The organism is Vibrio sp. SCSIO 43137 (assembly GCF_028201475.1).
Taxonomy (GTDB): Bacteria; Pseudomonadota; Gammaproteobacteria; order Enterobacterales; family Vibrionaceae; genus Vibrio.
In genome coordinates this window covers 173,015-230,685 of record NZ_CP116384.1, presented here as the reverse complement: position 1 = coordinate 230,685, position 57,671 = coordinate 173,015, and the positions used below count along the sequence as shown (strand labels likewise).

Genomic DNA, 57,671 nt, shown 5'->3' with positions numbered 1-57,671 from the left:
GCTGGTTTATGAAAGAGCTTAACTTTGATATCGCTTGTCGGGCAAACCTAGAAGATAACTGTAAAGGGCATTTTTGGGAGAGTCGCTTTAAGAGCCAAGCTCTGCTCGACGAACAAGCCCTCGTAGCAGCTATGACTTATGTTGATTTAAACCCTCTGCGTTCAGGCATTGCCAAAACACCAGAATCCTCAGAATATACTTCCATCAAAGCCAGAATAAAGGCTCTGAGTAACGATCAAGAAACTGCACCATGTCTTTACCCATTTATCGGTAATCCCACCAATAAAATGTTAAAAGGTATCCCGTTTCGGCTTATAGATTACATTGAACTAGTCGACTGGACAGCAAGACAATATCGCGAGAACAAAGTTGTTTTAGGCTCCTCTCTTCCACCCATTTTGCAGAGACTGAATATCAGCCAAGTCAAATGGTTAAAGGCTTGCACTAAATTAGAACAATACCGAAACACTGCTGTTGGTTGTTGCCCTCAAATTGAATCAGCAAAACGGATCCTCAATAAACGCAAAATGTGTGTTTTCCGGCTGGATAGTTGATATAGCCCAAAACTTCTTATCATTTCTCCCAGTTGCACCACTCCCCGTAAGACAAGTTATATCCTTATCTATACACTGCATAAATAGATAATCAGTAATAATTCACAAGGCGTAGATCTTACCGTCCAGCAATAAAACTGAACAGCTTAAGATTAGTGAACTGTTCAGTTTTAACTTCAACTTTCTTTTGTATCGACTGTCCTTTTCTTGTGGCGCCTGTCCCTTAAAAAAGTTTATCCTCCCTCACTCTCTTTAGTGCCTACCAGACAATGAATACCGCGCTGATTAAAGTAGCCAGCAAGGCCATTGACCTGCTGTTGAAACTCATGACGATCAAACTCAAGATCTGCCATTTTGTAATCCATACCAAGAGACTGATATTTTTCTTCTCCCAATCGCATAAAACTCAGAAGCTGTAATGTTCTCACTCTTCCCTTCATTTGGTTGAGAATAAAGTCGGCTGTCGCTTCGGCATTGTCTTTATCATCGTTTACTGTGGGAATCACCGGAATACGCAGGATTATCTCTTTATCTGTTTCTGACAGTTTTTGCAGATTGTGTAAAATTTTGTGGTTATCTACTCCGGTATAGCGCTTATGTTTTGCGCTATCCATCAGCTTTATATCGGAAATAATAAGATCTGTATAAGGTAACAGCTTTTCGATCTGTTCCCAGTTGGAATGGAAACTCGATTCGAGACAGGTGTGTATGTCCTCTTCCCGGCAGGCCTGAAACAGCTGTAATACAAACTCACTCTGCATCAAAGGCTCTCCGCCGGACACGGTAACACCACCTCCGGAACGGCTATAAAAGCCTCTGTCCTGAAGAATGACTTTCATACAGTCCTCAACGGACATGCTGCTGCCCCACGGCTTTATTGCTTCCGCGGGGCACTCCTGCGAACAGAGCATACAACTGCTGCATTTGCTGCGATCCACCAGCTCTAGCCTGGAGTCAGAAAAAATCAGCATATCGCTGTCAGGACAGACACTTGTACAGTCGCCACACTCACTGTTGCTTATACATTTGTTGTGATAAACACCAACCTCGACACGCTTGTTAAAACTCTCCGGATTCCCACACCAGTCACAGCGGAGCGGGCATCCTTTAAGAAAGAATTCGGTCCGGATACCCGGACCATCATGCAAAGTGAAGCGCTGAACATTAAGGACTGTGCCTGACACATTGGAAAATGACACCGGTTCTAGAACCTCAACTCAGTACGCTGGATCAGGTCGTCCTGTAACGGTTTACCCAACTCAACAAAGTAAGCACTGTATCCGGCAACCCTTACCAGCATGTCACGATACTGTTCAGGATTTTTCTGCGCAGCACGCATCTTCTCTGCACTCATAATATTGAACTGCACGTGCATACCTTGCTTGGCAATATATTCGTCGACAAAACTGACCAGAATGTCGCGCCCTTCCACGCCAGATACAGCGTCTTCAAGAAAACGCAGGTTCAGCAGAGTACCGTTGGTGGCAAGGCTGTGATCTACCTTGGTCACTGAGTTCACAATCGCTGTCGGACCGCTAATATCATGAGAGCCCCCTTGGGTATGTACCGGCCCCATATTGTCGGAAATTGGCTCACCATCTTTGCGCCCGTCCAGTGAAGCACGGGTATATAATCCCATCCCCACGTTGGCGTTTACCGTATAAACACCCGGGCTGAACTTGCCACCACGCGGGTTATCACGTCCTTTAATATGGCGGCAGTAACACTCGAACATAAAATTGAACAAGTTGTCCGCTTCATCGATATCATTGCCGTAATGAGGGATCTTGGCACTATTTACTAAAGCATACAGTTTTGCATGGCCGTCCCAGTTATCTCTGATAGCGCTCAGCAGCTGTTTGCCTGAGTATTTTTTCTCGTCAAACATAAGCTTTTTGATAGTCGCCAGTGAATCAGCGCAAGTAGCAATACCGGCGGCCTGCGGAGCGGTTCCGTTATATTTCACACCACCTGCGGTCATATCTCTGCCAGACTCAATACAACCTTCAAAGAAGGTTGAGATGTAAGGCGTAGGCTTGATCTTCCGGTGAATTTTATCCGTCACATTCAGACAGCTACATAGTTGATCACACCAGTAAGCAAACTGCTTATCGACACTTTCCAATACCTCTTCAAAGCTTTGATAAGTTTCTAAACTACCCGTATCAGGCCCTAGCTGTTTACCGGCATCAGGTCCGGACAAAATACGACCACCGTTAAGCACCATCTCCAGCATTTTGGCGGTATTTACATAACCTGCATCCAGCCAGCCGTGCTCTTTACCAGGAATAGTAGGTTCAACGCAACCAACGACCGCATAATCGCGCGCCTCTTGCAGGGTAACACCTTTACCCGACATTGCTTTTATCGCCGGGCCATCATTAAACAGTTTAGGGTGACCATAACCGGCACGGATACATTCAATGGTTTTGATCTTAAGTTCGTAAGGGGTGTTCTCATGCATACGGACACAAACCCACGGGTTCATCATTCGTGTATGTACCGAACCCTCCAGCATCAGCATGGTCAGATCGTTAGTCGCGTCATTACCTTCAGAATCGACCCCGCCGATAGTCAGACTTTCACCACCAAAGCCGCGGCCGTTACGCACTTTCACTGTACCTTTGTCTTTCAGCTTGGTCGGGTTGTTCATTTTTACATACTGAACTTCAATCAGCTCAAGAATAAACTCCTTGCTGACTGACTGCTGCTTAACGTCTTTTTCATAGAATGGATAAAGCCACTGGTCCATCCGACCGTATGAGATAGAGTGACCATTACCTTCAATCTGAGTCAGGGTAACCGCAAAGTTGAACAGCTGTAGTGCCTGCCAGAACGACTGAGGTACACCGCCGGCAATCTGCTGACAGTTAGACGCCATCTGCTCAAGCTCTTGTTTACGCTGGATATCCGTTTCTGTTTCTGCCATTTGCAGGGCGAGCGAGGCATAACGGGCAATATAGGCTTTCGCTGCTTCTAAGCTAATAATGGTAGCTTTGTAATAGTCGCGCTTGTCACTAAACTCAGGATCTTGCTTAGACAAAGCGGCAAGGGCTTTTCGCGTCTGCTCAAGTACACCGTCGTAACCAAGAGTCATAAGCTTATGAAAGTCCATGGCGAAATGACCAATACCGGCGAAGTGGTAGTTATTAGTCTGGAACACTTTTTCTCCCATATGGGAGCCTTTCTTCTGATCTTCGTCCAGATGAGCGGTTATAAACTCGTTGGCACTTTTGCCTTTCCAGTACTCACACAGTTCAAGAATCTCAGCACGTTCCCTATCGTTACGGATATAGAACTGGTCATTGGCACGCTCTTCAAACGGGGAGTTGGTGATTTCATCGATGATCCAGTCAACGGAAAACTCCGGATAGATAGGCGATGCCTTGGCCGGTGCCGCTATTTCGCCGACAATTAAATCTTCATCATAAATATGCAGAGTAGTATTGAGCAGAATATTTTCAAATGCATAGGCGCATTGCAGGATACGGGGCATCACTTCATTTTTCTTGTACGCTTCCGTTACCAGACGCAACCTTTCCACATCAATGTCATAAGGACGATCAAGGAAAGTCTGGCGTAATCTGTTTACCCGCGGATACGGTGACCACTCTTCATGGCCCACTTCGTAACCCAAGCCATACACCTTATCAAACTTGTCCACGCCTCGTGCCAATGTACGGCAGTCGGCGTTTAAGTCGAGCAGACTCTCTTCTCCTAACCGGAAGTTATCCATTGTTTACCTCATAAATTAAAAGCTGTTCTGAAAATGAAATCTTGTTTTATCCGCCCTCTTCTAAAGACAGCGGAACTCAATCTGGCGACACTCTTTAGTCTTATGGTGTCTGTCCCCGAAAATTCGGTCTTATGGTGTCTGTCCCCGAAAATTCGCCCGAAAATTCGGTGTGTGTCCCGAGAACTAGAGTCTGAACTAGAGTCTTATGGTGTCTGTTCTAATAACTCTTGCGGTTTCTGTCCCGATAACTTCTGGTGCCTGTCCCCGATAATTGTCCATAATTGGTGTGTGTCCCGAGAACTTGCGAGAACTTTTGAGAACTTTTCCCGAGAACTGTTTTATATTTTGTTCTGATTTTATGTATATAAAACAACTTCACGGTCTTTATGCCTTCAGACAAAGAGTTATTTAGCCGCATTATACTTAAGAGGTAGCCTCTCTTCTGAGATGATTGTCACAAGGCGAAATCAAACGGACACAAAACAACATTTTGTGACAAAAACAATAGCATTTAAATATGCACAGCTTATAATGTGCACAAATTCCACTCACTCAGTAACAGGAAATATGGACACCACGGTTATACTTGTTTCAATGATCATCGCCTTGGCCGGCTTTACTCAGGGCCTGACTGGATTCGGTTCTGCGATGGTTTCAGTTCCCCTGCTTTCACTTGTTGTCGGTGCCCAGACTGCTGTACCTATTGCCGGTATTATTGGCTGGTTAGTGACACTGCCCATTGCCTGGAAAATGCGTCACTCTATCCAGCGTAAGGTTGGTTTAATTCTGTTTGCAGGTTCGGTTCCTGCGTCATTTGTCGGGGCAAGACTGCTGGCAACCATGCCATCTCAATACATTCTGCTTACCATGGGTATAGTGCTGATTATTTCCAGCCTGCACTCGTTCCGCTCCACTAAACCAGTATTTGAAAAGACCTCTATTCCCATCACTATTGGTGCCGGTTTTACTTCGGGCGTTCTTGGCGCAAGCGTTGGTGAGTCGGGGCCTCCGGTCATTGCCTACACTTCAATGCAGCCGTGGTCAGCAGACGAAGTTAAATCAACTCTGACTTTCTTTTTTATGCTGCAGATGATTGGCGCCAATATTAGTTTCTGGAATGAAGGGCTAATTACTGAAGACGTATTATCCCATGTGCTCTCCGCACTGCCGGCCTTTGCCGTAGGTATCGCAGGCGGGATGGGAAGCTACCATTTATTACAGAAGTATAAGATTAACTATCACCATCTTGTACACGGCTTTCTGCTGTTTATCGGCTGTGCGCTGGTCTACAAAAACGTCCACTTTTAATCTCGCTTAATACAGCAGTAAACGCATGTAACTAAGAGCCTCTATTGAGGCTCTTTTTCGTTTTCTACTCTTCATTGTAAACCGCTCAACACTATGCTGAGCCGCTAAAATACAAACCTGTCCGAAATATTACTCATAATCTGCAACATCTCTGACATTCCGTTAAAAAGCGTATTAAATAGAGACATTATCGCGATCAAAACTGTGTGATCGCGCTCATAAATGTCCACTTTTGTTTTTTTATGTCGAAAAGTGATACATAACTAACAGAAATGATAATGCCAGCCTGATAATTTGTATCACAACGAAGTAAAACACAGAGGATTCTTCAAATGCCTTACGTATCAGGTAAGAAAATGATTCAAGAAGCGTGGCAAAACGGTTACGCAATTGGTGCTTTCACAGCACATAACCTGGAAACTATCAAAGCAGTACTTCTTGCTGCTGAAGAAGAACAGTCGCCTATCATGATTCAGATTGGCCAGAAGGCGATTAATGAAATGGGCATGAAGCCACTGCGTGATGCTGTAGACTCTCTTATCCAGCACCACCAAATCAGCGTTCCTATTTGTATTCACCTGGACCACAGCCGCAAGTTTGAGCAGTGCATGGAAGCGGCGACACGTGACTTCCAGTCACTGATGTTTGATGGCTCGGCACTGCCTTTCGAAGAGAACGTACGTATTACCCGTGCAGTGGTAGAAGTAGCAGCAGCTCTTGGCTTAGGCTCTGAAGGCGAAATCGGCAAAATCGGCGGAACCGAAGATGACATAACGGTTGATGAGAAAGACGCCATGATCACTACAGTAGAAGAAGCACTGGACTTCTCTGAGCGTACGGGTGTTGATTATCTGGCGGTTTCAATCGGTACTGCTCACGGTGTTTACAAAACAACACCTGAGCTTAAGTTTGATCGCCTGAGTGAAATCAAAGAAGCGGTGAAGAAACCAATCGTACTGCACGGCGGCTCTGGTGTACCGGATGATCAGGTTGTTGAAGCGGTTAAACGCGGTGTTGCCAAAATCAATGTCGATACCGAGCTGCGCCAAGGTTTCATCACCGGTGTTCAAAGCCACTGGGATAAAGACCGCAACGATTTCATTCTGGCCGATGTGATGAACACAGGTATTGCCTCAATGAAAGAAGTTGTTCAGCATAAAATCCGCCTGTTTGGCTCAAATGGTAAAGCTTAATCCATTTTACTATGCTTAAAAATGGAGCAACTTTTCCAATTAATAGTAATAAATGTGACATTTAATATACACAAAGTGACATTACTTGTTTGGATGGGAAAAACATCACGGTTAACTTGTTACAAACTGGTAGGATGACCGTCAGAAAAACAAAACAATAACAAATGTGTATTTGTTGCATAGGGAGTTGCTAAGACTGTCAGTAACTCCCGCTAACTAAGTATTTTATGGTGACTATATGTTTAAGGATATTGAAAGAGTGTTGAATAAAATCAACGCGCCAATAGCAAATTTTGCTGCCAAATTTTCAGGCATCCTGCTTTTGATAATGACAGCTATCGTACTTCTGCAAGTCGGCTGCCGTTATATTTTGAACATCCCTTTAAGCTGGACCGATGAAACCTCGCGATTTTTGATGATCTACATGACATACCTGTGTCTGCCTATCGTCTATCTTCGCGACCAAAACATTGCAATGACATTCGTAACTGACAAGTTCAGAAACCTGCGTATCTATCATCTGTTTCTGATTGTTGCGCATGTAGCTGCATTAATCCTGTTCGCAATCTGGATTTACTATGGATGGGCCTTCTATCAAACGGGCGGTGTAATGGCGGATAGCCTGCCGATTCCTATGTACACCATCTATATCATTCCACCGGTGATGTTGGCTCTGTCATGCCTGACCGCATTAGAGAAGCTTGCATCGGAAATTCATAAGTTAATTCACTTTGCTGACGAAAAAAAAACGTTAGCTGAAGTTGCTGAATAGGACGTAACACTATGATTTCTCCAATTTTCCTCTTCTATTTTATGACTTTCCTGATCATTGGTGTGCCGGTACTTTTTGCACTGGGCTTATCGCCAATCATCACCTTTATTCAGGATGATCAGGTTCTGTTTATCAATATGCTGTACCAGAGACTCTACTCTGGTCTGGATAACTTCCTGCTACTTGCTCTGCCTTTCTTTATGCTGGCGGGTGAGTGTATGTCCAGCGGTGGCATTACACCTCGTATCATCTCTTTCGCTCAGACTCGTGTACAGCATCTGCGCGGCGGCCTAGGTCATGTTGTTATTATCGCCTCTACCTTGTTTGGTGCCCTTACCGGCTCAGCGGTAGCCGCGACATCAGCAATCGGTAATATGCTGATCCCTGAAATGACCAAGTATAAGTACAACAAAGCGTATGCGGCAGCTCTGACAGCGGCAGCAACGGTACTTGGTACCATTATCCCGCCATCAGGTATCATGCTGATCTATGCGTTCGTAATGAACACATCTGTAGCAGCAATGTTCTTATCAGGTATCGTACCGGGACTTATTTTCTGCCTGGGCCTGATGTTGGTAAACCGTATTCAGATCCGTAAGTACCCTGACGTACAACCATTTGAGAGAGCAAGTAAAGAAGAGCGTCGTAAGAGCTTTAAGATGGCTATCCTGCCGCTGATGACTCCGGTTATCATTCTGGGTGGTATCTATGGTGGTATCTTCACACCAACTGAAGCGGCTGCTGTAGCTGTGCTTTACGCCATCATTCTTTCTGTCTACATCCTTAAAGTCAGTGATATCAAGGCAACTTACGCACTGTTCTCTAAAGTTGCCGTTAATGCTGCTGCGATTCTTATTATCGTTGCTGCGGCCAGTGGTTTTGCCTCTGCAATCAGCTTCTCAGGTATCTCAAACAGCGTTGCTGCCTTCTTTAACGGCGTAACAGACAACCCTTATATGCTGTTCTTTATCATCAACATATTCCTGTTCGTTGTGGGTATGTTCCTTGATGCGGGACCTGCAATCCTTATCTTCGCTCCAATCATTGCCCCAATTATGATTGCAGCAGGAATCGACCCAGTACACTTCGGTGTGGTGATGGTATGTAACCTGTCTATCGGGTTAGCGACACCACCAATGGGGCTGGTACTTTTCGTTGCCTCAGGTGTATCCGGAGTACCACTACAGCAAATTTCGAAGGCGATTATTCCGTTCCTTGCAATGGAGTTCCTAATCATCTTCTTAATCTCATTCTTCCCATCGCTGGTTATCGGTTTACCGCAGCTACTTGGGGTTATGTAGAACTCAATTAATTTACGTGAAGCATTAATAACTATTTAAAAATGTACTGTTAAGGAACATAACATGAAGAAAACACTACTTGGATTAGCAACAACAGCAATTTTAGCATCCGGCGCGGCTAACGCGGCCGACTTTAAACTGACCGTACCACACGTATCTAACCTTGATAGCTACAACCACCAGTCACTGTTGGTGTTCAAGAACTACGTTGAGTCACGTTCTAACGGTGCTATTGAAGTTGATATCTATCCATCTGGTCAGCTATGTAGCAACGCAAAAGAGTGTCTAGCCGGTATTCAGGCAGGTATGTTCGATTACTTCCAGACAACGATTGCTGAACTGGCAAACTACTGGCAGCCAATCGGTTCATTTGACCTGCCATACATGCTGCCAAATGACCGTGTAGCAGAGTGTGTATACGATAACGAAGAGTTCCTTGGTGACGTGCGTCAAAACGTTCTGAAAAAAGCCCCTAACTCACGTCTGATGATGGTATCTAACTCTGGTGGCTGGCGTAACATCGCGACCACGAAGAAGCAGGTTAAATCTCCGGCTGACGTTCAGGGTCTGAAACTGCGTACTGTTCCTGCAAAAATTCAGCAGGAGCTGGTTAAAGAGCTAGGTGGTTCTCCGACTCCTATCGCATGGCCTGAAGTATACACAGCACTGTCTACTGGTGTTGTTGATGGTACTAAGAACGGTATCGTAGATATCGTACAGAACCGTTTCCAGGAAAGCCTGGACTACATGGTTCTTGACGGACACGCCTACATGGGTGGCGCATGGGTATTCAACGATAAGAAATTCAAGTCTATGCCTGATGACCTGAAACGCGTACTTATCGACGGTATCAGTGCTCAGAACCAGTACCTGCGTTCTTATCCTAAGCACCGTGAATACACAGCTTACGAAGAGTTCAAGAAAGCGGGCGGTAACATCTATAACCCAACTGATGCAGAAAAAGCAGAATTCCAGAAATCAGCAGGACCTGTACGTGACTACTTCCTTGCTAACTCTGGTGCAGAAGGTAAGCAGTGGTTAGAGCGCTTCCAGAAAGAGATCAAGACTTGTGAAGCGAAAATCGATTCTGACTACAAAGTACAGTTTAATTAATCAAACCCGTACTGGTTAGATTTCTCCACCGTCACAGGCGGTGGCAGAAAGTTCTGAATATATTTAAGGGGAGTTTTTCTCCCCTTTATTTATAACCTTTACCTATAACTATTTAATTTAAAATACATTTAGTTTTTTTATTTAAACCCTAAATCTGAGTCACGCTGGAAAACACCGAACACAAACACGCATAAACCCATCCGTGGGGCTCCACCGTGCCATCCATGGCACAGAGGGTTTGTTTATCGGTATTTCCCTTTGACAAAGAGGCTCGATGACAAAGATCGAAAGACAGTTAGAGCAATATTTTAGTTACAATAAGTAACAGGAATTAAATAAGCGAATTAGTATTAGTTTCCTATTTTCCGGAGCCAATAATGGACATATCCTACAACGAAAAATCTTTAGTCATTAAACATAAAGAAAAAACCGTATTTACTCATTCTGTAGAGCAACCAGCCCTATTCTTAGGTGTTGGTGAAGCAAACTACGATATGTATCGTGGTAATTTCAACATTACCGATTACGTGACTGAACGTTTACCTATGCGTCATTTCCGCGTAGAAGAAAACGGCCAAAGCACTGTGATTACCTTCCTGTTTGACGGTGAAGCGGCTATTCAGATGACCGTATCTGAAACGGCAGAATCACGCCTTAAAGCAGAATTCGCGGCACTGGACAAAAAGTACAACCGCTTCTGGTTAAGAATTACCGCAACGGAAGAAGAGAAAGTGTACGGTTGTGGTGAGCAGTTAACTTACTTCAACCTGCGTGGTAAAAACTTCCCGCTATGGTCTTCTGAGCCGGGTGTAGGGCGTAACAAAAACTCTTATGTTACCTGGCTGGCAGATACTAAAGACAAAGCCGGCGGCGATTACTACAACACCAACTATCCTCAGCCGACGTTTGTTTCTGATAAGAAATACTTCTGCCATCTTGAAACAACGGCTTATGCAGATTTCGATTTCACTAATACAGAGTTCCATGAGCTGCAGTGCTGGAACATCCCTGAGTATCTGATCCTTGATTCAGAAAACTCATTCCCTGAGCTGGTAGAGAACATTACCGGCTTGTTCGGACGTCAGCCTGAGCTGCCAGACTGGGTAACTAACGGCGTTATCCTTGGTATTCAGGGCGGTACAGAAATTACTCTTGATAAGATCAAAGCCGCTAAAGAAGCAGGTGTAGAAGTAGCTGGTGCATGGTGTCAGGACTGGCAGGGCATCAAGATGACTTCATTTGGTAAGCGCCTTCAGTGGGACTGGCAATGGAACAAAGATCTATACCCAGAGCTGGACAAGAAGATCCACCAGCTTAAAGAAGAAGGCGTACGCTTCCTTGGTTACATCAACCCATATGTTCTGGAAGACTTCCCTCTATACGAAGAAGCACAAAGCAAAGGTTATCTGGCCACCAAACAAGACGGCTCAAAATACGTTGTCGACTTTGGTGAGTTTTACTGCGGTGTTGTGGACTTTACTAACCCTGAAGCGTGCGAATGGTATAAGGGCGTAATTAAGTCCAATATGATCGACTTCGGACTTGACGGCTGGATGGGTGACTTTGGCGAATACCTGCCGACAGACTGCTCACTAAGCAATGGCGTGAGCGCAGAAATCGAGCACAACAAATGGCCATACCGCTGGGCTAAAGTTCAGCACGAAGCTATCGAAGAAGCGGGTAAAACCGATGATATCCTGTTCTTTATGCGCGCAGGCGGCACAGGCATTCAGGGCTACTGCCACACCCTTTGGGGCGGTGACCAGCTGGTAGACTGGTGTATCGATGACGGCTTAGCATCCGTTATTCCGGCAGCTCTGTCATCCGGCCTGATGGGTAACGGTATCCACCACAGTGATATTGGTGGTTACACAACCCTGCACGGCTGTAAGCGTTCTAAAGAGCTGTTCCAGCGCTGGGCAGAAATGGCGGCATTTACCCCAATTATGCGTAGCCACGAAGGTAACCGTCCGGGTGACAACCACCAGTTCGACACCGATGGCGAAACACTGGCTCATCTGGCTCGTATGACTAAGATCTTCAAGCATCTGAAGCCGTACATCAAAGCAGCTTCTAAAGAGAACTCTGAAAAAGGTATGCCAATTCAGCGTCCGCTGTTTATGCACTACGAGCAGGACAGTGAGTCTTACGAGATTAAGTTCCAGTATCTGTTTGGCCGCGACTTGCTGGTTGCACCTGTATACAACCAAGGCGAAACCGTTAAGCGCGTTTACCTGCCGGAAGATGAATGGGTTCACGTATGGAGCGGCGCAACCTTTACCGGTGGCTGGATTGAAGTAGACGCACCAATCGGCCAGCCAGCCGTGTTCTACCGTAAGAACTCTGAACAAGCTGAGTTCCTGGCAGAGATCGCTAAGATCTAACCTATTACCCTCTGTTTCCAGGAGCGCCAGAGTTCCTGGAACTATCCATCCTTTGGGGCCTTATGGCCCCTTTTTTATTGCACTAACTTTGTGGTGTCTATCCTCGAAATACCTGAATACCGGCACAAACCGTTAATCAAAATACCAGCAAAATAGTAAGCCACCTATAGTTTCAGGGAGCCAGTTTTTAACTTCTTTCTTTACCGAAGCGTCTAAGTCTGAAAAACAACACTCTGTAACCGGGCTAGCTAAGATGTCTGGCCCGAGTACGGTATATTGCTTTCCCAGTTGTTGCGCTAACTCTGCTCGTTCAACGAAATTCCGCGAGTTATTAGTGATTTCACCGAAACCAACTTCACCAGTGTAGCAATTTGCATAAATGCTAAAACTGCCAGATGAATCTTTTACTTTGGCTTTATAGTAGTTCTTCGGGTATTCGTAACCCGAAATTTCCTCAACAGAAAGTAAGCCAGCATTTTTCAGGCTGTATATCGCCAACTTAAACTCTTTAAAGCTAATTAGTTCTGCATTAGTGCCAGTAAATTTAGTATTAAAGCTGTACATAAATTAGTGCCAAAAATCTCTGCTATTCCAGATCAACATTGAAACGCCCTTGAAGTGTCTGTCTCTTTATATGCTTTATTTCACTCAACTCAGAATCAATCAGTACCACCCTAACGACTCGTTGCGATGCTCCGCGTCGCAATGCATACCTATGGCTGAAATAGCTGAGGAGTTCTTGAGCAGTGTGACACTCCACAAAATACTAGCGGCTAGCAATTAAGGCTTTTCCGTTATTCCCTTTACTCGCTTTTGAGGTGCCTGTCTCTTCATTTTTACAACACCCAGAAGAAGTGTTGGCTACACGACACTTGTCCTTGCTTGTTAGGCTTCAAGCTTAAATAGTTTGTCATATAAGAGTTCTATGGTTTCAATTTTCTGGAACTGACCCTTATTGAGCTCTCTAATGTTAGGTCTTTCAGTTTTGTTTCCATATTGATCACCTTTAGCGTGTTTTGCGACTTTAGCGGTATCTATGCTTGGAAGCGGCTTCCCTGCTGAATCGCCAAAAAACAAAAATGGACCTAACTTCAACGTGTTTTCATCAAAATACACCCAAATAACGCATCCTGACTGCTTATCCATTAACTTTGTGTGTATCTTTTGCCGACTTGTTTTTCCACCAATATATGATGCTTTGAGTTGCACATGCCTGATAGCCTTGTGTACTTCGAGAACTATATCGTAGCCGCTGTTGTCGACATCTGGTTTCGCAACTTCTAACGCGCAGTCATCTTTTATCCAAGACAACTTAAGTAATTCGCCAACAAGCAAATGTTCGATGAGCTTTTCACGAAAAGATGAATGTTCCATATGCTTGTTCATTATTTCTCCTAAAAGCGCTCTTGAAATGCCTGTCTCTTCATTTTTTGTATTATTTTATTGAGCCATAAGACATTGTACCGTCCTCATATGTCATTCCTGCACCCAACAACCACTTTATATAGTGTTCATTAAAGTTAGAGCTTTGAGGCGTGTACCTAGCCCCATGCGAAACTAACTCTAGATTCTGGATTTGAATTTTCCGAGAACTAGGGCAGATAGAAGCTTGCTGATAAAGAAAATCAAATATGTATTGCTTACCTTTACGCTCTGATATTCTTCTTGAATCCAGCTTCATATCAAGGATTTCTTTGATATTGGCCTTGTCTACATTCGACATGCTTGCACCAAATATAACCCCAACTAACTGACTTGAGTCATAATGAAAAACCCTTTGAAACGGTGAAAACTCGGACTCACCATCAACCCACCGACTTGGTTGATGAAGTAATAGTCTAACTTCTTCTTCATACTCCCAACATGGATTCTTTATTAGTAACTGATTCTCTTTGTCTGAGTGGAACTTCAACCGTAGCTCTTCACTTTCGAATTTGAGTCCGGTATATGCACTAGGAAAAAGTGTAAATCCACTCATAGCATCAACATCTGATGAATAATTAATATTTTTGAGTCCTAACTCAATTGGCATACCACAACTGAAATTTTTAGTTACCTCGATTGAATCTCTAGATCGTATGTGACATTGATGGATAGCATTATTAACAGGGCGGAAGATAAAACAACATCCTTTATGGCTGCTAGCGTAATGTGACCACATTAACATTTCGTCATTCGCTTTTGCGAATGATACCGAGTAACCTGTATTCGGACGATAAACCTCTAACAACTTTTGAAGATTATTGTATAGCGCAACCAGTATTGTAGAAAAATTCTCCCTTGCACCTAGACTAGCAGCGATGTAAGTAATCATCGCTTGCCCATATTTTTCATAAGAGCTCAATAGTTCCTGATAACTAATTGTGCAAATTGAATCTAAGTACGTTGCTGCCAATTCAGCTACTTTTTCATTTCCAGTTAGTTGGAGTACAGTTTTCTGCCATATTTCTTGTTCACCAGAAAAAAACTTAAAGTTAGCAAGCATATCTACAGGATCGTTAAGCTCCGCTTGCGATGCAAAATACAACTCGTCATACATTAATTCTTTAATCGTCAGCAAACCTGAAGATCTGTATCTATATATATGCATTGTTACCTCATTGCCAAGCTATATAAACACGCAGAGCACCCTATTAAGGTGTGCAACGCAACACATAAGCCGCCACTAATCATCTTAAACACTGGATGCAGCGCATAGTAAAAATGCTACTTATTGCGAATCACTCTTAAGTGCTTTGATGAACATCAAACATCAACATTCAATGAGTTGATTGATGCTTTCTTATTGAGCCTAGCTTGAGCGTCCATAATGTGATTAATTTCAAGTTCTGCATAACGTTTAATTCCAGCATGGACACCTTCTTTATTCAATGCAGCGGAAGCCGTCGCAAGACGCTCTAGATTCTGAGCCCTTTGACCTAATATTCTATTTTCAGCTTCAATTTCATCAATTTGTAAACGTCGTTCTTCACGCCGATCATTACGACCAGCGGTGATCAATTCAGCCAGCCCACCGACAAAACCAGTGATATCAAAACTTGGAGGAGAGTTAACCTCAAGTTTAGTAACCTTGAACTTATACTGACCATCTGGATCGAATACTGGAATAACGTTATTTTCAGAGCGATAGTAAATTACCGGACGTTTGTACGTTCGAAGAATATTCCAAAACTTACTTGGATCATCCCCTTTACGATCTAAGTTGATATCGAGATGCTCTTTAAATACGCCAAACTGAACACCTTTATCACTAAAAACATCTATCGACTCTTTAGAAATCAAGAAGTCTTTTTGATCTATATCTTCCGCCGTTAACTCACACATCCTTGATATCATCATCAACTTATTATAATTGGACGATGTTTGATCCAAATAATGTGCAATCGACCATACAGGAAGATCTTTATCTCCAGTAACCCTAATTTTACCTGTAATTCTTACCATACATTACCATTTGAAACCTGATGTCCAACGACCTATTAAAGTGTGAGCAACGCAATACAGAAGCAGCCACTGAGCACCTTAAGCACTATAGTAAGAGTGCCATGTATTGCATATCACTCTTAAACCGCTCTTGAGCTGCCTGCCCCTTCATTTGCTACGTAAAATCCATAGTGTAAATAACTGCTGAACAATCCGAGCACTTAAACTTATAGACGGCTGGATTACCACCTTTCTCATAATGCTTGAGGATATTTTGCCATACGTCAGGTTTTATCATTTCTGTCTGAAGGAACTTCTCTAGCACTTCACCTTCCAGCTCAACCAGCTCCTCTTTCTCGGCGTCACCATGAAATTCACAAGCTGTTCCACAGTGGGTTTGCCATACCTCTTGTTGCCAGGAGTTATAACCCGGTGTTCTTTCACACACTTCAGAGATTACCTCTTCAGATACCCCTGCTTTTTGCAACGGATAATCATCTGAGAACATACCATCGAACTTCTTCGCTGCTGAACCATCTGCGATGCACCAAGGACAAATAAATTCAATTTCTTCTTCAGCATATAGACTAGAAGCATATACAAAGCCTCTGACTTCTTCACAGCACTCACAGACTTCAGTGCTTTACTTGACTGCACCTGTGGAAATCGGATCTGGGTGGTATTTAAACTTCGGAAACTCCATGATTTCTCCCAAGAAAATTAACATTCTAAATAACAGAAAGGCTCGTTTTCCTGTCTGCCTGAATTTTCATCAACTTGCCGTAAGACACTAAAAGACCAAGAGCGAACAAGGACACACACTTCATTTCTTTAAACAATTGGTTGCGGCGCTCCTGCACGACTCGCAGAGTCATAACCATCTTTAAGCATGTTAATGACATTTTGTACTGCATACTCGAGTTCATCCTGATTGCAGTAATACTCTTTAATAGTCCCGTAATTGGTATATGTTGATTGGTTGTAACCATCTTCGATGTCATTAAACCAAATAACATTGCTACCAATTATGGCTACAACCCAGAACCCTTTGCCTTCATTGCCCCAAGGCTCTTGTTGCCATTTTTCTGGGTGAATTTTTATAACTTCCCAGATTTTTCTTTGTTCGAGGCTCATGCGATCAATCGCATCATTTATACTGTCCCAAAGTTTAACTTCTGAAATTGGTTCCCAGTTCATAATTTATTCACTTAACGCCACTTTACCTCAACATACGCCTCTAGCTTCTTTACTAGCAACCAGTAATCTATAAATATTTGCTTATCAAAAACAAAAGACTTGTCATATTTCAGGCGATGACCGGAGAAATTCAAGTACGGTGAGTTCTCAATGTCTGTAAGAATTTTGACAATGTCATGGTCAAGCATATAGTAGTAAGGTTTAATATCTTCCAATTGAGACTCAAATGGCAATGTAGTATCCAAAATCAATTGATCTATATACGTTTCTGCTTGCACATCATATTGATAATAAAAAGACCTAAACCCTTTCAACGGTATATTTAGAGCGTCCACATCTATTAAGTTTTCCAAGTCTTCAGCCATAAGATTATTTGCATTAGGCATCGGTCGGCAAGATTGGTTTGGAAACAAGATTGAATTATGAATAGCGACATCCAAGCTTGAGACCATGCGTTCAAGTTTAGGATGAATAATGTTCATTATTTTCTTTTTCTCGGAGCGATCTTTAAGAGTTACCGTTAAAAAGAAAAAGACGTAACTTGAAAATATGGAGAGTATTAAACCACTTAATGCTTCTCCTAGCTTACTAGAACCAAAGAAGAATCCTGCTCCAAAACAAGTAAGCACTAATGAGATAAAAGCGGCTCCGACTGGATATTCTATGTTCTTCATATCTACCTTGTTTGTGAAACATAACGCCCGGCACAACGGCGGAGCAACCTCAGGTTACGGAGTTCAGACCCAAAGGGCCAGTATTGATGCCGCTTATTAGGTGATTGGCTAGTGGATTGAGTAATAAATACTTCGAATTCATTACTTTCTCTTTCAACTGCATTTAGAAATCCCCTTGTTCTATCTCAGGGCCCAGCTCAGATTCAAACACTTCTAATTCCCATTCGAAATCTCCAGCTTCTCCGATTTTGTAGGCAAGCACCATGGCTTTACCACTTTCGTCAGTGAACCCCTGATCTAGTTGAACTACATCTCCGATTTGTGGAGTTGCATTTCTATTTCCTGATATGAATCGAGCTCTATCACTAGGTATGTTTACTAGTAGGGCTGCTTTCTTTGGAATTAAATGGCTCACAAATTTACCTAACGCCTGCCAGCACGGGCGAGTAAAACGAATCTGCCAGCTTGCTGGCAATCGAGGCTGGCTTTGTAAGAACTATTCGAGCTATTCGGGACACACACTTCAAAAATCAAAAGAACCACATTAAAAAGATGCAATAAGCCTCTATTTTTTATAAGGCTATAGAGCAAATCCACTCAATAAGCACCAACTGTAATTGGTCACCTAAAATAACAAAACCACCGACAAGCATTCCCGCTCTTAAAGTGTCTGACCCTTCACTTTGGTTCCTTCACTTTGTGATGGCTTTGTTATGTGTTTAAGCCTAGTTCAGCTCGAATCCTATTTTTGATTAAGGTAATAAGTGCATGAATACTTTTACTGCCTGCTGAAGTGTCACCTTTTTCAATATGGCTTATGAATAGTTCCATTGCATCTATTTCATCTTGTTGCCCGTAAAGATTAATCTGAGTACGAGCATTTTCCAATTTTTTTAACAGTTCTGGATCTTCTTTGAATGGTGCTGGAAATTTTTGAAATATGTACCAAACAGGTAGAAATGATTCTAAAGCTGATAGGCGATATTCTAGTCGCTTTTTAGCGATTTCGTGTTTTCGGTTGAGATGATTATTAGCAAACCAACCTATAACAACGACACATACAGAAACGATAGTAATCCAATCTTTAGCTTCCATTTATATACTCGATATCCCAAAACACATAACATTCTAAACAACAAGCAGGCTCATTTTTCCGTCTACCTGACTTTTCAACAAATTACCATAAGTCACTAGAAAACAAAGCACATACATCATATTGTGTATTCTGCCATCACATAATAACGAGCCTGCGCATTATCTTAGGAAGAGTTGTGCCAACCAATAGAACCGGCTATTCAGGGCACACACTTCAAAAATCAAATCCACCAAAAAGCATCCCCACCACAATGGGAATGCTTGTTCACTCTCAGGAGTTACCTCTCTACTCCCCTTCTTGCTTTTTATGGTGATTAAGCAGGGTTAGCAGAAACAGGCGGACTTCGTTATTGAGTTCCTGATTCTTGTCCATATCGGAACCGATAGTATTGAGGATAAAGTCTTCGACTTGCTGATAGAAATCAGGCTGGGGTTGATTGGATTGGGTCATGTAGACCTCCGGTAGTGAATTGCAATCAAAACCACCACTCAAAGGGTCTAATCTTCGGGTGGTGAACTGAACAGGGTTAGACCTACCGCACTACCGTGACGGCGCGCCGAAGCGCCCCCGCTCAGCCCACCATTGTTCAAGTTATTGCCGATTAATCATGCAATATCACTTTGTTTAGATGCGCCGAAGCCGCATACAAATAAACCAGCAAAAAGCTGGCATCTATACGCCGGTAGTTATTTTTCAGGGGTCTAATCCTGTCACTGGATTTTGCCAGTGCGGGGTAAGCATATGTTTTATTGGGTTTAGCTGTCAATTAGCAGTCGTTCCAAGACATGTATATCTGGTGGGTTTGGGATAGATTTAGTTTTTAAAACAAGCTCAGGTATACACTCCCACGTAAAACATGGGAGCGATGGCTTCTTAACACTCTCCAGCTTTAAAGGGGCACTTCAAAAATCAAATACACCAAAAAGCATTTCCACAACCATGGAAATGCTTATTCAATTTCAGGAGTTACCTATCTACTCCCCTTCCTGCTTTTTATGGTGATTAAGCAGGGTTAGCAAAAACAGGCGAACTTCGTTATTGAGTTCCTGATTCTTGTCCATATCGGAACCAATAGTGTTAAGGATAAAGTCTTCGACTTGCTGATAGAAATCAGGCTGTGGTTGATTGGATTGGGTCATTTTGACCTCCGTGAGTATGACTTAAAAATACTCACCACTCGAAGGGTCTAATCTTAGGGTGGTGAACTGAACAGGGTTAGACCTACCGTACTCACAAGACGGCCAACCCGAAGGTTGCCCCGCTCAGCCCACCATAATTCGTAGGAATTGTTCAGTTTTCAGACCAATTCTTAAATTTCAGGTACAACCAAGCCGCACATAGATGTATTCAGAAAAATGAACTCTATGTACTGTGAGTAATAGTCGGAGGTCTAATTCCGGCACCGGATTTTGCCAGTGCGGAGTAAGCATATGTTTTTATGGGGTTAGGTGTCAATTTAGGTTTCACTCCCGTTCGGGAGCGAGTGCTTCCAAGCTCATTCAGTTTTGTCGTGTCTGAGCCTTTCGCTAGAAAGGCGAGTTACAAAACGTACATGAAGAAGTCAAAGCAACAGAGAAAACTACGGCTCTTTTGGTGACTTTTGCAGCTGTTGGCAAAAGTTACTCGCCCGGGCAGGGGCGAAACCGAAGCCTAAGATAAAGTGAAAATGTCAGCTAATGCCCACTAAAATCAAGCTCAGATATACACTCCCACGTAGAACATGAGAGCGAGGACAAAAACAGCACAAACTCTGGAACGAAAGCTTAATTTGGTTACTTTTGTCCGAACTGGTAATTTTATTACCATTTTTATTTGACTTAAGTCACGCTAGCAAACATAATTGTGAGCATCATCAACAAAACAAAAAAGGTACAATTATGAGTTCAGTATTAACTTCACAAATCAACACTACAGAAACCAACTCTAAGCTAAAAGAGACGCTAACTGAAATCGCCGCTCTGGCAGCTATGTTCGCAGTTACAGCAACATTTGTTCTGGTTATGAGCCTAAGCTGGGTTAACTAATTCCCCCCCTTAGCGAAAATGTAATTTAATTACATTAAAGAAATAAAAAAAGACCGCATACAATATACGGTCTGGAAACATGAAGTTACCGGGTAGTATTCCCGAGCAGGGAACCCAATAAAATCCCTGTTAATTAATAGTCACTTCCCTAATCCGGGCTTTTAATCCCGGAAGTAATGAAGCACTGGCACTTAGCTTATGTACGCCAAGGCGGATAAGCATTTCAGATACTTCTGTATCACCAGCCATCTCACCACACATACTTACCGGAATGCCCTGCTGCTTAGCAGCCTTACAGGTCAGTTCAATCGCGGCAATCACTGCCGATTTGTTATAGCTTACCAAGTCAGACACTGAGGTATTGCCTCTGTCAGCCGCCATTACATACTGAGTTAGGTCATTAGTACCGATACTGAAGAAATCTGCTTCCTTAGCCAGTTCATTTGCGTTCAGTACCGCAGCAGGTACTTCAATCATGATACCGGTTTTCATCGGGTACTCACTTTCCGGCAGGTTAAGTTCGCTACGGCACTCAGCAATCAGCTGTTTAACCGCCAGCAGTTCCTCAACTTCAGCAATCATAGGGATCATTAACTGAATATTGGCATTCTCTTTAGCAGCCCTTAGCACCGCTTTAATCTGAGGCTTAAACAGCTTTTGATCCGACAGGCAAAGCCTGACACCACGCAAACCAAGGAAAGGGTTCTCTTCTTCTGCCATAGGATAAGCCGGCAGAGGTTTATCACCACCGACGTCTAAGCTACGGATGGTCAGCGGGCGCTCTTCAAGGGCAGTAGCGATATCACTGTATATCTGATACTGCTCGTCTTCTGTCGGCAGAGTATCACCAGACTGGAAGATAAACTCGGTACGCAGCAGACCGACACCTTCTGCGCCATTTTCCAGCGCTGCTTTTACATCTTTAAGTCCGCCGATATTGGCAAGCACATCAACCTGTAAACCGTCTTTGGTTATGGCAGGTTTACTGGCCTGCTGTTTCTTCGCCTGCTGCTCAAGCAACCAGTTACTGCGTTCATCTTCAAGGCGTGCCCGCGTCTGCTGATCCGGTGCCAGCCACAAGTGACCCCGCGCGCCGTCCAGTATTACCTGCTGACCATTTTCTGTTGCTTTCAGTACCTGTTCCGCTTTCACGATACAAGGAATACCCGTTGCACGGGCAATAATGGCACTGTGCGATGTGCGGCCACCAGCTTCAAGGCAGATTCCGGCAACTTTTTCAGGGTCAAGCTGTGCGGTCTGTGCCGGAGAAAGATCATTAGCCACTATGATGCAGTTATCCGTTAACTCAATAACTTCTTCCGCTGCTCCGTCAAAGCAATACATAGTCTGCTTGGTCACATCCCATATATCCGCTTCGCGCTCTCTCATATATTCGCTGTCAGACGAAGCATACTCTTTCGCCTGCGCTATCATGACCGTCATCAATGCCTGCTCTGCAATAGAGCCGGATTTAATCTCTTGTTTTACCTTATCGGCTAACTCAGGGTCAGCAATCATCATGGCGTGAGCGGCAAAAATATCGGCTTGCTCTTTACCCAGAGATTTTGTCGCCGCCTGCTCCTGCTCTTTAAGGGAGGCCAGTACAGCTGAAACTGCATTTAAGAACAGGCTCCACTCTTCCGCTTCAGAAGTGTATGTCCTTTCAGGTACTTCCGGCATGGCGCTTTCCAGTCCCAGAACGGTACCAATGGCAATACCGTCACAAACTGGTATGCCTGCAATAGCACCTTCAATCTGAACCACGTCCGCGATTTCAACTTCAGCAGCTTCATGACCAGCAGCAGAAACATCTTCACCAAAGTGGTTGTTTGCCAGTGCCTTAAACGCCTCAACAGCTGTCATGGCATCACTGCCGGAAGCTAACAGCTTTATAGTGTCATCTAACTTAACACCCAGCTTGGCAATGGCATTCAGGCTTTTCGCATTTACTTGCTGCCCGGATTTTTCAATACGTAGCTCAGCTTCAAAACCAGCCAGTTCACTCACTATGGCGGCGGCTGGTCTTGCATGTAATCCGTGTGGGTTCAGTACTGTCCACTCAAACTCGATGGCTTGATCAAGGGTCTGAACGGCTTCATTTTCCGCGGGTGTCTCTTCTTCCTCACCCAGATGCTCACGTTTTGCAGAGAGTGACCCTGCCGCTTCTTCCAGTACAGCTGAAAGGGGTAGCCCGGCAGACGCTGCAACTGAAGCTGCCATGGTGCCTTCAACAATAGGTGCAGAACACAAAGCAACGTGCTCAGCCATTTCCGGGTCAATCAGTTCCAGTGCCATTTCTGTGCTCAGCAGGGCAGAGCCCATATCCATCAGCACAACCACACCAGACTCTTCATAAACCTCTTCAATTGCCATCATTATCCGCACGGCATCGGTGCCGATTGGATTTTCAGGGTCATCAATGCCTCCGGCCGCTGCAATTTTGCAACGGCCCTGAGTCATTTGGTTTGCCAGCAGAACAACACCATCTGCCAGCATTTCGCTGTGTGATACAACAACGATACCTACCATTACTTATGCCTCATTTACTACATTGTTTAAGGCCTGAACCATCAGCTTGGCTGAGGTAGCACCCGGGTCAGCATGACCGACACTACGCTCGCCCAGATAACTGGCGCGTCCTTTTTTCGCTAACATCGGTATTGTTTTTTCAACACCGGCTTCCGCTACCTGAGCCATGGTTGCCAGAGCAGCAGACACGGTTTCATCGTTTTCCAGTGAAGTACGGGCAGCAGCGATAACATCCCACCAGACATCACACATGGTTTTGTCACCCGGCTCCGCTTTACCGCGGGCAATAACGCCGTCTACACCTGCTTGCAGTGCATCCACCAGCTCAGCCAGTGTCAGGCTCTCTTTACCAGCTGTTTTTGTTGCAGCACGGATAAACAGAGTGCCGTACAGCGGACCTGAAGCGCCGCCAACTTTTGACAGCAGAGTCATGCCTGTCACTTTAAATACGTTAGCAATGTCTTTGTCGGCAACCGTCGGTATTTTTGCTGCCACTTCAGCAAAACCTCTGTCCATATTTAAACCGTGGTCAGCATCACCAATGGCCGCATCCAGTTCTGTCAGCATATCGCGGTTTTCTGAGTAAACCGCACTACAGTTAGTTAACCAGGTAATTAGTTGAGCTTTAGTAATTTCTGACATGATTAGCAACCCCAACGCAGAGACGGTGCTTCTACCGGAGCATCCCACAGTTCAAGGGTTTCTTTGTCTGCTTTCAGCAACGTGATAGAGAAGCCTTCCATGTTCAGGGAAGTACAGTAGTTACCAACCAGTGAACGGGCAATATTGAAGCCAGCCGCTTCCAGCTCTTTATGAACTTTACGGTAAGCACCAAACAGCTCTGATTCCGGTGTTCCGCCAAGGCCGTTGACCAGTACAATCAGCTCATCACCCTGAGCGAATGCTTCTGTAGTTTGCTCAGTTTCCAGCCAGCTGCCTTCTTCACGATCCCATGTTTTCAGTGTTCTGCTGTAAGGCTCTGAACCTAATAGTTCTTCCAGCATCTGAGAGGTAGTGGTATCAACATCTTTGTATGAACGACGCTCGATACCCGGCTCACCGTGAATACCAACACCGAACTCAATCTCATCGTCTGCCAGTTCAAAAGATGGTTTGCCGTTAGCCGGAACCACACAAGCTGATAGCGCAACACCAAATGAGCGTGCACGGTTGTTCAGGCGGGTTGCCAGCGCTTCACAATAAGCGATGTCTTTTCCTGCTTCAGCAGCAGCACCAACGATTTTCTCGATAAGAACTGTTGCAGCAACGCCTCTGCGGCCAGCGGTATATAGGGAATCTTTTACAGCCACATCGTCATCAATAACAACAGAACCGACTTTAATGCCTTCCATATGCAGCATTTCTACTGCCATTTCGAAGTTCAGTACGTCACCTGTGTAGTTCTTTATAAAGTAAAGTACGCCTTCTTCGTTTGGAATCGCCTTACCGCACTCCATCATTTGATCCGGTGTCGGAGAAGTAAATACGGCACCCGGACAGGCTGCTGTCAACATACCTTTACCGACAAAACCCGCATGCAGAGGCTCGTGACCGCTACCGCCACCAGAGACCAGCGAAACCTTACCTTTGCTTTTCTCGTGATAAATAAAATATGGGTCAGTCACTAACTTTAATTCCGGGTTAGCCAACACCAGCCCTTCGACCTGTTCGGAGACCACGTTTTCCACTTCATTGATTAATTTTTTCATCACATTCACTTCACTGTTATTAGATAAATAGGACAGATATAACTGTTGATACTTTAACCTTTCGAAATACCATATGTCATTTTTTGTAACTATTCCAACATTGGCAACGTTTACCGTGAGTGGTATCAAAATTAATCATACACATAACAACAGATATACTCAAAATGAGTCATTGATCACTGTAGCATTACCAAATAACTGATTACATAAAATGAACAATCCTACGCACACATATTCAAAGAGGTCTAAAATGGACAAAATCATTATTTCACCGGGAAAATACGTACAAGGCGCAAACGTACTAAGCTCAATCGGTGAATATGTAAAACCACTGGGAACCAATGTTCTGGCTATCGCAGATAGCTTCGTAACTGAGCTGGTTGGTTCAACTGTTTCTCAAAGCTGTGTGGAAGCGGACGTTGAACTGAAAATGGCCGAGTTTGTCGGCGAATGTAGCCGTCCGGAAATTGAGCGTCTGATGGAAATCACCAAAGTTCAGGGCGCTGAAGTGATCGTTGGTATCGGTGGTGGTAAGACTCTGGATACAGCAAAAGCTATCGCCTTCTACAGCAAGATTCCAGTGGTTATTGTTCCGACTATTGCATCTACTGACGCACCAACCAGTGCTCTTTCTGTTATCTACACACCGGAAGGTGAATTCTCTGAGTACCTGATTTATCCAAGCAACCCTAACATGGTTATTATGGATACTCAGATTATCGCTGGTGCACCTACCCGCCTACTGGTTGCCGGTATGGGTGATGCGCTTTCTACTTACTTTGAAGCGCGTGCTAACGGTATCTCAGGCAAATCTACAATGGCTGGCGGTGCTCCGACCCGTTCTGCTCAGGCGCTGGCAAAACTGTGTTACGAAACACTGATTGCTGACGGCTTAAAAGCGAAGATCGCTTGTGATCAAAACCTGTCTAACACAGCAGTAGAGAACATCATTGAAGCAAACACTTATCTTTCAGGTATCGGTTTTGAAAGCTCAGGTCTGGCGGCAGCGCACGCAATTCACAACGGCCTGACTAAGCTGGAAGAGTGTCACCACCTGTATCATGGTGAGAAAGTGGCATTCGGTACCCTGACTCAGCTGGTTCTGGAAAATGCACCAATGGAAGAGATTGAAGAAGTGATCAACTTCTGCCGCTCTGTTGGTCTGCCGACTAACCTGAAGATGATGGGCGTAACGGAAATCAATCGCGATAAACTACTGGAAGTAGCAGAAGCATCTTGTGCAGAAGGTGAAACCATTCACAACATGCCATTTGAAGTAACACCAGAGTTGGTTCTTGCAGCCATCCTGACCGCTAACGAACTAGGTTCAATGTAACTCCATTCATCATTACCTTTATTTCCGCCACGTAATGTGGCGGTTTTTTTATCTACTGTTCAGAAAAATTCAGCGTAAAGACTGTAGAGTCTGAATGGCGCTTTTCGCAGAAGTAAATGCAAAGCGCTCTATATCCAGATCTGCTAGCTTAACCCATTCAATCGATTCCACATCATCCTGTGCAACCAGCTCAGGTTTTGCATCCAGTACAATCCTGAAAAACGTATCATTGGTTTTATAGACGATGCCCTTATATGGATAGGTGTTCGGGTTTGAAGCCAGATATTCAGCCTGATCAATTTTCAGCTCTAACCCCAATTCTTCATGCAGCTCACGTACTACAGCCTGCTCCAGCGTCTCATCAGGGTCAACAAAGCCACCGGGAAGATCCCACAAGCCTTTGCCCGGCTCTCTGCCACGGGTTGCCACCAGAATCTCATCGCCATAACAAACCGCCACCATTACGGCAGCCGCAACGTTCTGAAACATCACAAAGTCACACTTATCACACTGATACCTGATACTTGGCGACACACTTTTACTTAACGATTCCTGTCCGCATAACGGACAGAATGCTAACTTTAATTCTGTTACTGACATTGTAACCACCTTACTTCATTGCCCTGCGTCGGATGCCTTGGAATGTTCAGTGAAAGCAACAGGGAGATCAGCGCCATTGCCGTACCCAGCAGGAATACCGCTGTTGGTGACACCAGCCAGATAGCACCGAAGGTAACCGGAATTACCACAGCAGCAATATGATTGATAGTAAATGAAACACCGGCGGTCGACGCCATATCCGCCGGATCGGCTATTTTCTGGAAATAGGTTTTGATTGCCAGTGCCAGCGCAAAGAACAGATGGTCAATCACATACAGAGCTGCGCCCCACTCTGCCGATTCCACATATGCGTAGCCGGTAAACACCATGGCTAAACCTACATATTCAAAAATCAGCGCCTTACGTTCACCAACCCGGCCGATAAATTGGCCGATTCTTTTGGCAAACAGCCAGTTAAACAGATAGTTAATCAGAAACAGTAAAGTAATATCGGCCGCCGAGTAGTGGAACTTCTCAACCATCAGGAATCCGGCAAATACGGTGAAAATCTGCCTGCGCGCTCCACTCATAAAGGTAAGGGCATAGTAGAGCCAGTAACGCTTTTTCAGTACCAGCTTTTTGGTTTGTGCCGTATGGGACTCAAACACAGGGAATGCGAACGCCATAAACATGGCAATACAAAATGCAGAACCACCGGCCAGTACATAAACCCAGGTGTATCCCACATCAAAAATCTCCAGCAGCACCCATAAACCGGCATAGGTGCAAAGAGAAGCTAGCGCTCCGACGGAAATCAGCTTGCCTAACGTTTCAGGTGCTTCCTCTTTCGTCAGCCACTGAAGTGACAGTGACTGCTTAAGGGTTTCAAAATAGTGAAAACCGACAGACATCAGCAAGGTGGTGCAGAGCAGGCCGGTTACCGAAGGAAAAAAGCCTGTCAGTGCCGTACCAAGGCTAAGCATGCCCAGTGATACAATCATAAATCGCTGCTCGCGGATAAACAGCAGTACAAACACCACGGTAAAGGCGAGAAAACCGGGTATCTCCCGCACACTCTGCAACAGGCCGATATCAGCACCGGTAAAGTTGGCTTTTTCAATAACAAAGTTGTTTAGCAGCGCATTCCAACTGGAGAAAGCGATAGGAACTATGATGGAGATCAGAATCAGAAAATTCCGGGGTGTCTGCCATGAGTGGCGTTGGGAAGAATGCACCGTATGTCCTTATTGTGAAGAGAATGATTAACAAATAGACGCTTAAAGCCGAGAAGCTAAACAATAGCAGATATGCACTGATATGAAATACTAAATATATAACTCTCTTTTGTCATCAGGCCGATTTGTTATCAGGGAAAGAGCGATAAACAAACCCTCCGCGCCAGAAATGGCGCGGCGGAGCTTCATATTTTGCAACAGCTAATGAGATAATTGAGGCTATAACGCTGAAACCTGAACTTGCTGTTTTACTGCCTCAATGGCGGCTCTGTCTTTTGCACCAACCCCTACCTGCGATACCGCTAAAGCTGATAAAGCGGTAGCAAAAGTAACTAACTCTTCTCTGTCCAGTAGCTGCATATGTCCCCAACAGAGCGCAGCAACCAAAGTATCACCAGCCCCGACCGTGCTGACTACCTTCATCTTTGGTGGTGTCCCTTTCAGCCAACGGTTTTCATTTAACCAGAGCACGCCATCTGCCCCCATAGAGACTACGATATTTTCAATCCCTTGCTCTGCCAGTGCTTCGGCAACAGGCTGACAATCCGTCATCGTCTTCAGTGTTCTGCCGGCAAAAGCAGACAGCTCTTCCTCATTGGGTTTGATCAGCCATGGCGCAGCATCAACCCCCTCTTTAAGAGCTTCTCTGCTACTGTCAAACAGCACTTTCTTTCCTTTTGACTTAAGCAGCTCAATCCACTTGGCACACTGCTGAGGGGAAACGCCATTTGGCAGGCTTCCGGCCAGCACAAAATAGTCGTGAGTTTCCGCTAACTGAAGTAACTTATGTTCAAAGTCGGCTATGGCCTGAGCGGAAACGCTGATACCGGGGAAGTTGATATCACTCACCTTGCCACCCGACTCAACCAACTTAACGTTTATCCGTGTTGCTCCGTCGATACGGACAAACTCATCAGTAGCGCCTATTGTGTCGAACAGCTGGCAAAACATCTCTTGGTTATCACGGCCAAGAAACCCGGTAACAGTGACCTTGGCACCTAAATCAGATAACACCTGAGCCACATTGACCCCTTTGCCTGCTGCATGAAAATCGCTTTCATTGACCAGACTAACCGAGCCGGTATTCAGGCTATCTAAGCTTCCGGTAAGATCTAATGCAGGGTTAAGAGTAATGGTGACCACTTTATTGGTTTTCATTGCGGAGCCTTAATTTCTGTACTTAATCGTTTCAGCGTATTATACCCAACTAGCTTGAAAATGCTTTTTAAGTGGTAACTTATTGTTTTCGGATCAGTGCCTTGATTAATTTTATCTACCCGCAATTTCTGTTCCCTGACACCGGCTCGAATTACTTACTATCGTATCTCTGTTTGACGTTTTCTATCATTTTACGGTTAACTCGTTTGACCACTTCAATCTCTTCTTCAGTAATCCCCTGAGTCAGAACATCATTCCAGTCGGCTATTATCTTGAGTAGTTCAGGTTTCAGTTTTTCTGCCTCTCCAGTCAGGTAAACGAGCTTAGAGCGGGCATCATCGGGGTTCCGCTCTCTGGTAATAAAACCTTTGCCATCCATCTGCTTTAGTACCCGCGTGGCCATCGCTTTATCCACCTGTACTTTGCTGACCAACTTCTCCTGTGTAATCCCCTGATGGCTGTATAACTCCATCAGAAACGGCAACTGAGAAAACGAAATACCGTGCTGCTCAAGAAGATGGCTGACCGTTTTCAATTCTTGCCGATATAAAATGGAAACCAGCCTGCTTATAGGATCTTTTCTTGGACTCACTTTACTTTCCTTTACATAGAACTTAGTTGACTTATCAATTACTTTTGTTGCAACATTGTTGACAGGTCAACTATATTACCTGTTAACGCTGTCTTAGCCAGCTTTTATCAAAGTTTAAGTTTAAAGGTTTAAGGAATCTGACTAATCACCTGAAACCACTGCTTACAATACAAGGTCACTGAACATGAGTAAAATTATACAGCCACTGTTGCTCTCTGCTCTCACCGCTGTGGTTGCCACACCGCTAACGGTGTTTTCAGCAGAGCCGGAATCCGGAGTTAAAGCCTATATCAACGGAAACATCTATACAGGTTCAGGCAACGGAAAGTACGTCCGCTCTCTAATCATTGAAGACGGTAAATTCAACTATGTCGGCAAAGAAGCACTCGCTGCTATCAGCAAAGCTGATGATATCAAAGTTATTGACTTAAAAGGAAAGACCGTCGTCCCTGGGTTATACGATAGCCATATCCATCCGGTAGGTGCCGGGGAAAAACTGCTTTTCGAATGCAACTTCTCCCAGCAAGCCGGTCTTGATGAAATCCTTTCTGCTGTTGAAAAATGTGCTGCTACCATTCCAGCAGGAAACTGGATTCAGGGTGGCAGTTGGGGTGCAGAGCTTCTGAATGAAGCTAGTGCAGAGAGTTTAGCCCGTTTAGACAGAGCCTCAGCAGGACGACCTGTTATTCTGACCGACTTTAGCCACCACAACATCTGGGCTAACAGCGAAGCAATCCGTCTTTCTGGAGCAACGGTTTCATCTACGGAAAAATATGGAGACTTGGTCGTTAAAACATCAGATGGGTCTCTAAGTGGATTTTTTCTTGAACAAGCGGGTGGTGCCGTACGCGATGCTGCTCCGTCCCGCACTGCGAATGATTACAAACTGGCCGCACAACATGCCATTAATGAGCTAAACAAAGTTGGTATTATCGGCGTTAAAGATTCTTATGTTTTTGATAAAGAGTATAAAGCGTGGAAGCAATTGGATGATGAAGGAAAACTCACCGCCAATGTTGCGCTCTCATGGGGTTGGCCTTCGGCTAGCGGCATGAGTCAGGAAGAAAAACAGGCCGCTTTTTTGAAAATGACGAAGCCAAGCAGCGGTCACCTGAACGCCGGTTTTGCCAAGATGTCGTTAGATGGTATTCCGCCGACGAAAACGGCAGCAATGCTCGCTCCTTATAATCCTGCGGAAAAGGAAATTCTCGGCACACTAAACTACTCAGAGAAAGTGTTGGCAACTACTTTGATTTGGCTGGACGAGCAGGGCTATACCACGCAAGTTCATGCGGTTGGCGACCGGGCTGCGCGAACTATGCTCAACGCCGTAGAGAAAGTCAGAAAGATAAGAGGAAACTCCGGCCTGAGACACGAAATAGCTCATGCCTGTATCGTTGATCCTGCAGATATCCCCCGCTTTGCTGAGCTGGATGTTATACCAAACTTCTCACCTATTTTCTGGTATCCGAGCCCGATTCAGAATGGGCTTGAAGCGATTTTAGGTAAAGAACGTGCAACCAGAAACTGCGAAATGAAAACTTTATCTGACAACGGTTCAAACCCGACTGGTGGTTCTGACTGGCCGGTATCTGCTGACGTTAACCCATGGAAAGCAATGGAGTCTATGGTAACCCGCAAAGATCCAAACGGACTCAGGGCAGATGAAACACTATGGCCGGAACAACGCGTTACCATAGAACAGGCTTTGAAGATGTATACCATCAACGGAGCAATGGCACAGCGCATTGAGAAAAACAGCGGTTCTATCGAAGTGGGCAAATCAGCCGATATGCTGATTCTGAACCAGAATATCTTCACCATCGCACCAGAAGATATAGGTGAAACTCAGGTTATAGAAACTCTGTTTGAAGGAAAAACTGTTTATAAGCAGCAGTAACTTCTGCCAGCCTGAACCTGATACGGGTTCAGGCTTATGTATTACTCATCAAAACTTAACCCCATCACACCAGCCACTGTTCAATAGTACCAATCTGATCGAGTTCAACTTTCGCCATAGCGCCGTTTATCAAGGTCAGGTTAGGCGGCTTATGGCCGATATCCAGATCCGTCATCACAGGAATAGCGAGATCTGACAGGTAGCTTTGCAAAACCTCGTTGTAACTCAGCGCATTCGAATCATCAGGATCTTGTGCCGCATTTCTTCCCAATAGCAATCCATTCAGGTTGTTAAAGACGCCTCTGAATTTCATATTCAGAATGGCGCGAACCAGTTCCGGAGGTGGCATTTCTGCATTTTCAAGATAAAGCACCACACCTTCAGGGTAGCGCTGCGTTAGGCCTGCAATATCAAGATATTCAGTGGCAAACAGATGATGAAGAGTATCCCAGCAACCACCTATCAGCCTGCCTTCAATCCTATTTCCTGATTCAGGTTTTACCAGCCACTTCCAGCAGGTCTCTCTGTCCGGATTAATGGCCTCTAGTGGTTTATTTGCCATATCCGGCCAGCGGCTGGCATACATAGAAGGTGCATTTTGCCTGAATGCCTGCCCTGTTTCCGTCGCCATATGGTTTAGGGTGTTTTCTGTTAAGCCGTCCGCAGCTTGCGGCGATAAATCCATCAGGTTTGAACAGTGTGCCGTTGCCCAACCCAGTTTGGCAGTGAAAACGGCCGAAAGTGTACTGATATCCGAAAAGCCCAGCAACCATTTTGGTCTGACATTTTGTAACCGTTCAAAATCGATCAACGGCAATAACTCCATGGCAATCTCGCCACCCCACGGGGGATAAATGGCGTCCACAGAGTCATCAAGAAGGAAAGTCATTAGTTCATCCGCTCTTTGTCTGGCTGACGCACTAACATGCTTGTGCTGACCATAGAGGCAACCCCCAATAACCACTTTCATACCCTTTGAGCGCAGGTAGTCAGTCACCACCTGAAAACGGGCTTGATGTTGCTCGGCAATACCGGCTGAAAAAGCAGTAACAGCAATAGTACTCCCTTGCTTTAACGGGGCGGGATACTTCATATCAATTCTCTTATTTTTGCAGCCAATCAGATGAAGATACGTAATAAAACCCATAAACACAATAGCTTATCTACGCTTACACATTTTGAAACAACTGTCTTTGAATTGTTATCTATTTGTAAACTAAGTGTCATCTCCGGCCATCAATATACTTGCGATTTATAACAGCCTGACAAAAGGCGCATTATTATTACTACGGAAAGGAAGTCAAAAATGAATCATTTCGAGCAAGAGAACGATCAACGCCCGCTGGAGCACGAGCCGGAATTTAACAGCATGGTTGAAGCGGCTATGTCACGCAGAAACTTTCTGAAAAACAGTGGTGCTGCCGGCGCTGTCGGATTCTTTGCCACCAGCCCGCTGAGTCAGGCCATTGCAGCATCAGCACCGGCCAAATCTAACCTGCTTGGATTTAAGGCAGTGCCAATGTCCACTGCCGACAAGGTTATCGTTCCGCAGGGATATCAGGCTGATGTCCTTATCTCATGGGGTGATCCAATTTTCGCCGGCGCACCAGAGTTCAGCCAGTCAAACAACTCGCTAGCTCAGGAAAAGCAGTTTGGTGACAACAACGATGGTATGACTTTCTTCCCTATTTCTGACAACCGCGCCGTACTGGCAGTGAATAACGAATACACCAACAACGAGTATCTTTACGCCCATCAGGGCAAAAATATCAGTGCCGACGACGCGCGTAAATCTCAGGCAGCACATGGTGTTTCCGTTGTTGAGCTAAGCAAACAAAACGGCAAATGGGTAATCAACCCCAACGGCAGACTAAACCGCCGCATAACAGCCTTTACTGAGATGGAAATGACCGGCCCTGCCCGCGGCCATCAGCTGTTAAAAACTGATGCAGATCCTTCTGGTATGAAGATACTCGGCACAATGAACAACTGTGCTAATGGTGAAACACCATGGGGCACTTACCTTACCTGTGAAGAGAACTTCAACGGTTACTTCGGCGCCTCTTCCGATGTAAACCTCGGTGACACTTACGCACGCTATGGCCTGAAAAACAAAGACCGGGGCTATCACTGGTACAAACATGATGAGCGTTTCGATATGGCTAAAAACCCTAACGAACCGCACCGCATGGGCTGGGTTGTTGAAATCGACCCGATGGACCCGAACTCAACACCGAAAAAACGCAGCGCCCTCGGCCGTTTTAAGCATGAAAACGCCGCGCTGACTATCAATGGCTCTGGCCACGCTGTGGTATACCTTGGCGACGACGAGCGCGGAGAACACCTGTACAAGTTTGTCTCGAAAAACAAATACGTACCGGGCTCAGCTTCAAACAAGGATCTGCTGGAAGAAGGCACCCTTTATGTTGCTAAGTTTGACGGTTCTATGGGCGAGCAAAAAGGCAAAGGCGAGTGGCTGGAGCTGACATGGGGTAAAAACGGGCTGACTCCTGAGAATGGCTTTCCGGATCAAGCCTCAGTAATGATTTTTGCCCGCCTTGCCGCGACTCAGGTTGGTGCTACGACTATGGACAGACCGGAATGGGTTTCCGTTCATCCGGACAACAATTCCGTGTTCTGCACCCTGACTAACAATAAACACCGTGGTGTTAAAGAGAGTCAGGCACTGAATGCCGCTAACCCACGGGAAAAGAACCCATACGGCCATATTATCCGCTGGCAACCAACAAACAGTGACCACACAAGTAACAGCTTTGAGTGGGATATCTATGTTATGGCAGGCAACCCTGAAGTTCACTCATCAGGGTTAATGGCAGGCTCAGATAACATCAACAAAGACAATATGTTTAACAGCCCGGACGGCATCGGATTTGACCGTTTTGGTCGCCTGTGGATTCAGACCGATGGTAACTACAAAAACAAGGATGGTTTTGCCGGAATGGGTAATAATCAGATGCTCTGTAGTGACCCGTCTACCGGTGAAATTCGCCGCTTTCTGACCGGCCCTGTTGCCAGTGAGATCACCGGCCTGACGTTCTCACCGGACTACAAAACCATGTTTGTCGGTGTGCAGCATCCGGGTGAAAAACTCGCCGCATCTCACTTCCCAGATGGCGGCAAAAGCATCCCACGCTCATCGGTTATTGCCATCACCCGCAAAGATGGTGGCGTAATTGGTGGATAATCATCTTTAGCTTATAAACAATAAAACCCCGCAATGCGGGGTTTTATTGTTTTAGAAGAAGCACTTGCTTCCATGTTCTACGTGGGAGTGTATATCAAACTCTCAATTAACCATCCGTATGCATTCCCACGCGGGAGCGTGAGGAAGGATAGCGATGGTTACCGCATGCCCTTCATACAGTACATCTTCTCATCAGAAGCGTGGATAAGCGCTTCGATATCCTGTGCCTGTTCAGGGTGTGACTGAGTGATGCCATAACAGAAAGTAATATCAAACGGAAACTGGCCGCTGCTGTTTATCTCCGTCAGCTCATCTTCCAGCCGCTTAAGTTTATTCTGGCTGTCTTTTTCTGTTGCGCCCGGCATCAAGACCACAAACTCATCGCCGCCAATGCGGGCAATCACATCGGACTCACGAAAACAGCGAACCAGTAACTGAGCAAAAGTGATCAGAGCTTCATCACCCTTTTGGTGACCATGTTCATCGTTAATCTGCTTAAACTTATTGAGGTCAAAAAAGATAAGTGAGGCCGACAAAGAAGCGGTCTGACAGTATTGAAGCGCTTTGCTGCTCAGGTAAGAGAAACTGCGCCGGTTAGAGATACCTGTTAACTCATCCACTCCGGCAGTAAACTTGGCGGTTAGCTCCTGCTCTGCCATCTTAGCCAGATCCGTCAGATCTTTAATCTCATCGTCAGTCAGATTCCTCGGCTTATGATCAATAATGCACAAAGTGCCGATTTTAGAATTGTCCGCCATCTTCAACGGCACTCCGGCATAAAAGCGAATATAAGGTTCACCGGTCACCAATGGGTTATCAAAAAAACGTTCGTCCTCTAAAGCATCATTGATGATAAATACCCCATCCCCCAGAATAGCGTGCCCACAGAAAGAGACATCCCTACCGGTTTCATTTACCCCCAACCCGTAGCAGGATTTAAACCACTGGCGGTTACTGTCCACTAAACTGACAAGAGCTATCGGTACATAAAGCAGCCGGCAGGCAAGACGGGTTAAGCGATCAAACCGCTCTTCGGAATCTGTATCCAGAATATTCAGGCTATGTAGGGTATTTAGCCTGATATTCTCATCAGGTGCTTTCGGGGGAGAAATCATAGTTATCCTTTACTATTCCATATTGCAGCTTGTACAAAGCAACTTGTATAAAATAGCAGATTCCCGCCCTGTTTTGCGAACTTAAACGCCTGATTAGTCCCTGCCGGATTCCGACTTAAACGCATCCAGCGTATAAATCACAATAGTGATAAAGATAACGGAACCGCCGATAAAGCTGTTCATTGCCGGTATCTCGCGAAAGAACAGAAATGCCCACACTGGTGCCAGCACCGTCTCCAGCATAAGGGTCATGGTCACTTCCGGCGCAGAAGCGTAACGGGTAGCCACCTTAGATAGCACGCGGCCTAAAGGAGCAGAGAACATGCCCATTGCCGCCATAATTAGCCAAGTGTTTGTCGAATAGGATGACGGTTCAGCAAAAAATGACATCACAATAGCAAGAAATAGTCCGCCCAATGCCACGCTCGCCATACGGTTAACATGGTGATATTTGCGCAGCAGGACAAACATCAGAGACAAGCAGATAACTGCACCAGCCGCCATCAGGTCGCCACTCCAGTGACCCGTGCCTGAACCACCGTGGCCAGCCCCCACAGAGCCCGATAGCACGATTACAATACCAGCGATAACTGCTGCTATGGCCATGATGGTTTTACGGCTGGTCACTTCACGCAGGAAAATCCAGCTGAATATGGCTGCAACGGCCGGCGTGCTGCTAAGAATCACAAAGGTGTTGGCGACAGAGGTGTTCTTGATACTAAACACTAAACCGGAGGCACTGCCCACCATCAACAGGCCTGCAACCACCAGCGGCCAGCCACTCTCAATCATGGTGCGGATCAGGCCGGCTTTGTTGGTTAGCTGAATTAATAGCGACATTGAAATAGCGGTAAACAGGCCAAACAGAAACGCGGTATCAAAACCACTCACACCTGAATAGCGGATAAACACAGGATCAAGGCTCATTAGTGCTGCACCAATTACCGCAATGCCGATGCCCTGTGCACGGGAATATTTTTTGTCTTGGTTTACTATGCTTGTGACAGACATTTCACTCTCCTCAAATTGGGTATTACTTTTTTGTCAAGCTTACTTCAGCCTATTGGGTGATAGACGGCTTGATATCCACCAGCATGGTGCCGTTAAGGCAGTCGAGACCACGCACCACAATGCGTCCTTGGCCAATTTCGGCTATGGTTAGTTTTGCCAGACCAATGGGGTTTGGCCTGTTAGGAGAACGAAGAGAAAACACCCCTGTCGGCTCGTTGTTATCGGAGCGGTGAACCGATACCTGAGAGATCTGATCCCGCTTGGTATCTTGTAACCAATAGAGAATGTCAATTTGGCAGCCAACCTTCAGCCCTTCAATGCCTTGCTGATATTCCGGCTCCAGAAGCAGCTCGCACAAAGGGCCGTTTTTATCATCCACATTGCTGGGACAGTCACTTAACTGGTTATAGGGCGTAGAGATAGTGCCGATTTCAATCACTTGTTGTGTCATTTTGTTTAACTCCAAATCAGGCTGAACAGAAGGCGGCTCTGTCCGGCACCTAAATAAAATCTATTTAATGAGCACTCTTTGTTGAGAACTCTTTTCATTTAGATTCTCCGGTAAATAGGTTGCATTGGAAACAGGATAATCTGCACCAGCTATTGCACTATCTTCCGAAATCTAATGGATATATTGGTTATCAGGGGCAGGCTTAGATATGCTGAGAGTACGACTGAAGATTGAATGAATTGAATAGGCAGATAATAAGAGATAACCGCATATGCTAGAAATTAAGACGCTGGCAGATAAACGCTTTCTGGATATAGAGCTGCTGGAGAACTGCCGCATTCCTGAGTCGGCAGAACCGCACCGGCATGAGTATTTCGAAATATTCTGGACATTAGAAGGAGAAGGGAGCCACAGCATCGACTTTCTCGACTATCCGTTACAGGCGGGGAATATTTACTTTATCACGCCCGGGCAGGTGCACCACTGCACCGCTCTGCCAAAACGTATGTATGCCGTCTCTTTTAACTCTTCCCTATTAGGGACAGACACCAGAAGTCAGTCCCTGCTGGATAAAATCTTTTTTCAAAACCGCTCTGAGCACCCTTCCATTGTGGTTGATGCACAGGGAGAGCAAGACTTACGCCACCTGCTGGCTATCCTGCAACAAGAACTACAAAACGACACAACCGATAACGAACTGCTTAATCTGCTTTTTAGCGGTTTTTTACGTTATGTCGCCCGTTATCAGCCGGCGACATCGGATGCCCGCGGAGACAACTCCCGTATGCTGCAACTGCTTTCCTTGATCGATAACCACTACACAGAACATAAACATGCTGTTTTTTACGCTGATAAACTAGCCCTGAGTAGTAAAAGAGTGAATGAGTTAAGCCAGCACTTTCTGAGTAAAACCGTTACTCAACTGATACATGAGAAAACCATCACAGAGGCCCGCCGTTTACTCGCCTTCAGTAATAAAGCCATTAAGACAATTGCCGCCGAACTGGGCTATAAAGACAGCGCTTACTTTTGCCGTTTTTTTAAAAAAGCCACGCAGGAATCGCCGCTGGCGTTTCGCCATAAATGGCATGGCGTGTCGTTTCGCCCGGAAAATTAATAGAGTGTCGGGCAACTAATCTGCCCATATGTCGAATTTCTTCAATATTCCTCCTTTGCTCGCCTTTACTCTATGACTGTCTGAACAAAACCACAGTCTGAACAAAGGAGATAAATCAATGAGTCAGAGAATCAACTACTTTAATGCAGCACCCGAAGGTATCCAGATTTTGCTGGAACAAGAGACCTACCTGCGAAACCAGTTTGAACAACAATCCCAGCTGTCACACACTCTTTGGGAGCTGGTAAAACTGAGAGTGTCACAAATCAATCAATGCGCCTTTTGTATTGATATGCACAGTAAAGATGCGCTTAAAGGTGGTGAACAGGCAGACAGGTTGATAGGCTTAAGTGCATGGCGGGAGATGCCACTATATAGTATTAATGAACGCATTGCCCTGAACTGGGCAGAGGAACTCACCCTTAACGGAACCGCATCTGAAGCAGACTATCAGTCAGCACTGGATGCGTTTGGTGAACAGGGCTTGGTTATTCTTACTCTGGCGGTCAATGCTATCAATAGCTGGAACCGGATCGCAAAGGTGTTTAAACCCGAAATAGGCAGCCTGTCCTAGTTAAGCTTTAAATCAAAGATTAAGAAGAATGGATTTTCGAATCATAAAACCTAAAGGAAAGCTATCCGGCCATATTCAGGCAATATGGTCGGTGCGCAATGGGACAACCGAACATAGCCCTGTCCGTAAACCTTTATATTGTGACGGCGGCTCCGGGGTCACTTTTCTGATCCGGGGAGATATCTGCCTGTCCGATACTTCGGTTAATCAGGATATCTATGTTCAGAAGAACAGTAAGACGACCCAGATTATAGAAATTAATGAAAACACGCAGCTTTGTGGTATCCGCTTTCACCCCGGAATGATGCCCGATTCATTTTCGGATATCACTGCAGTTGAAGCGGATACCGGGTCAATCCCTTCTATCAGCAGCCTATACTCTCTTCTATTATCTGAAGCAAAACTGACTAGCCAGCTCACCACTATGTATCGCTGGTGTAGTACGCATCTCGACCTGAATGATCCTGAATTAATAAAGCGAAACCAACTGCTCAGTCACACTGAACAAGGTAAAATCGGTGAACAATTTCAAACCAGCCAGAGGCAGATTGAACGAAATTTTAATCAATGGATTGGGATGAGCCCGAAAAAGTATCAGCGCCTGCGCAGGGTACACTCAAGTTTAACGTATCTGAGGGATAACCCTGACACTCCCCTTTCCGACCTCGCTTTAGCCAAAGGTTTTTCCGATCAGGCTCATATGACACGGGAATTTAAATCCTTTGTACTGACAACCCCGGGCAATATCAGCCAGAAAATTAAGGCCAAAATACGCTCAGGAAACTCAGGGCACTGACTTTTTCAGCCAAGCAATCATAAGTCCCGGTTAAAACGTCAATAAAAGCTCCGCTGATTTTCATATTTTGCTTGGTTTACAAACAGTTCTGCTATAACCTTTGTCGTGCCCATACTGGGCGCCATACTTGTCGGAGTGCCATTTGGCTGAGACCGTTTATTCGGGATCCGTTGAACCTGATCAGGCTAATACCTGCGAAGGGAACAAGAGAAGATGTCTTTTTTGCCAGAGATCTGTCTGGTGAAACCTATCTGTTGTCAGGTGCAGTTTTGCGCCCTGATCACTCTTGTAGCATCAATCCGGCAAGCATTTTATTTCTGAATAAAAGGAAAAATGCATGTCGAGTCGCAAACATCAAAGAGAGGAAGCGAAGCAATTTATAGATTCGCTTACCACTCAAGCTTACCCAAACTCTCAAAAAATTTATGCTCAAGGTTCCAGAGATGATATTCGTGTCCCAATGCGTTCCATCACTCTTTCTGATACCTTGATTTCAGGCACACCTGAAGAACCTATATTTGAACCAAATAACCCGGTTTCGGTCTACGATACTTCTGGTCCCTACACAGATCCTCTGCATACAATCAATATTTATCGTGGGCTGCCATTGCTTAGAGAGTCGTGGATAGATGAAAGGGCAGACACTCATCACCTGACGCAGGCCTCCTCTGAATATACCAATCAACGCCTTAGTGACGACACGTTAGATGAACTGCGCTTTCAGCATAATGCGCGCATTCGACGCGCAAAACCCGGTAAGCGCGTCACTCAACTTCACTATGCGCGACAAGGCATTATCACTCCAGAGATGGAATTTATTGCCATCAGAGAGAATATGCGAAGAGCTACGAACATAGACTCTCAACTTGCACATCAACATATGGGACAAGCCTTCGGTTCAACCTTACCAGAAGAGATCACGCCGGAGTTTGTTCGCAAAGAAGTGGCAGAGGGACGGGCAATTATTCCCTGCAATATTAACCATCCCGAATCAGAGCCTATGATTATCGGCCGAAACTTCTTAGTTAAGGTCAATGCAAACATAGGTAATTCTTCAGTAAGTTCTTCCATTGAAGAAGAGATAGAGAAGTTGATCTGGGCCTCTTTTTGGGGAGCAGATACCGTAATGGATCTCTCCACCGGACGAAATATTCACGAAACCAGAGAATGGATTCTGCGTAACAGCCCTGTGCCTATCGGTACGGTACCTATGTATCAGGCACTTGAAAAGGTCAACGGTATTGCTGAAAACCTCAGTTGGGAGGTTATGCGCGATACTCTGATAGAACAAGCCGAACAAGGCGTCGATTATTTCACTATTCATGCCGGATTACGTCTTCACCATGTACCAATGACGGTGGACAGAGTCACCGGAATCGTATCCCGTGGAGGTTCAATCATTGCCAAGTGGTGTCTGGCTCATCATCAAGAGAGTTTTCTATACAGCAACTTTCGGGAAATTTGTGAAATATGTGCTCAGTACGATGTCGCACTGTCGCTTGGTGACGGATTACGCCCGGGGTCAATTGCTGATGCAAATGATAAAGCCCAGTTCGCAGAACTGCATACGCTGGGTGAACTGACCCAAATTGCCTGGCAATACGATGTTCAGGTCATTATTGAAGGCCCCGGCCATGTCCCGATGCAGTTGATTAAAGAGAATATGGATGAGCAGCTTAAACACTGTCATGAAGCACCATTTTATACACTGGGCCCGATAACAACGGATATTGCTCCCGGTTATGACCACATTACTTCTGGTATCGGGGCTGCAATGATTGGCTGGTACGGCTGTGCCATGTTGTGTTATGTCACCCCGAAAGAGCACCTTGGCCTTCCGGATAAAAACGACGTTAAGACAGGCTTAATAACCTACAAACTGGCAGCACACGCGGCTGATCTGGCAAAAGGACACCCCGGGGCTCAGATACGGGATAACGCTATGTCCAAAGCAAGGTTTGAGTTCCGTTGGGAAGATCAATTTAATCTGGCGCTCGATCCTACAACTGCGCGTGAGTTTCACGACCAAACCATTCCAAAACAATCAGGTAAGGTTGCCCATTTTTGTTCAATGTGCGGACCTAAGTTCTGCTCAATGAAAATCTCTCACGAAGTCAAAGCAATGAACAAAGAGGGCGGTTTAACCCTAAGCAGCGCTTCTTCAGTAGAAACAGAGTTACGCAAAAAGTCACAACAGTTCCGCAATGCCGGCTCGAAAATCTACAGTTTAACGGTGGAAGGAGGGGAGGAGTAATGTGCGGCAATCAAATCTTAAACAAGCCAGACAGCCCCGATATAACCGGCATATTAAATACAGTACTGGCACATGAGCTTAAGCAATTTAAAAGCCATCTGGATAAACATGCTAAGCAGAATAACAACCCGCCTTATCCTGCAACGGACCGGAACAAGTTAGCTCTGTATCCGGTGGTGGATGATGTCAGCTGGATTGAAAAACTACTGCCTTTGGGGATCAAGACGATACAGCTAAGGATTAAGAACCCGGAGCAGGCAGATTTGGAACAACAAATTGCGCAGGCAATCGCACTTGGCCGCCGGTTTCAGGCACAGATCTATATTAATGACTATTGGCAACTGGCCATCAGACACAAAGCATATGGTGTGCATCTTGGTCAGGAAGATATGCTCAGCGCAGATATGCAGGCAATACTGAACTCAGGACTTCGCCTTGGTATCTCAACCCACAGCTTTGAAGAGCTGATAACAGCGGCTTTGTTTAAGCCCAGCTATTTAGCCTTAGGGCATATATTCGCGACTACGACCAAACAAATGCCTTCTGAGCCTCAAGGTCCGGAGAGGCTCAACGCCTACCAACAAGCGGTAAATTATATCAATCAAACCATGGAGACCGACATAGCAACTGTGGCTATTGGCGGTATTGATGAGAGCAACATAGCTTCGGTAATGGATTGTGGCGTAGATAGTGTTGCAGTAGTTCGTGCCATTACCGAACGCTGTAAACCTGACGCCGCTGTAGCAAGCTTAATCGCATTAATGGCCGGATAAGGAAAAAGTCGTGATAACAAACTATGAAATATCAGACGGAGACATTGTCCGTTATCAAAGGCAAATCTCCCTTGAACATTTTGGTCAGGATGGTCAAAAAAAGCTGTTGCAGTCAAAGGTACTTATTATCGGCTGTGGTGGTCTGGGCAGCTCAGTCAGTCAATATCTGGCCGGAGCCGGGATCGGACAACTCGTTCTGGCTGACGGAGACAAGCTGGAAATAAGTAACCTTCATCGTCAACTTGCTTACCGGGAATATGATCTGGGAAACCACAAGTCAGTGGCTCTTGCCAATCAACTTTATGAGCTGAACCGAAACGTACGAATCCGGACAGTGGATGATCGGTTAGACGGCCAACGGCTAAAGCTAGAAGTTATGATGGCAGATCTAATCATCGACTGTACTGATAATTACCCCGCAAGACAGAGTATCAATCTGGCCTGTTATGAAGCCGGTAAAAAGCTGATAACGGGTGCAGCAATAGGCTGGCAGGGGCAGCTAATCAGCTTCGATTTCAGCAATAAAAGCACACCTTGTTACCGCTGCTACTGCACTGTTGAACAACAAACAGATGATCAGAGCTGTCAGGCTGGGGCGGTGGCAGGGCCGGTAGTCGGCGCTGTGGGTGCACTTCAGGCGCTGGAAGGAATAAAAATGCTGACACAGAGTCCCGGCTCAAAAAGCGTCAGGCTTTATTTATTTAACGGTCTGGAAATGACATGGCAGCAATACCGTCTGAATCGCGATCCCGAATGCCCTGTATGTGGAGAAAAAGCAGCAAATCAGATATCGGCATTTATCACCTCAGGGTCAAAAGCAGCAAAGGAGAATGACAGTGAAAATATGGATTAATAATGAGTTGGTTGAACTGGGGGCGGATGTTCTGAGTATTGAAGATTTGGCAGGCAAACTAAATATCGCTCAAAAAGGCAGTGCTCTGGCAGTCAATGACGAGATTGTTACCCGCGGTCTGTGGCATGGCTATATGTTGAGTGACGGCGACCGTATTTCCGTTTTCCGGGTCATTGCAGGAGGTTAATATGTTACGTATAGCTGATAAGGAATTTTCATCCAGACTGTTTACCGGAACCGGTAAGTTTTCATCTGGTAACATTATGGCCGAAGCGATACAAGCCAGCGGTTCACAACTGGCAACGTTAGCACTCAAACGGGTCGACCGGCATACCCGTCAGGACGATATTCTTAGCCCTCTGAGTGAAATCGGAGTCAACCTGTTGCCCAATACCTCAGGTGCAAAAAACGCTAAAGAAGCTATTTACGCCGCCCATCTGGCGCGTGAGGCTATAGGATCTGACTGGTTAAAGCTGGAAATACATCCCGACCCTCTCTATCTGATGCCAGATCCGATAGAAACTCTCGCTGCGGCAGAACAATTGGTTAAGGACGGTTTTACTGTCCTGCCCTACACCCATGCTGACCCAGTTTTGTGCAAAAGGCTGGAAGATGTCGGTTGTGCCGCGGTTATGCCATTGGGTGCGCCAATAGGCACAAATAAAGGCCTGGTCAGTCGCGACTTTCTTGAAATCATTATTGAACAGGCTCAGGTTCCGGTGATTGTCGATGCCGGAATCGGCGCACCTTCTCATGCTGCTTATGCTATGGAGATTGGCGCTGACGCTGTGTTAGTAAATACCGCTATTGCGGTAGCATCTGACCCCGTTCAGATGGCACATGCCTTTAAGCAGGCCGTTGAAAGCGGCAGAACCGCTTATGAAGCGGGGCTGGGATCGGTTAGCGCTTGCGCCAATATGACCAGCCCCTTAACTGACTTTCTAAAGGAGTCAGTATGACATTTTCGCAATGGATAACGGATTCTGACTGGCAAACAGTTAAAGATGAGATTATGCAAAAGAGCGGGCGTGATGTTGAACAGGCTCTGTCGAAAAACAGATGTGATATCGAAGATTTTAAAGCACTGATATCACCGGCTGCCGGAGCTTATCTTGAACAGATCGCTCATAAATCTCAGCAGTTAACCCGTCAGCGTTTTGGTGCGACCGTATCGTTTTATATTCCGCTATATCTCTCTAACCTTTGCTCTAATAGTTGCACTTATTGCGGTTTTTCAATGGAAAACCGCATTAAGAGGCGAACCTTATCGATGCAAGATGTCAGGGAGGAGTTTCTTGCTATCAAGCAAAAGGGTTATGACTCGATATTGCTGGTGACCGGAGAACACACACGTAAGGTCGGCATAAACTATTTCCGGCAGGTGTTACCTCTAGCGAAAGAGCACTTTAGTTATGTGGCGCTGGAAGTACAGCCTCTTTCTGCAGAAGAGTATTGCGAGTTAAAACTACTTGGTCTTAATGCGGTTTATGTCTATCAGGAAACCTACCATCGCCATACTTATAAACGACATCACCTCCGGGGCAATAAAACCGATTTTGATTTCCGGCTGGAAACGGCCGAGCGATTATGTCAGTCGGAAATTGATAAAGTCGGTCTTGGAGCTCTGCTAGGGTTACATGACTGGCGCATTGACAGTTTTGCCACTGCCAGTCATCTTCGCTATCTGGAAAACCGATACTGGAAAACCCGCTATTCTGTATCTTTTCCACGCTTGCGTCCATGTGAAGGAATGAATATGGAAATCAATGAGATATCAGACAGGGAACTGGTACAACTAATATGCGCTTACCGAATATTCAGCCCTTCTGTTGAACTATCACTCTCTACCCGGGAAAGTTCAGCATTTCGCGATAACGTGGTTCCTCTCGGCATTACGAATATATCGGCTGAGTCCAGAACCCAGCCGGGAGGTTATGCCAAAACAGCGAAGGAACTGGAACAGTTTTCGGTTTCAGATCAGCGTAAAACCAAAGAAGTTGCGAATGCAATGCAGAAAAACGGATTACAGCCCGTATTTAAAGATTGGGAGTATATTTACCGAGCTTAATGCGGGGCAAGTCCTCTTCTATACCGGCTGAAAAAGCTAAGCATTAGTGCCGGCAGAACTTAATATTGAGTTCTGCCGCACTATCGTGGTACACCGTTTTTGCGCTCCCACTCAGGCACTGACTTTTATCTTTAAGCCTGCTCTGCATCGCAGGATTGCAACGACTGCTGTTTATATTCCGTCGGCGTCAAGCCGAACTCCTTACGAAACAGCTCATAGAGGTACTGGCTGGAAGGGTAACCCGATAACTTAGCCACTTCAGCAATACTCAGAGCCTCTTCCTCAATCAAAAGCCGGCATACTTTCTCTAGTCGCAGGTTATGAATTTCATTGTGAATAGAGTGGCCTACCTGAGCTTTAAACTTCTGTTCCAGCAGGGTACGGGAGCAACCGGCGTAGTCGATCACCTGCTGGGCTTTGATTCCGTTAGAGTAGTTTTGCCGGATAAAATGCAGAGCGCGGATAACAGAGTGATCAACCGCCGCCCTGAAGTCGGTGCTGCTACCTTCAGAGATAAGCTCCGGTTTAATCAGCGTCTGTTTTTTCACCTTGGATCCACTCAGGGAAGCCGCCAATAGTTCACCGGCACGATATCCCATCTGATAGTAATTTGGATCCACGGTAGAAAGAGAGACGGGCTGGAAAAACTCACTATGCTGAATGTCACCGATACTCACCACAGAAACCTCATCGGGAATAATCAGGTTACGGGACTCGCAGGCTGATATTAATGTACGCGCCCTGACATCACTGGTGACAATGACACCACACGGTTTAGGTAAACCATCCAGCCAGTGAGACAAGCTATCCAGCTCTTCTGTCCAGCTGGTAAAACTGGCCTTATTACCCATATAAACAAAGTTCTTTTTCCCCCGCCCCTGCTGGCGATCCAGATAGTGATCAAGGCGGGAAGTCTGCCAGTTGCCGCTGTTATCATCTTTTAGGCCGTAAAAGGCGATATGATCAATTCCCTTGGCTAACAGAAACTCATAAGCCATAGAAACGATCTCTGTGTTATTAAGGGTAATAACCGGATGCCTCACCTGATGTTCCAGTTGGTCCATTCCGCTGGTGAGGCCGATAACCGGAATATCCAACGGTTCCAGCAACTGGCGTATATGAGGCTGGTTATAGTCAGCAATAATTGCGTCAAACCAGAGATCTAACTCTTCTCCTTTGCGGTACCTCAGCTCATGATTCAGTACCACAGACCATTTAATAGCGTGTTGCTGCACATAATCACTCACACCGGAGAGGATCCGGCAGTGGGCGGAGAATTTTGAGTTAAGCAGAATTGCCACCCGAAAGGGCCGGTTAAGCAGATTCCGGTTATCTATTTTAAGGCTTTTTACTCTGTTATCCCGCATTCTCCGCATCCCTGCCGTTACTTTACACTGCTATCTTATCGGCTTTTGCCACCCTGAACTTCTCAATAAAGCTGACTAACTTACCGGAAGAGAGGAAGCGCTGCATGGCGATAAAGATAAACAGCAATAGCCCGATAAATATCTTAGTCCACCAACTGTTCAGGGTACCGTCGAAAGAGATAATGGTCTGAATAACCCCCTGAATCAGAACGCCAAACAAGGTACCAAATACATAACCAACACCACCAGTTAACAAGGTGCCGCCAATCACCACTGAAGCAATCGCGTCCAGCTCCAGTCCCATCGCGGCAAGAGAATAACCACTGAAGGTATAGAAGGTGAAAACAATACCTCCCAGCGCCGCCAGAAAACTGTTCATGGCATAGATCATCACCTTGGTTCGTGAAACCGGAATCCCCAACAATCTTGCTGAATGTTCGCTGCCTCCGATAGCATAAATGTTACGCCCCATACGGGTGTAGTGAGCCATATATATCGCCAGCCCGAGTACCAGAAACATAATTAAGCTGCTGACGGTTAAACTGCCTTTATCAAACAATGGAATGGAGAAGTCGGCTACTGCATCATAAAAAGGATGAGTAATGGGTATCGACTCAATACTGATAACAAATGAAAGACCACGCAGGAAAAACATTCCGGCAAGGGTGACAATAAACGGCGGTAACTCATAACGCTCAATCAGCAGCCCCATAAAGCCCCCAAACAGAGAAGCCGCAGACAGAATAATGGCAAAGGCCAGAATAGGATGAAGCTGCATATGCTCAATAAGCACAGCGGCACTTACCCCAACGCAGGCAATCATAGAGCCTACGGATAAATCGATTCCGCCGGACAGAATGACAAAAGTCATGCCGATAGCCGTAATCACCAGAAAGGCGTTGTCAGTAAACAGGTTAGTAAACACCCTCATGGAGAAGAAGGAATCAAACTGTATCGATCCAAAGCTATACAGCGCGACAAATACCACCACAGTGGCAAACAGAGGCATATATCTCAGGTTCATTTCTTGCCCTTACTTGTCTTTGTTGAAACACTCAGTGACTTTAACTCACTCCTGAATTTAGGTGACATCACCAACATAACCAGAATCACCACCGCTGCCTTTACCATATGAGTAAACTGTACCGGCAGGCCATTAGTCAGAATGGTGGTGGTCATGGTTTGCAGAATCAGCACCCCGATCAGAGTTGTACCTATGTAGTACCGGCCACCCGTTAGCGCCGTGCCGCCGATAACCACAGCCAGAATGGCATCCAGTTCCGACCATAAACCAGCATTGTTGGCATCAGCTCCCTGAATATCACTGGTTAGAATCATTCCGGCCAGACCGGCACATAAACCACTGAACACATAGACAAGAATCTTGATTAACGGCTCCTTGATCCCCACATAGCGGCTGGCGACCGGATTGGCACCAATGGAGGCGATAAACAACCCGAGCGCCGTTTTCTTAAGCAGCAGGTAAGTAAGGCCGTAGGTAAGGCCAACCAATATGATTGAGAAAGGCAGACCAAACAGAAAACCACCGCCGATAAACTCAAAACCTTCATGGCTGAAAGTGACAATCTGGCCATTAGTAATCAACTGGGCAATACCCCGCCCCGCTACCATTAATATCAGAGTGGCAATAATAGGCTGAATACCCAGCATGGTGATCAGTACGCCATTCCATAATCCGGCCAGCATAGCCACCAAAATCCCGCAGCTGATAATGGCCATAGTCGACGTCACTATCTGCTGCTCAATCAGGTAAGCACAGGTTGCGCCGGAAATGGCAATAATAGCACCGACGGAGAGGTCAATGCCTCCGGTGGCGATAACAAGAGTCATGCCTATAGCAAGCAAAGCAACAGGAGCGGCACGGTTCAGTACATCAATAACACTGCCGAACAGGTGGCCGTCTTTCAGCTCGATCGCAAAGAAAGAAGGATCCGTTATCAGGTTGAACATTAGCAACAAACCAAGGGCAAGCAAGGGATAAAACAACCGGCTATGAAGTACCTGCTGAAGCTGGCCGGATTCAGCCACAGCGGTTTTAAGTTTCAGAGTATTCATACTGCCTCCTGAGCAATGGCTTCCATCAGGTTCTGTGACGAAATCTCATCACCACTCAGCTCCCCGACTTTATGATGATCTTTAAGTACCGCAATCCGGTCACTGAACTCCACCACCTCATCCAGTTCAGACGAGATAACCATCAGGGCCATACCCTGTTTACACAGCTCATCAATAATCTGAAGAATTTCTGATTTAGCCCCGACATCAATACCACGTGTCGGCTCATCAAGAATAAGAAGGTAAGGATTAGACGCCAGCCAGCGGGCCAGAATCACTTTCTGCTGGTTACCGCCACTCAGATCTTTTACCGGTTTGTAAATATCCGAAGTAACAATGTTGAGGGAACGGATAAAGCGGCGGGCAATCTCTTTCTGCTCTGAGATGCTCAACATACGGGCCCAGCCTTGCTTAGCCTGAAGTGCCAGGATCATATTCTCCAGAACTGAAAGCTCACCAATAACCCCTTCGGTTTTCCTGTCTTCGGGACAAAATGCCATCCCCTGCCTTATGGCATCATACGGTGACTGAAACTGCTTCACTTCGCCATTTATCTTCAAGGTGCCCGAATCTGGTTTTTCCAGCCCAAACAGCAACTTGGCTAACTCAGTACGTCCCGAACCCAGCAGACCGCCAAGCCCCATTGCTTCCCCCTGTCGCAGGGTCAGGTTACAAGGGTTGATTAGCCCCTTGCGGCCGATATTTTCAGCACTCAGGAAGGGAACCTCACTCTCATCTGCTATATGCTTATGTTTTTCACTCTGGTAGCCATTCTGCAAAGCCTTACCCAACATCAGGGCAATCAGATCAACCTGTGGCAGTTCGCTGACCGGTTTAGTATCTACATACTGGCCATTCCGAAGCACCGTAATACGGTCACAAACCGCATAGACCTGATCAAGAAAATGGGTAACAAAGATGATACCTATCCCCTTTGCCTTCAGCTTTTTCATCAGGGTGAACAGTTCATCACACTCCTGACTGTCGAGACTTGCCGTGGGTTCATCCAGAATCAGCACTTTGGCGGACATATCCACACCACGGGCGATAGCGACCATTTGCTGAATGGCTAATGAATACTCATTGAGGTTTCTGGTGACATCCACATGGACATTCATCTCCGCCAGCAGGCTTGTCGCGCGGCTGTTCATATAGTGCCAGTCAATTTTTCCGCCTTTATAAGGTTGCCTGCCTAAATAGATGTTTTCAGCCACAGAAAGGGAAGGGATCAGGTTTACCTCCTGATGAACCGTACTTATTCCCTGACTCTGTATAGATTCAGCAGTCTGGTTTGTAATATCACTGCCGTCCAGACAGACACTGCCCTCATCACTACTGTAAACACCTGTCATACATTTGATTAAGGTGGACTTTCCTGCGCCATTGCCCCCGAGAAGAGCCATAATCTCACCGCGGAACAGTTCAAACTGCACCTGATTAAGCGCTTTAACACCGGGAAACGATTTGCTCAGGTTTTGAATACTAAGAATTGTGTCATTTCGCATGATTTGATTGCTTCTAAAAATAAGGCGCCTATGAAAACAACGGCTGCAATAACGGCTGCAATAACGGCACCTTTTAAACACATGATGCTCTGCACAGCCACTATGCTGCATCAGGTATAAAAAATAGAAATGACCTCCGGCTGTATAACCGGAGGCCATCTGCTGTTAGTACTTACGACTGTCGATCATCTCAGCGGCATCAGCCTGAAGGTTGATCTTGTCTGGTGTAACAACCCACTTATCCACTTTTTGCCCTTTAAATGCTTTTTCCAGAGCATTAAATGCAAGAGGGCCCAACAGAGGGTTACAATCCACAGTGGCATTTAAATCACCGTCGACCATGGCCTGAAAAGCCGCTTTCACCCCATCGATAGAGACCACCAGAACATCTTTACCTGCATCAAGGCCATACTCTTCGATTGCCTGAATCGCACCCAGCGCCATATCATCGTTGTGGGCATAAACCGCATCAATCTTGTCACCGTGTGCCTTCAGGAAGGCTTCCATTACCTCTTTACCCTTAGTTCTTGTCCATTCACCTGTCTGGGAAGACAACAACTTCATTCCCGGGAACATAGCAGATACTTCATCAAAACCTTTCTTACGATCGATCGCCGGCGCAGCACCCGGGCCGCCCTGAAGCTCTACAACATTGGCCTGTCCGTGCGTTTCCTGCGCTAACCATGCTGCGGCTAACCGACCTTCAAAAACAAAGTCAGAAGCGACTTTAGTCAGGTACAAACTCTCATCTTTTACTTTGATGCCCCTGTCCACCAACACAACAGGAATACCCGCTCTTTTTGCTTCTTTCAGTACCCGCTCCCAGCCAGTTTCTACCACCGGTGCCAGAATAATGCCGTCCACACCTTGTGCAATAAATGAACGAATGGCTTTAATCTGATTTTCCTGCTTTTGCTGAGCATCAGAGAACTTAAGTGTGACGCCTCTTTTTGCCGCCTCTGCTTTCACAGATTCAGTTTCCGCTGTACGCCACGCACTCTCAGCACCTATTTGTGAGAAACCGATAGTGGTTGCCCAGGCCTGAGCCGATGCAAGGGAAACACCCAGCGCAATAAGCGATACAAGAGGTTTAATCGACCGTTTCATGTTATATCCTTTTATTAATATGATTGGGTTTAAAAAGTCATCACTATTTTTGTCTTTAGCAGAAAAGGGAACAACTCAGATTTTTTTTACTGGCTATCAGAAAAATAACAATCCGTAGTGAATGTGATGTAAGTCATAGTTAAATAGGTATTTAAAACAGAATTAAATTAGCTATTGATAGGGAGAGACTTGATAAATAGTGTACTTAAAAAATGTAATCTGATTAATTTAACTTACCAGAACCGTGATCGATTCTTATATTTAACCTTACCATAAGTGACATAAGTGCATGTTTAGTAAACACTAACCAGTCAAGCGTGACGAAAGTCAAAAATAGCATTAGAAAAGCAAGGAATAAAAGTTAATAGGTTAAATGATTTGATGCATTAGAAATAACAGACGTTAAATAATATTTTTATCGCCGGTAAAAATAGAGTAAGAAATTTAATTTTCCTTATAAGAAATTTAACTGAATACACATATTACAGATCAAGATTCTGTTTTAAGAACTCAATAAACACCGAGATTCGGCAGGCAACAGATGATGATTTATAGTAAACCGCATTAACCTGTTCTCTTGCCGGCATAGGTGTCATCTCTGACGACAATATAGAAACCAGCCTGCCCTGTTCAATATCCTGCTTAACCATAAAGTTAGAGAGATAAGCGATACCGACACCCGCTAAAGCAAGTTGCCTGACAGCCTCACCATTACTGGCGCAAATTTCGGGCTCGATATACACGTCGTCTTTCAGCCCCCAGCGGTTAAGTATTTTGGGGCTGGTAAAACCGATAATGCTGTGATCCTGTAACTGATCAGCACGGACAGGTGTGCCGCGTTTTTTCAGATACTCAGGTGAGGCAACGATATGCAGCGGGCTGGTGCCCAAGTGGCTGGCGTGAAGGGTTGAATCGGGCATGCTGCCGATACGGATGGCAACATCGGTTTTATTCTCCAGAAGATCGACATACTCCTCATGGGAAGTCAGATCCAGAGAAATAAGGGGATACTTGGCTTTAAAGGCTTCCACCAGCGGAACCAACTGGTGAATGATAAACGGGCTGGCCGCATCAACACGCAGTTTCCCCTTAGGCTCATCACCAAGAGAAAGCAGTGACTGCTCTGCCTGTTCAAATTCCTGCAAAAACTTCCTTACCGATTCAACAAAATAGAGCCCCTCTTCAGTCAATTGCAAACGACGGGTAGTACGGTTAAGCAGAGTAACCCCCAGTTGCTTCTCTATTTTGCTCAGTACCCTTGAGACTTTAGCGACCTGAATGTTCAACGCATCTGCCGCAGCTGAAAAACTACCGTGATCCACCACGGCAAGCAGAATTTCTAACTCATCAGAACGGGTGTGCATTGCATCTCCTTAGCTTTAGTCCAACGGGGTACCAGTGCCGTATGTTAGTGGATGGCAGGCACATAGCAAATGAAAAATGTAAGCAGAGTGAAACCGAGGCTATTTTTGCCAAAACAACAAAAATCAATTGTTAATTTGGCTCTAAATGCCCGGTTTGCACCTTGATATGATGCAGCGAAAGCCCATAAAGGAAACTTATTATGACTACATCTTTGTTCCAGACGCTACAGCTGGGGAAAAACAGCTTACAGAACCGGATCGTTATGCCGCCTATGACCCGCTCCCGCGCCAGTCAGCCGGGTGACGTGGCCAACGATATGATGGCCGACTACTACGCTCAGCGCGCCGGTGCCGGACTGATTGTTTCTGAAGGTACACAAATCTCCGCGACCGCGAAAGGATACGCGTGGACACCCGGTATTTATACGCAAGAGCAGATAGCCGGATGGAAAAAGGTCACCGACGCTGTTCATGGTAAAGGGGGGACTATCTTTGCCCAGCTCTGGCACGTAGGCAGAGTTACACACCCTGATAATATTGGCGGAGTTCAGCCAATCTCCTCATCAGCCATCAAAGCTGACAACGTAAAGGTGTTTATTGATAACGGCACTTCAGAGCCCGGCTTTGTTGATGTAGTCACCCCAAGGGAGATGACACAGCAAGAAATCAAACAGGTGGTAGCAGAGTATCGTCAGGCGGCCATCAATGCGCTGGAAGCCGGTTTTGATGGTATCGAACTGCACGCTGCCAACGGTTATCTGATCAACCAGTTTATCGACTCAGAGGCCAACAACCGCACCGATGAATATGGCGGCAGTCTGGAAAACAGATTGCGTTTTCTGGCCGAGGTTGTGCAAGCCATGTGTGACGCCATCGGCGCCGATCGTGTCGGGGTTCGTCTGGCACCACTAACCACATTAAATGGCACTGTTGACGCTAAGCCAATCGAAACTTATACCGCCGCGGCCACTTTGCTGAACAAGCTTAATATTGTTTATCTGCATATCGCCGAAGTGGACTGGGATGATGCACCGGATACCCCACTCTCGTTTAAACGTGCTTTGCGTGAGGCCTATCAGGGCGTACTGATCTACGCCGGACGTTACAACGCAGAAAAAGCACAACACGCTATCGCTGACGGACTGGCAGATATGATTGGTTTCGGCCGACCATTTGTCTCCAACCCTGATTTACCTGACCGGCTTCGTCACGGTTACCCGCTGGCAGAGCACGATCCTGCTACCTTGTTTGGCGGTGCCGAAAAGGGACTGACTGATTATCCGACTTACTCTGAATAACCGGAGAGACTTATGTTATTTACACCATTTAAATCCGGCGATCTTGCGCTGGAAAACCGAATCGCCATGGCACCCATGACCCGTTCACGCACCACTCAGCCGGGCGATGTGCCAAACGAAATGATGGCAACCTATTACAGCCAGCGCGCCACTGCCGGTTTAATTGTTACTGAAGGTGCACCCATTTCAGCCGTTGGCCGTGGCTACTCCATGACTCCCGGCATTTATACCAAAGAGCACATACAGGGATGGAAAAAGGTAACAGACGCCGTTCATCAGGCCGGCAGTAAAATCTTTATTCAGCTCTGGCACGTCGGACGTCGCAGCCACTCGGTTATCTCTGGTGAGCAGCCCGTTTCCGCTTCCGCCATTAAAGTACCTGACCAAGTGTTCGGCCCGCTACCGGAAGGTGGCTTCGGTATGATTGAAACGGAAACGCCACGTGAGATGTCTCTGCAGGATATTGAAAACACTAAAGCGGACTTTGTACAGGCAGCCAGAAATGCAATGGAAGCCGGATTTGACGGCGTGGAAATCCATGCGGCTCACGGTTATCTGTTCGATACTTTTATGCGCCTTGAAAGTAACCAGCGTCAGGATCAATACGGCGGCAGTCAGGAAAACCGCATGCGCTTTATGCTGGAAACCTTACAGGCGGTTTCCGATGATATCGGCAGCAACAAAGTTGCGGTGCGCGTCTCCCCCCATGTTATTGAAGGCTTCGCTAACGAAGATGCTGAGATTGTTGACACTACGCTGAAAGCATTAGAAAGAATGGCGGCAATGAAACTGGCTTATGTGCATTTCTCTGAGCGGATCTCCCGCTATGTTGAGGTGCCGGAAAGCTTCCGTAAACAGGTTCGCGAAGTTTACCCAAACCCGGTCATGGTAGCCGGTAAACTGACCGTGGAATCAGCACAACAACTGCTGCAAAAAGGTTACTGTGACTTCGCCGCGTTCGGCACCCCTTATGTCACCAACCCGGACTTAGTTGAACGCTTTAAAAACAACTGGCCGCTGGCAGATTTTGATGCCGATGCCCGCCTGACCCTTTACGGTGGTAATGAGCAGGGCTTTATTGATTATCCGGCTTACGAGGCTTAATTAGCCTGGGGAGTTGCCCGACGGCGCTCCCCTGTTTTTTCTTATCTCCGAAGAACTCTCTTCTCAGTAAGAATCGACGCGAATCTCTCCGGCTTCACAGTTCACCGATTCAGATTAAAAACCGCCAGCAATTCAATGTATATCAGGGTAAAATCACCTTAGCTACAATGACCAAATCCGGCGACTATGAACCCCAAACATCCCTTTCAGCCCAACTCCCTTGAATCTGTCCTGAACGGTTACTCCGTCTCTCCCGGCAGTATCGGTAAAATCTTTTTTGCCAGTAACCTTCCTGAGCCTCCTGAACTGGCCTATCAGGTTCACTTTCAGCGACTTGAAATGGTGGTCTCCGGCAGCGTTGAGATTGAAATGGGTAATGACAGCGCCATTGAGACACGGCACCAGCTCAGAAGGGGCGATGTTCTCTATATTCCTGCCGACTGCTGGAACAAACCGCACTGGGATCAACCGGTTACCATGCTTAATATTCTGGTGGGCAAACAGAACTTTGGTATCAACCTTCTGCGCTGGAATGGCCGTGAGTTCGAAACTCTGGTTAAAGATAATGTTCAGCGACGCGGACCGCGGACGGGCACCTTTATTCTTCAGGCTCTGGAAGAGTTGCGCTGGCACACCGATGACCAGCACACCACCAAGCTGCTGATTGCTTCACTGCTTAGCCATGTAAATGAGTTAATGCTTAATCCGCCGGAAACCCCTTCCCGTAGCAAGGCGCTGTTTGAAGCGGTGCGGGATTATGTCGAACAGAAGTATCAGGAGCCATTAACACGGGAGTCGGTGGCGGAGCATTTCTATATCTCGCCTAACTACCTGTCACAGCTGTTTCAGAAAGAGGGGAAAATTAAGTTTAATGAACACCTGAACCATATCCGGCTGGAGCGGGCGAAATATCTGCTGAAAGAGTACGATATGAAGGTGAAGGAAGTGGCTCATCGCGCCGGTTTTACTGACAGTAACTATTTCTGTCGGGTATTCAGGAATCAGACTGACCGCTCACCCTCTGAATACCGCACGCAATATCGAAGCCAGAGTTAAATCTCAATCACACTTTCCGGCGGGGAACGGTAAGCTTTTTCCAATGCATCAAACACTTTTTCCGGCTGTCGCAGAAAGGTGGAAATTTTAGACCTCACCTGACGGGTATTGGCGAAACGCTCTGCACCTTCAATAGCAATATCTGCCACAATAATGGCTACATCAGCTTCTTCTATTTGCCTCGGCTGAAGGGCATTTTCCATTCCCAGTGCGCCCTGAGTTTCAACAGCAACAGACAAGCCTTGCTTGCTGCAATATTTTTCGATCAACTCGGCAGCCATATAGGTGTGTGCAACCCCACTGATGCAGGCGGTAACGGCGACTAATTTCATTGGTATCCACAAAAAGAAGAGGTATACCGGAAAGTATACCTCTATTTAGTTTTATTTCACTTACGTGAAGCCCTTAGAAATCGTGACTTTGTGGCTTACAGCACATCCAGTACGTTAGTACCTTCGCCATACACTGATTCCCAGTCTGCAACAAAGCCTGCCACGCCAGAATCCGTAAGCGGATGGTTCAGCAGAAGGTCAAATACATCAGGAGCAATGGTCACCGACTGACTACCGGCTTTCGCTACTTCATGTACCTGCTGCACGTTCTTAAACGATGCCGCCAGCACTTTGGCATCAAGGTTGTGAATGTCGATCAGATGAGCAATCTCAGCTACTACGCCGACACCGTCAGAGCAGATGTTATCAAGACGGTTAACATAAGGCGCAAGGTATTCCGCTCCTGCCTTCGCGGCCATCAATGCTTGTTGCGGAGTCAGGATCGCGGTTGCTGTTACCGGAATATTGTTC

Annotated in this window: 53 protein-coding genes, 2 pseudogenes and 1 riboswitch (2 of these 56 running past the window's edge); of the genes and pseudogenes, 23 read left to right on the top strand and 32 right to left on the bottom strand. The window is 45.8% G+C overall.

Going from position 1 to position 57,671, the window contains the following annotated elements:
- Positions 1-554 carry the 3' portion of a transposase gene (locus tag PK654_RS16845; protein WP_271700149.1) on the top strand. It extends 409 nt beyond the left edge of the window, so the window shows 554 of its 963 coding nt (coding positions 410-963); the start codon falls outside the window, past its left edge; it ends in the stop codon at positions 552-554.
- A 233-nt stretch (positions 555-787) separates the two neighbouring features.
- Here the strand turns inward: PK654_RS16845 and hpfH are convergent, their stop codons facing one another.
- Together hpfH and hpfG are read right to left on the bottom strand one after the other, a co-directional pair.
- Positions 788-1,753 carry a (2S)-3-sulfopropanediol dehydratase activating enzyme gene (hpfH, locus tag PK654_RS16840; RefSeq protein WP_271700148.1) on the bottom strand — a complete coding sequence of 322 codons (966 nt, stop codon included), beginning with the start codon at positions 1,751-1,753 and terminating at the stop codon, positions 788-790.
- Positions 1,754-1,758: 5 nt separating this feature from the next.
- Positions 1,759-4,290 (bottom strand): (2S)-3-sulfopropanediol dehydratase, encoded by a 2,532-nt coding sequence (gene hpfG / locus PK654_RS16835; protein WP_271700147.1) that lies wholly within the window; start codon positions 4,288-4,290, stop codon positions 1,759-1,761.
- A gap of 567 nt (positions 4,291-4,857) precedes the next feature.
- Between hpfG and PK654_RS16830 the strand changes: the two genes are divergently transcribed.
- The 6 genes from PK654_RS16830 to PK654_RS16805 all read left to right on the top strand — a co-directional run bounded on the left by PK654_RS16830 (position 4,858) and on the right by PK654_RS16805 (position 12,361).
- The gene (locus PK654_RS16830; protein WP_271700145.1) at positions 4,858-5,598 is read left to right on the top strand and encodes a sulfite exporter TauE/SafE family protein; all 741 of its coding nucleotides are present in this window, start codon (positions 4,858-4,860) and stop codon (positions 5,596-5,598) included.
- A 332-nt stretch (positions 5,599-5,930) separates the two neighbouring features.
- Entirely contained in the window at positions 5,931-6,791 is an 861-nt protein-coding gene (locus PK654_RS16825; protein ID WP_271700144.1) for a class II fructose-bisphosphate aldolase, read from the top strand.
- 238 nt (positions 6,792-7,029) lie between these two features.
- Positions 7,030-7,563: a TRAP transporter small permease gene (locus PK654_RS16820; RefSeq protein WP_271700143.1), complete on the top strand. Its 534-nt coding sequence runs from the start codon at positions 7,030-7,032 to the stop codon at positions 7,561-7,563.
- Positions 7,564-7,574: 11 nt separating this feature from the next.
- A complete protein-coding gene (locus tag PK654_RS16815; protein WP_271700142.1) occupies positions 7,575-8,864 on the top strand; it encodes a TRAP transporter large permease in 1,290 nt (429 codons plus the stop codon).
- 63 nt (positions 8,865-8,927) lie between these two features.
- Positions 8,928-9,977: a TRAP transporter substrate-binding protein gene (locus PK654_RS16810; protein ID WP_271700141.1), complete on the top strand. Its 1,050-nt coding sequence runs from the start codon at positions 8,928-8,930 to the stop codon at positions 9,975-9,977.
- Between the two features lie 377 nt (positions 9,978-10,354).
- Positions 10,355-12,361: an alpha-glucosidase gene (locus PK654_RS16805; RefSeq protein ID WP_271700140.1), complete on the top strand. Its 2,007-nt coding sequence runs from the start codon at positions 10,355-10,357 to the stop codon at positions 12,359-12,361.
- A gap of 132 nt (positions 12,362-12,493) precedes the next feature.
- Here PK654_RS16805 and PK654_RS16800 read toward each other — a convergent pair whose 3' ends face one another.
- From PK654_RS16800 to PK654_RS16750, 11 genes and pseudogenes are all read right to left on the bottom strand, one after another.
- Positions 12,494-12,925, bottom strand: a complete 432-nt coding sequence (locus PK654_RS16800; RefSeq protein ID WP_271700139.1) for a hypothetical protein — start codon at positions 12,923-12,925, stop codon at positions 12,494-12,496.
- Between the two features lie 321 nt (positions 12,926-13,246).
- Positions 13,247-13,747, bottom strand: a complete 501-nt coding sequence (locus tag PK654_RS16795) for a hypothetical protein (protein WP_271700138.1) — start codon at positions 13,745-13,747, stop codon at positions 13,247-13,249.
- Between the two features lie 49 nt (positions 13,748-13,796).
- Positions 13,797-14,951 (bottom strand): DUF2971 domain-containing protein, encoded by a 1,155-nt coding sequence (locus tag PK654_RS16790; protein WP_271700137.1) that lies wholly within the window; start codon positions 14,949-14,951, stop codon positions 13,797-13,799.
- Between the two features lie 155 nt (positions 14,952-15,106).
- Positions 15,107-15,805 (bottom strand): hypothetical protein, encoded by a 699-nt coding sequence (locus PK654_RS16785; protein ID WP_271700135.1) that lies wholly within the window; start codon positions 15,803-15,805, stop codon positions 15,107-15,109.
- Between the two features lie 154 nt (positions 15,806-15,959).
- Positions 15,960-16,412, bottom strand: a pseudogene (locus tag PK654_RS16780) (CbrC family protein); the annotation flags it as partial.
- A gap of 203 nt (positions 16,413-16,615) precedes the next feature.
- Positions 16,616-16,981: a hypothetical protein gene (locus tag PK654_RS16775; protein ID WP_271700134.1), complete on the bottom strand. Its 366-nt coding sequence runs from the start codon at positions 16,979-16,981 to the stop codon at positions 16,616-16,618.
- Positions 16,982-16,992: 11 nt separating this feature from the next.
- Positions 16,993-17,655, bottom strand: coding sequence for a hypothetical protein (locus PK654_RS16770; protein ID WP_271700132.1), 663 nt, complete (start codon positions 17,653-17,655; stop codon positions 16,993-16,995).
- A 163-nt stretch (positions 17,656-17,818) separates the two neighbouring features.
- Positions 17,819-18,070 carry a hypothetical protein gene (locus PK654_RS16765; protein ID WP_271700130.1) on the bottom strand — a complete coding sequence of 84 codons (252 nt, stop codon included), beginning with the start codon at positions 18,068-18,070 and terminating at the stop codon, positions 17,819-17,821.
- A gap of 296 nt (positions 18,071-18,366) precedes the next feature.
- The gene (locus tag PK654_RS16760) at positions 18,367-18,750 is read right to left on the bottom strand and encodes a hypothetical protein (RefSeq protein WP_271700128.1); all 384 of its coding nucleotides are present in this window, start codon (positions 18,748-18,750) and stop codon (positions 18,367-18,369) included.
- A gap of 286 nt (positions 18,751-19,036) precedes the next feature.
- Entirely contained in the window at positions 19,037-19,201 is a 165-nt protein-coding gene (locus PK654_RS16755; RefSeq protein ID WP_271700126.1) for a hypothetical protein, read from the bottom strand.
- 524 nt (positions 19,202-19,725) lie between these two features.
- On the bottom strand, positions 19,726-19,890 hold the full coding sequence (locus PK654_RS16750) for a hypothetical protein (RefSeq protein ID WP_271700126.1): 165 nt from the start codon (positions 19,888-19,890) through the stop codon (positions 19,726-19,728).
- Positions 19,891-20,628: 738 nt separating this feature from the next.
- Here PK654_RS16750 and PK654_RS16745 point away from each other — a divergent pair.
- The gene (locus PK654_RS16745) at positions 20,629-20,775 is read left to right on the top strand and encodes a hypothetical protein (RefSeq protein ID WP_271700124.1); all 147 of its coding nucleotides are present in this window, start codon (positions 20,629-20,631) and stop codon (positions 20,773-20,775) included.
- 129 nt (positions 20,776-20,904) lie between these two features.
- Here the strand turns inward: PK654_RS16745 and ptsP are convergent, their stop codons facing one another.
- From ptsP to dhaK, 3 genes are read right to left on the bottom strand one after another with little or no spacing between them, the layout of a single operon-like run.
- Positions 20,905-23,304, bottom strand: a complete 2,400-nt coding sequence (gene ptsP, locus PK654_RS16740; RefSeq protein ID WP_271700123.1) for a phosphoenolpyruvate--protein phosphotransferase — start codon at positions 23,302-23,304, stop codon at positions 20,905-20,907.
- Positions 23,305-23,307: 3 nt separating this feature from the next.
- A complete protein-coding gene (gene dhaL / locus PK654_RS16735; protein ID WP_271700121.1) occupies positions 23,308-23,946 on the bottom strand; it encodes a dihydroxyacetone kinase subunit DhaL in 639 nt (212 codons plus the stop codon).
- A gap of 2 nt (positions 23,947-23,948) precedes the next feature.
- A complete protein-coding gene (dhaK, locus tag PK654_RS16730) occupies positions 23,949-25,013 on the bottom strand; it encodes a dihydroxyacetone kinase subunit DhaK (RefSeq protein WP_271700119.1) in 1,065 nt (354 codons plus the stop codon).
- A 250-nt stretch (positions 25,014-25,263) separates the two neighbouring features.
- On the opposite strand from dhaK, the gene PK654_RS16725 reads away from it, so the two are divergent.
- On the top strand, positions 25,264-26,349 hold the full coding sequence (locus PK654_RS16725; RefSeq protein ID WP_271700118.1) for a glycerol dehydrogenase: 1,086 nt from the start codon (positions 25,264-25,266) through the stop codon (positions 26,347-26,349).
- A gap of 69 nt (positions 26,350-26,418) precedes the next feature.
- Here the strand turns inward: PK654_RS16725 and PK654_RS16720 are convergent, their stop codons facing one another.
- From PK654_RS16720 to PK654_RS16705, 4 genes are all read right to left on the bottom strand, one after another.
- Complete coding sequence (locus PK654_RS16720) at positions 26,419-26,949, bottom strand: NUDIX domain-containing protein (RefSeq protein ID WP_271700116.1); 531 nt, start codon at positions 26,947-26,949, stop codon at positions 26,419-26,421.
- Positions 26,940-28,124, bottom strand: coding sequence for an MFS transporter (locus tag PK654_RS16715; protein WP_271700114.1), 1,185 nt, complete (start codon positions 28,122-28,124; stop codon positions 26,940-26,942). The genes PK654_RS16720 and PK654_RS16715 overlap by 10 nt, the downstream gene beginning before the upstream one ends.
- 219 nt (positions 28,125-28,343) lie before the next feature.
- Positions 28,344-29,282 (bottom strand): 1-phosphofructokinase, encoded by a 939-nt coding sequence (pfkB, locus tag PK654_RS16710; RefSeq protein ID WP_271700113.1) that lies wholly within the window; start codon positions 29,280-29,282, stop codon positions 28,344-28,346.
- Between the two features lie 151 nt (positions 29,283-29,433).
- Positions 29,434-29,874, bottom strand: coding sequence for a MarR family winged helix-turn-helix transcriptional regulator (locus PK654_RS16705; protein WP_271700111.1), 441 nt, complete (start codon positions 29,872-29,874; stop codon positions 29,434-29,436).
- A 184-nt stretch (positions 29,875-30,058) separates the two neighbouring features.
- Here PK654_RS16705 and PK654_RS16700 point away from each other — a divergent pair, with 184 nt between their 5' ends.
- A complete protein-coding gene (locus tag PK654_RS16700) occupies positions 30,059-31,774 on the top strand; it encodes an amidohydrolase (protein WP_271700109.1) in 1,716 nt (571 codons plus the stop codon).
- 64 nt (positions 31,775-31,838) lie between these two features.
- Here the strand turns inward: PK654_RS16700 and PK654_RS16695 are convergent, their stop codons facing one another.
- A complete protein-coding gene (locus tag PK654_RS16695; RefSeq protein ID WP_271700107.1) occupies positions 31,839-32,867 on the bottom strand; it encodes a S66 family peptidase in 1,029 nt (342 codons plus the stop codon).
- Between the two features lie 213 nt (positions 32,868-33,080).
- On the opposite strand from PK654_RS16695, the gene PK654_RS16690 reads away from it, so the two are divergent.
- Positions 33,081-34,979: a PhoX family protein gene (locus PK654_RS16690; protein ID WP_271700105.1), complete on the top strand. Its 1,899-nt coding sequence runs from the start codon at positions 33,081-33,083 to the stop codon at positions 34,977-34,979.
- A gap of 158 nt (positions 34,980-35,137) precedes the next feature.
- On the opposite strand, the gene PK654_RS16685 is transcribed toward PK654_RS16690, so the two are convergent.
- The 3 genes from PK654_RS16685 to tsaA all read right to left on the bottom strand — a co-directional run bounded on the left by PK654_RS16685 (position 35,138) and on the right by tsaA (position 37,556).
- Positions 35,138-36,094, bottom strand: coding sequence for a sensor domain-containing diguanylate cyclase (locus tag PK654_RS16685; protein WP_271700104.1), 957 nt, complete (start codon positions 36,092-36,094; stop codon positions 35,138-35,140).
- A gap of 93 nt (positions 36,095-36,187) precedes the next feature.
- Positions 36,188-37,105 carry a DMT family transporter gene (locus tag PK654_RS16680; protein ID WP_271700103.1) on the bottom strand — a complete coding sequence of 306 codons (918 nt, stop codon included), beginning with the start codon at positions 37,103-37,105 and terminating at the stop codon, positions 36,188-36,190.
- A 49-nt stretch (positions 37,106-37,154) separates the two neighbouring features.
- Positions 37,155-37,556, bottom strand: coding sequence for a tRNA (N6-threonylcarbamoyladenosine(37)-N6)-methyltransferase TrmO (gene tsaA, locus PK654_RS16675; protein ID WP_271700101.1), 402 nt, complete (start codon positions 37,554-37,556; stop codon positions 37,155-37,157).
- A gap of 271 nt (positions 37,557-37,827) precedes the next feature.
- On the opposite strand from tsaA, the gene PK654_RS16670 reads away from it, so the two are divergent.
- The 9 genes and pseudogenes from PK654_RS16670 (at position 37,828) to thiH (ending at position 45,991) form a co-directional block, all read left to right on the top strand.
- Positions 37,828-38,673 (top strand): helix-turn-helix domain-containing protein, encoded by an 846-nt coding sequence (locus PK654_RS16670; protein WP_271700099.1) that lies wholly within the window; start codon positions 37,828-37,830, stop codon positions 38,671-38,673.
- 118 nt (positions 38,674-38,791) lie between these two features.
- Positions 38,792-39,247 carry a carboxymuconolactone decarboxylase family protein gene (locus tag PK654_RS16665; RefSeq protein ID WP_271700098.1) on the top strand — a complete coding sequence of 152 codons (456 nt, stop codon included), beginning with the start codon at positions 38,792-38,794 and terminating at the stop codon, positions 39,245-39,247.
- A 28-nt stretch (positions 39,248-39,275) separates the two neighbouring features.
- On the top strand, positions 39,276-40,043 hold the full coding sequence (locus PK654_RS16660) for a helix-turn-helix domain-containing protein (RefSeq protein WP_271700096.1): 768 nt from the start codon (positions 39,276-39,278) through the stop codon (positions 40,041-40,043).
- Between the two features lie 121 nt (positions 40,044-40,164).
- Positions 40,165-40,263, top strand: a riboswitch (TPP riboswitch).
- Positions 40,264-40,380: 117 nt separating this feature from the next.
- Positions 40,381-42,297 carry a phosphomethylpyrimidine synthase ThiC gene (gene thiC, locus PK654_RS16655; RefSeq protein ID WP_271700095.1) on the top strand — a complete coding sequence of 639 codons (1,917 nt, stop codon included), beginning with the start codon at positions 40,381-40,383 and terminating at the stop codon, positions 42,295-42,297.
- A gap of 134 nt (positions 42,298-42,431) precedes the next feature.
- Positions 42,432-43,064: pseudogene (thiE, locus tag PK654_RS16650) on the top strand (thiamine phosphate synthase); the annotation flags it as partial.
- A gap of 16 nt (positions 43,065-43,080) precedes the next feature.
- Positions 43,081-43,923, top strand: a complete 843-nt coding sequence (locus PK654_RS16645) for a HesA/MoeB/ThiF family protein (RefSeq protein WP_271700094.1) — start codon at positions 43,081-43,083, stop codon at positions 43,921-43,923.
- Positions 43,907-44,110 carry a sulfur carrier protein ThiS gene (gene thiS, locus PK654_RS16640; RefSeq protein ID WP_271700093.1) on the top strand — a complete coding sequence of 68 codons (204 nt, stop codon included), beginning with the start codon at positions 43,907-43,909 and terminating at the stop codon, positions 44,108-44,110. The genes PK654_RS16645 and thiS overlap by 17 nt, the downstream gene beginning before the upstream one ends.
- A 1-nt stretch (position 44,111) precedes the next feature.
- Positions 44,112-44,882 carry a thiazole synthase gene (locus tag PK654_RS16635; protein WP_271700092.1) on the top strand — a complete coding sequence of 257 codons (771 nt, stop codon included), beginning with the start codon at positions 44,112-44,114 and terminating at the stop codon, positions 44,880-44,882.
- Positions 44,879-45,991, top strand: coding sequence for a 2-iminoacetate synthase ThiH (gene thiH, locus PK654_RS16630; protein ID WP_271700090.1), 1,113 nt, complete (start codon positions 44,879-44,881; stop codon positions 45,989-45,991). Before PK654_RS16635 ends, thiH begins: the two co-directional genes overlap by 4 nt.
- Before the next feature lie 131 nt (positions 45,992-46,122).
- Here the strand turns inward: thiH and PK654_RS16625 are convergent, their stop codons facing one another.
- The 6 genes from PK654_RS16625 to PK654_RS16600 form a co-directional block, all read right to left on the bottom strand.
- Positions 46,123-47,358: a substrate-binding domain-containing protein gene (locus PK654_RS16625; protein WP_271700088.1), complete on the bottom strand. Its 1,236-nt coding sequence runs from the start codon at positions 47,356-47,358 to the stop codon at positions 46,123-46,125.
- A gap of 22 nt (positions 47,359-47,380) precedes the next feature.
- Positions 47,381-48,382: a galactofuranose ABC transporter, permease protein YjfF gene (yjfF, locus tag PK654_RS16620; RefSeq protein ID WP_271700087.1), complete on the bottom strand. Its 1,002-nt coding sequence runs from the start codon at positions 48,380-48,382 to the stop codon at positions 47,381-47,383.
- Positions 48,379-49,434, bottom strand: coding sequence for an ABC transporter permease (locus tag PK654_RS16615; protein WP_271700086.1), 1,056 nt, complete (start codon positions 49,432-49,434; stop codon positions 48,379-48,381). Before PK654_RS16615 ends, yjfF begins: the two co-directional genes overlap by 4 nt.
- Entirely contained in the window at positions 49,431-50,939 is a 1,509-nt protein-coding gene (locus PK654_RS16610) for a sugar ABC transporter ATP-binding protein (protein ID WP_271700085.1), read from the bottom strand. Before PK654_RS16610 ends, PK654_RS16615 begins: the two co-directional genes overlap by 4 nt.
- Before the next feature lie 165 nt (positions 50,940-51,104).
- Entirely contained in the window at positions 51,105-52,046 is a 942-nt protein-coding gene (locus tag PK654_RS16605) for an ABC transporter substrate-binding protein (RefSeq protein ID WP_271700083.1), read from the bottom strand.
- Positions 52,047-52,528: 482 nt separating this feature from the next.
- Positions 52,529-53,410, bottom strand: a complete 882-nt coding sequence (locus PK654_RS16600; RefSeq protein WP_271700082.1) for a LysR substrate-binding domain-containing protein — start codon at positions 53,408-53,410, stop codon at positions 52,529-52,531.
- 200 nt (positions 53,411-53,610) lie between these two features.
- On the opposite strand from PK654_RS16600, the gene PK654_RS16595 reads away from it, so the two are divergent.
- The 3 genes from PK654_RS16595 to PK654_RS16585 all read left to right on the top strand — a co-directional run bounded on the left by PK654_RS16595 (position 53,611) and on the right by PK654_RS16585 (position 56,868).
- Positions 53,611-54,708 carry an alkene reductase gene (locus PK654_RS16595; protein WP_271700080.1) on the top strand — a complete coding sequence of 366 codons (1,098 nt, stop codon included), beginning with the start codon at positions 53,611-53,613 and terminating at the stop codon, positions 54,706-54,708.
- Positions 54,709-54,720: 12 nt separating this feature from the next.
- On the top strand, positions 54,721-55,812 hold the full coding sequence (locus PK654_RS16590) for an alkene reductase (protein ID WP_271700078.1): 1,092 nt from the start codon (positions 54,721-54,723) through the stop codon (positions 55,810-55,812).
- A 186-nt stretch (positions 55,813-55,998) separates the two neighbouring features.
- Complete coding sequence (locus tag PK654_RS16585; protein WP_271700077.1) at positions 55,999-56,868, top strand: helix-turn-helix domain-containing protein; 870 nt, start codon at positions 55,999-56,001, stop codon at positions 56,866-56,868.
- Here PK654_RS16585 and PK654_RS16580 read toward each other — a convergent pair.
- Both PK654_RS16580 and PK654_RS16575 read right to left on the bottom strand, forming a co-directional pair.
- Positions 56,865-57,200, bottom strand: coding sequence for a fructose PTS transporter subunit IIB (locus tag PK654_RS16580; protein WP_271700075.1), 336 nt, complete (start codon positions 57,198-57,200; stop codon positions 56,865-56,867). The genes PK654_RS16585 and PK654_RS16580 overlap by 4 nt on opposite strands.
- Positions 57,201-57,295: 95 nt before the next feature.
- Positions 57,296-57,671, bottom strand: the 3' portion of a protein-coding gene (locus PK654_RS16575) for a fructose-6-phosphate aldolase (RefSeq protein WP_271700073.1). 302 nt of this gene lie beyond the right edge of the window; the window shows 376 of its 678 coding nt (coding positions 303-678); its start codon lies beyond the right edge, outside the window — the gene reads right to left on this strand; its stop codon occupies positions 57,296-57,298.

Coding starts and splice junctions, on each gene's coding strand:
- hpfG (WP_271700147.1), bottom strand. CDS start 4,290: ATGGATAACTTCCGGTTAGGAGAAGAGAGTCTGCTCGACTTAAACGCC.
- PK654_RS16830 (WP_271700145.1), top strand. CDS start 4,858: ATGGACACCACGGTTATACTTGTTTCAATGATCATCGCCTTGGCCGGC.
- PK654_RS16825 (WP_271700144.1), top strand. CDS start 5,931: ATGCCTTACGTATCAGGTAAGAAAATGATTCAAGAAGCGTGGCAAAAC.
- PK654_RS16820 (WP_271700143.1), top strand. CDS start 7,030: ATGTTTAAGGATATTGAAAGAGTGTTGAATAAAATCAACGCGCCAATA.
- PK654_RS16815 (WP_271700142.1), top strand. CDS start 7,575: ATGATTTCTCCAATTTTCCTCTTCTATTTTATGACTTTCCTGATCATT.
- PK654_RS16810 (WP_271700141.1), top strand. CDS start 8,928: ATGAAGAAAACACTACTTGGATTAGCAACAACAGCAATTTTAGCATCC.
- PK654_RS16805 (WP_271700140.1), top strand. CDS start 10,355: ATGGACATATCCTACAACGAAAAATCTTTAGTCATTAAACATAAAGAA.
- PK654_RS16800 (WP_271700139.1), bottom strand. CDS start 12,925: ATGTACAGCTTTAATACTAAATTTACTGGCACTAATGCAGAACTAATT.
- PK654_RS16795 (WP_271700138.1), bottom strand. CDS start 13,747: ATGAACAAGCATATGGAACATTCATCTTTTCGTGAAAAGCTCATCGAA.
- PK654_RS16790 (WP_271700137.1), bottom strand. CDS start 14,951: ATGCATATATATAGATACAGATCTTCAGGTTTGCTGACGATTAAAGAA.
- PK654_RS16785 (WP_271700135.1), bottom strand. CDS start 15,805: ATGGTAAGAATTACAGGTAAAATTAGGGTTACTGGAGATAAAGATCTT.
- PK654_RS16775 (WP_271700134.1), bottom strand. CDS start 16,981: ATGAACTGGGAACCAATTTCAGAAGTTAAACTTTGGGACAGTATAAAT.
- PK654_RS16770 (WP_271700132.1), bottom strand. CDS start 17,655: ATGAAGAACATAGAATATCCAGTCGGAGCCGCTTTTATCTCATTAGTG.
- PK654_RS16760 (WP_271700128.1), bottom strand. CDS start 18,750: ATGGAAGCTAAAGATTGGATTACTATCGTTTCTGTATGTGTCGTTGTT.
- PK654_RS16755 (WP_271700126.1), bottom strand. CDS start 19,201: ATGACCCAATCCAATCAACCCCAGCCTGATTTCTATCAGCAAGTCGAA.
- PK654_RS16750 (WP_271700126.1), bottom strand. CDS start 19,890: ATGACCCAATCCAATCAACCACAGCCTGATTTCTATCAGCAAGTCGAA.
- PK654_RS16745 (WP_271700124.1), top strand. CDS start 20,629: ATGAGTTCAGTATTAACTTCACAAATCAACACTACAGAAACCAACTCT.
- ptsP (WP_271700123.1), bottom strand. CDS start 23,304: ATGGTAGGTATCGTTGTTGTATCACACAGCGAAATGCTGGCAGATGGT.
- dhaL (WP_271700121.1), bottom strand. CDS start 23,946: ATGTCAGAAATTACTAAAGCTCAACTAATTACCTGGTTAACTAACTGT.
- dhaK (WP_271700119.1), bottom strand. CDS start 25,013: ATGAAAAAATTAATCAATGAAGTGGAAAACGTGGTCTCCGAACAGGTC.
- PK654_RS16725 (WP_271700118.1), top strand. CDS start 25,264: ATGGACAAAATCATTATTTCACCGGGAAAATACGTACAAGGCGCAAAC.
- PK654_RS16720 (WP_271700116.1), bottom strand. CDS start 26,949: ATGTCAGTAACAGAATTAAAGTTAGCATTCTGTCCGTTATGCGGACAG.
- pfkB (WP_271700113.1), bottom strand. CDS start 29,282: ATGAAAACCAATAAAGTGGTCACCATTACTCTTAACCCTGCATTAGAT.
- PK654_RS16700 (WP_271700109.1), top strand. CDS start 30,059: ATGAGTAAAATTATACAGCCACTGTTGCTCTCTGCTCTCACCGCTGTG.
- PK654_RS16695 (WP_271700107.1), bottom strand. CDS start 32,867: ATGAAGTATCCCGCCCCGTTAAAGCAAGGGAGTACTATTGCTGTTACT.
- PK654_RS16690 (WP_271700105.1), top strand. CDS start 33,081: ATGAATCATTTCGAGCAAGAGAACGATCAACGCCCGCTGGAGCACGAG.
- PK654_RS16685 (WP_271700104.1), bottom strand. CDS start 36,094: ATGATTTCTCCCCCGAAAGCACCTGATGAGAATATCAGGCTAAATACC.
- PK654_RS16680 (WP_271700103.1), bottom strand. CDS start 37,105: ATGTCTGTCACAAGCATAGTAAACCAAGACAAAAAATATTCCCGTGCA.
- tsaA (WP_271700101.1), bottom strand. CDS start 37,556: ATGACACAACAAGTGATTGAAATCGGCACTATCTCTACGCCCTATAAC.
- PK654_RS16670 (WP_271700099.1), top strand. CDS start 37,828: ATGCTAGAAATTAAGACGCTGGCAGATAAACGCTTTCTGGATATAGAG.
- PK654_RS16665 (WP_271700098.1), top strand. CDS start 38,792: ATGAGTCAGAGAATCAACTACTTTAATGCAGCACCCGAAGGTATCCAG.
- PK654_RS16660 (WP_271700096.1), top strand. CDS start 39,276: ATGGATTTTCGAATCATAAAACCTAAAGGAAAGCTATCCGGCCATATT.
- thiC (WP_271700095.1), top strand. CDS start 40,381: ATGTCGAGTCGCAAACATCAAAGAGAGGAAGCGAAGCAATTTATAGAT.
- PK654_RS16635 (WP_271700092.1), top strand. CDS start 44,112: ATGTTACGTATAGCTGATAAGGAATTTTCATCCAGACTGTTTACCGGA.
- thiH (WP_271700090.1), top strand. CDS start 44,879: ATGACATTTTCGCAATGGATAACGGATTCTGACTGGCAAACAGTTAAA.
- PK654_RS16625 (WP_271700088.1), bottom strand. CDS start 47,358: ATGCGGGATAACAGAGTAAAAAGCCTTAAAATAGATAACCGGAATCTG.
- yjfF (WP_271700087.1), bottom strand. CDS start 48,382: ATGAACCTGAGATATATGCCTCTGTTTGCCACTGTGGTGGTATTTGTC.
- PK654_RS16615 (WP_271700086.1), bottom strand. CDS start 49,434: ATGAATACTCTGAAACTTAAAACCGCTGTGGCTGAATCCGGCCAGCTT.
- PK654_RS16610 (WP_271700085.1), bottom strand. CDS start 50,939: ATGCGAAATGACACAATTCTTAGTATTCAAAACCTGAGCAAATCGTTT.
- PK654_RS16605 (WP_271700083.1), bottom strand. CDS start 52,046: ATGAAACGGTCGATTAAACCTCTTGTATCGCTTATTGCGCTGGGTGTT.
- PK654_RS16600 (WP_271700082.1), bottom strand. CDS start 53,410: ATGCACACCCGTTCTGATGAGTTAGAAATTCTGCTTGCCGTGGTGGAT.
- PK654_RS16595 (WP_271700080.1), top strand. CDS start 53,611: ATGACTACATCTTTGTTCCAGACGCTACAGCTGGGGAAAAACAGCTTA.
- PK654_RS16590 (WP_271700078.1), top strand. CDS start 54,721: ATGTTATTTACACCATTTAAATCCGGCGATCTTGCGCTGGAAAACCGA.
- PK654_RS16585 (WP_271700077.1), top strand. CDS start 55,999: ATGAACCCCAAACATCCCTTTCAGCCCAACTCCCTTGAATCTGTCCTG.
- PK654_RS16580 (WP_271700075.1), bottom strand. CDS start 57,200: ATGAAATTAGTCGCCGTTACCGCCTGCATCAGTGGGGTTGCACACACC.